Origin of the sequence: Enterococcus saccharolyticus subsp. saccharolyticus (genome assembly GCF_029023825.1) — a bacterium.
Lineage (GTDB): Bacteria > Bacillota > Bacilli > Lactobacillales > Enterococcaceae > Enterococcus_F > Enterococcus_F saccharolyticus.
Window position 1 is genome coordinate 577,501 of sequence record NZ_CP118957.1, and the last position, 57,671, is coordinate 635,171.

Annotated in this window: 53 protein-coding genes, 1 tRNA gene, 6 pseudogenes and 1 other annotated feature (2 of these 61 only partly in view); of the genes and pseudogenes, 43 read left to right on the forward strand and 17 right to left on the reverse strand. The window is 36.8% G+C overall.

Annotated features, from left to right (window positions below):
• From PYW32_RS03020 to PYW32_RS03050, 7 genes and pseudogenes are all read left to right on the forward strand, one after another.
• A pseudogene (locus tag PYW32_RS03020) lies at positions 1-422 on the forward strand (HAD-IIB family hydrolase); it begins 331 nt to the left of the window's first position.
• Between the two features lie 85 nt (positions 423-507).
• Positions 508-580, forward strand: a tRNA-Thr gene (locus PYW32_RS03025).
• Between the two features lie 124 nt (positions 581-704).
• On the forward strand, positions 705-1,151 hold the full coding sequence (locus tag PYW32_RS03030; protein ID WP_016175803.1) for an organic hydroperoxide resistance protein: 447 nt from the start codon (positions 705-707) through the stop codon (positions 1,149-1,151).
• A gap of 84 nt (positions 1,152-1,235) precedes the next feature.
• On the forward strand, positions 1,236-1,928 hold the full coding sequence (locus tag PYW32_RS03035; RefSeq protein ID WP_016175802.1) for a Crp/Fnr family transcriptional regulator: 693 nt from the start codon (positions 1,236-1,238) through the stop codon (positions 1,926-1,928).
• Positions 1,929-2,026: 98 nt separating this feature from the next.
• Entirely contained in the window at positions 2,027-2,569 is a 543-nt protein-coding gene (locus tag PYW32_RS03040; protein WP_016175801.1) for an RNA polymerase sigma factor, read from the forward strand.
• The gene (locus tag PYW32_RS03045; protein WP_016175800.1) at positions 2,569-3,927 is read left to right on the forward strand and encodes a hypothetical protein; all 1,359 of its coding nucleotides are present in this window, start codon (positions 2,569-2,571) and stop codon (positions 3,925-3,927) included. The genes PYW32_RS03040 and PYW32_RS03045 overlap by 1 nt, the downstream gene beginning before the upstream one ends.
• A gap of 98 nt (positions 3,928-4,025) precedes the next feature.
• Positions 4,026-4,769 carry a C39 family peptidase gene (locus PYW32_RS03050; RefSeq protein ID WP_245558552.1) on the forward strand — a complete coding sequence of 248 codons (744 nt, stop codon included), beginning with the start codon at positions 4,026-4,028 and terminating at the stop codon, positions 4,767-4,769.
• A 103-nt stretch (positions 4,770-4,872) separates the two neighbouring features.
• On the opposite strand, the gene PYW32_RS03055 is transcribed toward PYW32_RS03050, so the two are convergent.
• A complete protein-coding gene (locus PYW32_RS03055) occupies positions 4,873-6,423 on the reverse strand; it encodes an IS1182 family transposase (protein ID WP_016252699.1) in 1,551 nt (516 codons plus the stop codon).
• Between the two features lie 198 nt (positions 6,424-6,621).
• Here PYW32_RS03055 and tnpA point away from each other — a divergent pair, with 198 nt between their 5' ends.
• Entirely contained in the window at positions 6,622-7,095 is a 474-nt protein-coding gene (gene tnpA, locus PYW32_RS03060; protein ID WP_016174131.1) for an IS200/IS605 family transposase, read from the forward strand.
• 218 nt (positions 7,096-7,313) lie between these two features.
• Here tnpA and PYW32_RS03065 read toward each other — a convergent pair whose 3' ends face one another.
• Together PYW32_RS03065 and PYW32_RS03070 are read right to left on the reverse strand one after the other, a co-directional pair.
• Positions 7,314-7,955, reverse strand: coding sequence for a DsbA family protein (locus PYW32_RS03065; RefSeq protein WP_016175797.1), 642 nt, complete (start codon positions 7,953-7,955; stop codon positions 7,314-7,316).
• 86 nt (positions 7,956-8,041) lie between these two features.
• Positions 8,042-8,611, reverse strand: coding sequence for a CYTH domain-containing protein (locus PYW32_RS03070; RefSeq protein WP_016175796.1), 570 nt, complete (start codon positions 8,609-8,611; stop codon positions 8,042-8,044).
• A gap of 144 nt (positions 8,612-8,755) precedes the next feature.
• On the opposite strand from PYW32_RS03070, the gene yjbM reads away from it, so the two are divergent.
• From yjbM to mgtE, 4 genes are read left to right on the forward strand one after another with little or no spacing between them, the layout of a single operon-like run.
• Positions 8,756-9,430 (forward strand): GTP diphosphokinase, encoded by a 675-nt coding sequence (yjbM, locus tag PYW32_RS03075; RefSeq protein WP_016175795.1) that lies wholly within the window; start codon positions 8,756-8,758, stop codon positions 9,428-9,430.
• Positions 9,431-9,435: 5 nt separating this feature from the next.
• On the forward strand, positions 9,436-10,233 hold the full coding sequence (locus PYW32_RS03080) for an NAD kinase (RefSeq protein WP_211210805.1): 798 nt from the start codon (positions 9,436-9,438) through the stop codon (positions 10,231-10,233).
• 5 nt (positions 10,234-10,238) lie between these two features.
• Positions 10,239-11,141 (forward strand): RluA family pseudouridine synthase, encoded by a 903-nt coding sequence (locus PYW32_RS03085; protein WP_016175793.1) that lies wholly within the window; start codon positions 10,239-10,241, stop codon positions 11,139-11,141.
• A 5-nt stretch (positions 11,142-11,146) separates the two neighbouring features.
• Complete coding sequence (mgtE, locus tag PYW32_RS03090) at positions 11,147-12,514, forward strand: magnesium transporter (RefSeq protein ID WP_016175792.1); 1,368 nt, start codon at positions 11,147-11,149, stop codon at positions 12,512-12,514.
• Between the two features lie 35 nt (positions 12,515-12,549).
• Here mgtE and PYW32_RS03095 read toward each other — a convergent pair.
• Positions 12,550-14,136 (reverse strand): annotated as a pseudogene (locus PYW32_RS03095) (GH92 family glycosyl hydrolase); the annotation flags it as partial.
• Here PYW32_RS03095 and PYW32_RS03100 point away from each other — a divergent pair.
• From PYW32_RS03100 to PYW32_RS03110, 3 genes are all read left to right on the forward strand, one after another.
• Positions 14,079-15,050: a glycoside hydrolase family 38 C-terminal domain-containing protein gene (locus PYW32_RS03100; RefSeq protein WP_245558551.1), complete on the forward strand. Its 972-nt coding sequence runs from the start codon at positions 14,079-14,081 to the stop codon at positions 15,048-15,050. The pseudogene PYW32_RS03095 and the gene PYW32_RS03100 sit on opposite strands and share 58 nt — an antisense overlap.
• The gene (locus tag PYW32_RS03105) at positions 15,051-15,320 is read left to right on the forward strand and encodes a glycosyl hydrolase-related protein (protein ID WP_016175789.1); all 270 of its coding nucleotides are present in this window, start codon (positions 15,051-15,053) and stop codon (positions 15,318-15,320) included.
• A 396-nt stretch (positions 15,321-15,716) separates the two neighbouring features.
• Positions 15,717-16,157 (forward strand): hypothetical protein, encoded by a 441-nt coding sequence (locus PYW32_RS03110; protein ID WP_016175788.1) that lies wholly within the window; start codon positions 15,717-15,719, stop codon positions 16,155-16,157.
• Positions 16,158-16,214: 57 nt separating this feature from the next.
• On the opposite strand, the gene PYW32_RS03115 is transcribed toward PYW32_RS03110, so the two are convergent.
• Complete coding sequence (locus tag PYW32_RS03115; RefSeq protein ID WP_016175787.1) at positions 16,215-16,520, reverse strand: CHY zinc finger protein; 306 nt, start codon at positions 16,518-16,520, stop codon at positions 16,215-16,217.
• Between the two features lie 67 nt (positions 16,521-16,587).
• Here PYW32_RS03115 and PYW32_RS03120 point away from each other — a divergent pair, with 67 nt between their 5' ends.
• On the forward strand, positions 16,588-17,139 hold the full coding sequence (locus PYW32_RS03120; protein WP_016175786.1) for a biotin transporter BioY: 552 nt from the start codon (positions 16,588-16,590) through the stop codon (positions 17,137-17,139).
• Between the two features lie 47 nt (positions 17,140-17,186).
• Here PYW32_RS03120 and PYW32_RS03125 read toward each other — a convergent pair.
• Positions 17,187-18,407 (reverse strand): annotated as a pseudogene (locus PYW32_RS03125) (alpha-L-fucosidase).
• On the opposite strand from PYW32_RS03125, the gene PYW32_RS03130 reads away from it, so the two are divergent.
• The 3 genes and pseudogenes from PYW32_RS03130 (at position 18,371) to PYW32_RS03140 (ending at position 20,226) form a co-directional block, all read left to right on the forward strand.
• Positions 18,371-18,913, forward strand: a complete 543-nt coding sequence (locus tag PYW32_RS03130) for a family 20 glycosylhydrolase (protein WP_016175784.1) — start codon at positions 18,371-18,373, stop codon at positions 18,911-18,913. The pseudogene PYW32_RS03125 and the gene PYW32_RS03130 overlap by 37 nt on opposite strands.
• Before the next feature lie 6 nt (positions 18,914-18,919).
• Complete coding sequence (locus PYW32_RS03135) at positions 18,920-19,270, forward strand: glycoside hydrolase family 20 protein (RefSeq protein ID WP_016175783.1); 351 nt, start codon at positions 18,920-18,922, stop codon at positions 19,268-19,270.
• A gap of 12 nt (positions 19,271-19,282) precedes the next feature.
• Positions 19,283-20,226 (forward strand): annotated as a pseudogene (locus PYW32_RS03140) (glycosylasparaginase).
• 103 nt (positions 20,227-20,329) lie between these two features.
• On the opposite strand, the gene PYW32_RS03145 reads toward PYW32_RS03140, so the two are convergent.
• Entirely contained in the window at positions 20,330-20,974 is a 645-nt protein-coding gene (locus PYW32_RS03145) for a copper homeostasis protein CutC (RefSeq protein ID WP_016175781.1), read from the reverse strand.
• An 80-nt stretch (positions 20,975-21,054) separates the two neighbouring features.
• Between PYW32_RS03145 and PYW32_RS03150 the strand changes: the two genes are divergently transcribed.
• From PYW32_RS03150 to PYW32_RS03175, 6 genes are all read left to right on the forward strand, one after another.
• Positions 21,055-21,897, forward strand: a complete 843-nt coding sequence (locus PYW32_RS03150) for a methyltransferase domain-containing protein (protein ID WP_016175780.1) — start codon at positions 21,055-21,057, stop codon at positions 21,895-21,897.
• A gap of 294 nt (positions 21,898-22,191) precedes the next feature.
• On the forward strand, positions 22,192-24,210 hold the full coding sequence (locus tag PYW32_RS03155; RefSeq protein ID WP_016175779.1) for an Ig-like domain-containing protein: 2,019 nt from the start codon (positions 22,192-22,194) through the stop codon (positions 24,208-24,210).
• A gap of 132 nt (positions 24,211-24,342) precedes the next feature.
• Positions 24,343-24,846 carry a tRNA (uridine(34)/cytosine(34)/5-carboxymethylaminomethyluridine(34)-2'-O)-methyltransferase TrmL gene (trmL, locus tag PYW32_RS03160; protein ID WP_016175778.1) on the forward strand — a complete coding sequence of 168 codons (504 nt, stop codon included), beginning with the start codon at positions 24,343-24,345 and terminating at the stop codon, positions 24,844-24,846.
• Positions 24,847-24,855: 9 nt separating this feature from the next.
• Positions 24,856-25,479: a histidine phosphatase family protein gene (locus PYW32_RS03165; protein WP_016175777.1), complete on the forward strand. Its 624-nt coding sequence runs from the start codon at positions 24,856-24,858 to the stop codon at positions 25,477-25,479.
• Positions 25,480-25,503: 24 nt separating this feature from the next.
• Positions 25,504-28,011, forward strand: a complete 2,508-nt coding sequence (gene recD2 / locus PYW32_RS03170) for an SF1B family DNA helicase RecD2 (RefSeq protein WP_016175776.1) — start codon at positions 25,504-25,506, stop codon at positions 28,009-28,011.
• A 277-nt stretch (positions 28,012-28,288) separates the two neighbouring features.
• Positions 28,289-28,744: a hypothetical protein gene (locus tag PYW32_RS03175; protein WP_016175775.1), complete on the forward strand. Its 456-nt coding sequence runs from the start codon at positions 28,289-28,291 to the stop codon at positions 28,742-28,744.
• Between the two features lie 300 nt (positions 28,745-29,044).
• On the opposite strand, the gene PYW32_RS03180 is transcribed toward PYW32_RS03175, so the two are convergent.
• Positions 29,045-30,994 carry a UvrD-helicase domain-containing protein gene (locus tag PYW32_RS03180; protein ID WP_016175774.1) on the reverse strand — a complete coding sequence of 650 codons (1,950 nt, stop codon included), beginning with the start codon at positions 30,992-30,994 and terminating at the stop codon, positions 29,045-29,047.
• The gene (locus PYW32_RS03185; RefSeq protein ID WP_016175773.1) at positions 30,979-33,060 is read right to left on the reverse strand and encodes an AAA family ATPase; all 2,082 of its coding nucleotides are present in this window, start codon (positions 33,058-33,060) and stop codon (positions 30,979-30,981) included. The genes PYW32_RS03180 and PYW32_RS03185 overlap by 16 nt, the downstream gene beginning before the upstream one ends.
• Before the next feature lie 211 nt (positions 33,061-33,271).
• On the opposite strand from PYW32_RS03185, the gene PYW32_RS03190 reads away from it, so the two are divergent.
• Genes PYW32_RS03190 through PYW32_RS03205 form a run of 4 tightly spaced genes read left to right on the forward strand, consistent with a single transcriptional unit; the run spans position 33,272 to position 41,331 of the window.
• A complete protein-coding gene (locus PYW32_RS03190) occupies positions 33,272-35,302 on the forward strand; it encodes a site-specific DNA-methyltransferase (RefSeq protein ID WP_016175772.1) in 2,031 nt (676 codons plus the stop codon).
• 12 nt (positions 35,303-35,314) lie between these two features.
• Entirely contained in the window at positions 35,315-38,218 is a 2,904-nt protein-coding gene (locus PYW32_RS03195) for a type III restriction-modification system endonuclease (RefSeq protein ID WP_016175771.1), read from the forward strand.
• Complete coding sequence (locus PYW32_RS03200; RefSeq protein WP_016175770.1) at positions 38,208-39,479, forward strand: ParB N-terminal domain-containing protein; 1,272 nt, start codon at positions 38,208-38,210, stop codon at positions 39,477-39,479. Before PYW32_RS03195 ends, PYW32_RS03200 begins: the two co-directional genes overlap by 11 nt.
• Positions 39,469-41,331: a DEAD/DEAH box helicase gene (locus PYW32_RS03205; RefSeq protein ID WP_016175769.1), complete on the forward strand. Its 1,863-nt coding sequence runs from the start codon at positions 39,469-39,471 to the stop codon at positions 41,329-41,331. Before PYW32_RS03200 ends, PYW32_RS03205 begins: the two co-directional genes overlap by 11 nt.
• Before the next feature lie 270 nt (positions 41,332-41,601).
• Here the strand turns inward: PYW32_RS03205 and PYW32_RS03210 are convergent, their stop codons facing one another.
• The gene (locus tag PYW32_RS03210; RefSeq protein ID WP_016175768.1) at positions 41,602-42,561 is read right to left on the reverse strand and encodes a diacylglycerol/lipid kinase family protein; all 960 of its coding nucleotides are present in this window, start codon (positions 42,559-42,561) and stop codon (positions 41,602-41,604) included.
• A 464-nt stretch (positions 42,562-43,025) separates the two neighbouring features.
• Between PYW32_RS03210 and PYW32_RS03215 the strand changes: the two genes are divergently transcribed.
• Positions 43,026-43,298 (forward strand): hypothetical protein, encoded by a 273-nt coding sequence (locus tag PYW32_RS03215; protein ID WP_016175767.1) that lies wholly within the window; start codon positions 43,026-43,028, stop codon positions 43,296-43,298.
• 56 nt (positions 43,299-43,354) lie between these two features.
• On the opposite strand, the gene PYW32_RS03220 is transcribed toward PYW32_RS03215, so the two are convergent.
• A complete protein-coding gene (locus PYW32_RS03220; protein WP_016175766.1) occupies positions 43,355-43,852 on the reverse strand; it encodes a QueT transporter family protein in 498 nt (165 codons plus the stop codon).
• Between the two features lie 161 nt (positions 43,853-44,013).
• Positions 44,014-44,649: a cyclic di-AMP binding protein CbpA gene (gene cbpA, locus PYW32_RS03225; RefSeq protein WP_016175765.1), complete on the reverse strand. Its 636-nt coding sequence runs from the start codon at positions 44,647-44,649 to the stop codon at positions 44,014-44,016.
• Between the two features lie 145 nt (positions 44,650-44,794).
• On the opposite strand from cbpA, the gene rpmG reads away from it, so the two are divergent.
• The 6 genes and pseudogenes from rpmG (at position 44,795) to sdaAA (ending at position 47,798) form a co-directional block, all read left to right on the forward strand.
• Entirely contained in the window at positions 44,795-44,947 is a 153-nt protein-coding gene (rpmG, locus tag PYW32_RS03230) for a 50S ribosomal protein L33 (protein ID WP_016175764.1), read from the forward strand.
• Between the two features lie 11 nt (positions 44,948-44,958).
• A complete protein-coding gene (secE, locus tag PYW32_RS03235; RefSeq protein WP_016175763.1) occupies positions 44,959-45,129 on the forward strand; it encodes a preprotein translocase subunit SecE in 171 nt (56 codons plus the stop codon).
• A gap of 193 nt (positions 45,130-45,322) precedes the next feature.
• Positions 45,323-45,868 (forward strand): transcription termination/antitermination protein NusG, encoded by a 546-nt coding sequence (gene nusG / locus PYW32_RS03240; protein WP_016175762.1) that lies wholly within the window; start codon positions 45,323-45,325, stop codon positions 45,866-45,868.
• A gap of 75 nt (positions 45,869-45,943) precedes the next feature.
• Positions 45,944-46,207 (forward strand): annotated as a pseudogene (locus PYW32_RS13300) (amidohydrolase); the annotation flags it as partial.
• A 40-nt stretch (positions 46,208-46,247) separates the two neighbouring features.
• Positions 46,248-46,913 carry an L-serine ammonia-lyase, iron-sulfur-dependent subunit beta gene (gene sdaAB, locus PYW32_RS03250; RefSeq protein WP_016175761.1) on the forward strand — a complete coding sequence of 222 codons (666 nt, stop codon included), beginning with the start codon at positions 46,248-46,250 and terminating at the stop codon, positions 46,911-46,913.
• 12 nt (positions 46,914-46,925) lie between these two features.
• Positions 46,926-47,798: an L-serine ammonia-lyase, iron-sulfur-dependent, subunit alpha gene (gene sdaAA, locus PYW32_RS03255; RefSeq protein ID WP_016175760.1), complete on the forward strand. Its 873-nt coding sequence runs from the start codon at positions 46,926-46,928 to the stop codon at positions 47,796-47,798.
• Positions 47,799-48,003: 205 nt separating this feature from the next.
• Here sdaAA and PYW32_RS03260 read toward each other — a convergent pair whose 3' ends face one another.
• Together PYW32_RS03260 and PYW32_RS03265 are read right to left on the reverse strand one after the other, a co-directional pair.
• The gene (locus tag PYW32_RS03260) at positions 48,004-48,897 is read right to left on the reverse strand and encodes a ribokinase (RefSeq protein WP_016175759.1); all 894 of its coding nucleotides are present in this window, start codon (positions 48,895-48,897) and stop codon (positions 48,004-48,006) included.
• Between the two features lie 18 nt (positions 48,898-48,915).
• Positions 48,916-49,767, reverse strand: a complete 852-nt coding sequence (locus PYW32_RS03265; RefSeq protein WP_016175758.1) for an alpha/beta fold hydrolase — start codon at positions 49,765-49,767, stop codon at positions 48,916-48,918.
• A gap of 226 nt (positions 49,768-49,993) precedes the next feature.
• Here PYW32_RS03265 and rplK point away from each other — a divergent pair, with 226 nt between their 5' ends.
• From rplK to PYW32_RS03290, 5 genes are all read left to right on the forward strand, one after another.
• Entirely contained in the window at positions 49,994-50,416 is a 423-nt protein-coding gene (gene rplK / locus PYW32_RS03270; protein WP_016175757.1) for a 50S ribosomal protein L11, read from the forward strand.
• Between the two features lie 109 nt (positions 50,417-50,525).
• Positions 50,526-51,215 (forward strand): 50S ribosomal protein L1, encoded by a 690-nt coding sequence (rplA, locus tag PYW32_RS03275; RefSeq protein ID WP_016175756.1) that lies wholly within the window; start codon positions 50,526-50,528, stop codon positions 51,213-51,215.
• 62 nt (positions 51,216-51,277) lie between these two features.
• Positions 51,278-51,402 (forward strand) — a sequence feature (ribosomal protein L10 leader region).
• Between the two features lie 45 nt (positions 51,403-51,447).
• On the forward strand, positions 51,448-51,951 hold the full coding sequence (gene rplJ, locus PYW32_RS03280; RefSeq protein ID WP_016175755.1) for a 50S ribosomal protein L10: 504 nt from the start codon (positions 51,448-51,450) through the stop codon (positions 51,949-51,951).
• A gap of 62 nt (positions 51,952-52,013) precedes the next feature.
• Positions 52,014-52,379, forward strand: a complete 366-nt coding sequence (rplL, locus tag PYW32_RS03285) for a 50S ribosomal protein L7/L12 (RefSeq protein WP_016175754.1) — start codon at positions 52,014-52,016, stop codon at positions 52,377-52,379.
• A gap of 82 nt (positions 52,380-52,461) precedes the next feature.
• Positions 52,462-52,884, forward strand: coding sequence for a DUF1810 domain-containing protein (locus PYW32_RS03290; protein ID WP_016175753.1), 423 nt, complete (start codon positions 52,462-52,464; stop codon positions 52,882-52,884).
• A 34-nt stretch (positions 52,885-52,918) separates the two neighbouring features.
• Here the strand turns inward: PYW32_RS03290 and PYW32_RS03295 are convergent, their stop codons facing one another.
• Complete coding sequence (locus PYW32_RS03295; RefSeq protein WP_016175752.1) at positions 52,919-53,260, reverse strand: metal-sulfur cluster assembly factor; 342 nt, start codon at positions 53,258-53,260, stop codon at positions 52,919-52,921.
• A gap of 174 nt (positions 53,261-53,434) precedes the next feature.
• On the opposite strand from PYW32_RS03295, the gene ilvD reads away from it, so the two are divergent.
• Positions 53,435-55,138 (forward strand): dihydroxy-acid dehydratase, encoded by a 1,704-nt coding sequence (gene ilvD / locus PYW32_RS03300; protein ID WP_016175751.1) that lies wholly within the window; start codon positions 53,435-53,437, stop codon positions 55,136-55,138.
• Between the two features lie 102 nt (positions 55,139-55,240).
• Here ilvD and PYW32_RS03305 read toward each other — a convergent pair whose 3' ends face one another.
• On the reverse strand, positions 55,241-56,209 hold the full coding sequence (locus tag PYW32_RS03305; protein WP_016175750.1) for an ABC transporter permease: 969 nt from the start codon (positions 56,207-56,209) through the stop codon (positions 55,241-55,243).
• 28 nt (positions 56,210-56,237) lie between these two features.
• Between PYW32_RS03305 and PYW32_RS03310 the strand changes: the two are divergent.
• Positions 56,238-56,348: pseudogene (locus PYW32_RS03310) on the forward strand (NAD(P)-dependent oxidoreductase); the annotation flags it as partial.
• A gap of 14 nt (positions 56,349-56,362) precedes the next feature.
• Here the strand turns inward: PYW32_RS03310 and celB are convergent.
• Positions 56,363-57,671, reverse strand: partial view of a PTS cellobiose transporter subunit IIC gene (celB, locus tag PYW32_RS03315; protein ID WP_016175749.1) — the 3' portion only. It continues 23 nt past the right edge of the window; 1,309 of the gene's 1,332 nt are visible here — the last part of the coding sequence; its start codon lies beyond the right edge, outside the window; it ends in the stop codon at positions 56,363-56,365.

The window sequence follows — 57,671 nt, forward strand, 5'->3', positions numbered from 1 at the left end:
CAACGGAACATCCTATTTATCAACAACTAGATCCAAATAATTTGGCTAAAAATGTATTGATTACACAAATTGTATAGCCGATTAAAATCATTCTACTATCTATTCCACCGCAAACATATCAACAAATTTATCAAGAATTACAAACAGATAGAACGTTATCTTTAATTACGCATATGCATGAAGGAAATTTGGATATTACTGCACAAGGAATTAATAAATTTACTACCTTACAAACTCATTTTTCCCAGATTGAATATAGTGCATTTGGCAATGATAGCAATGATGTAGAGTTACTAGTAAATGCGAAACAAAGCTATTTTATTGGCTCTAAACAAATGGCTCATCAGTTACACATTACAGAAAGTCAAATTCTACCAAAGGATAGTCAACAAATTGCGACGGCGATTGAAAAACTTTGCTAATAGCCTGTTTTTTGCGAGTATTTTCTTTAAAAATATTGACAAGTTTTGTTATTTTAGGTATGCTAGTATTTGTGTTAAATGATATGCCGCCTTAGCTCAGTTGGTAGAGCACCACCATGGTAAGGTGGGGGTCGCCGGTTCAAGCCCGGCAGGTGGCTCTTTAAGAACCTTGATTCGTCAAGGTTCTTTTTTTGTAAAATTTTTATGGTCTTGACCTAGGTCAAGGAATGATAGTTGAAAATTCCTTATGATAAGTGTATCAAAACAAAAGGAGTGTTCAACATGTCAGAATATACAAAAATATATGAAACAAGCGCGATTAACACAGGAGGACGTGACGGTGTGAGTTATTTATCGGATGGTTCGTATGAAGTGAAAATTGCCACGCCTAAAAAGTTGGGCGGAACTGGTAACGGTCAAAATCCAGAACAACTATTTGCATTAGGCTATGCGGCTTGCTTTCATGGTGCATTAGAGTTGGTTAAAGGTCAACATAAAGTAAAAAATAATTCTCAAGTATCCCAGGTTGTTTCTTTATGGAAGAAACCAGACGCAGCAGATTTTAAATTAGAAGTGGCGATTGAAGTTGGTATTCAAGATGTTTCTTTAGAAGAAACACAAAAATTTGCCGAAGCAGCACATGCGATTTGTCCATATTCAAAAGCACTTGAAGGAAATATTACGATTTTTGTTCGTGCAACAGACTATGATGCAAGCAAAGAAAAATAAATCATTCGTACCGTTTAAAGTGTATTGCATTTTAGACGGTTTGTTTTTTATAATAGAAGAAAAGTCAGAGAAGTAGGTAGTGAAATGAGCAGAGAAATTGATTTTACAAAATACGATCATTGTATTAGCACCATGCCTTTATTTCAGAATTTAGTCGTGCATCAAATTGAAGTCATTCAGCATCGAATCACTGAAAAGCAATTTTTAGCAGATGCATTTTTATATCAAGCAGGAGAAACGTCTGAAGCGTTGTATTTAATTCAAGAAGGACAAGTAAAAATTTATCGTGTTTCTGCTTCAGGCAAAGAACAAGTGATTCGTGTATTAGAGCAAGGCGATTTTGTAGGAGAAATGTCTTTATTCAATGACCGCGTCTATGATAATTATGTTCAAGCAATCACCACAACCAAAGTTTGTGTCATTCATCGACAGGATTTTAAAGAAGTATTGTTGGCTAATCCACAGATTGCTTGGGAAATTTTAGCAGAACTATCAAATCGTTTAACTGATTCTGAACAACAAACGACGCTCATTACGACAACTAGTGTGGTGGCACGTCTCAGTAATTATCTTCTAGCAGCTTATCGAAAGCAACAGACACCACGACTCCAGTTAGAAGCAACGAAAAAGAATATTGCATCCTATTTAGGAATGTCCGCAGAATCGTTTAGTCGCGGGTTAACCAAACTGACAAAACAACAAATTGTTTCCCAATCTGCTCCCAATATCATTGAACTGTTAGATAAACATGCCTTAGAAAAAATAGCAAACGAATAACTCGTTGTGATTTCTTAAATGAAATGGCAACGAGTTTTTCTCATTTGTGGAAGGATTTCGATATTTTTCTGTGTATCTATCAGTGAGGAGGGGAAAAAGTGAAAGATGAAGAGATTTTAATGGCTTTATTGGCAAAGGATGAAGTGGTATTTGATTCCGTCATCAAGCAATATAGCAAGTTACTTTGGGCAGTCGCCTATTCCATTTTAGGTAAAAATTATCCCTCGCATGATGTGCAAGAATTAGTGAGTGATGTGTTTATGCGTTTGTGGAGATCACCTGAAAAGTATGAACCTAGCCGTGGTTCCTTAAAAAACTATTTGGCGTTAATTACCAGAAGTTCAGCTTTAAACAAATTACGTAGAAAAGCAATATTTGAGTATGAAGAAGTGTGTTTAGAAGAAGAATTACAAACGCCAGTGCAACATCCAGAAATTTGGACAGCATTTTTAGTAAGTATTCAAGAATTAAAAGAGCCGACCAAAGAAATTTGTATTCAACGATTTGTGTATGAACAAAAGCCTGAGACGATTAGCCGCCTGACAGGATTAAGCAAAAGTGAAGTGAATAATCGTTTATACAAAGGGAAACGCAAGCTACGTCAATTAATGGCCAAGCAACTGATGAAAGGAGAGTTCTGATGAAACCTAATTATCCCAAAACCAATCTAACTGAATTGACTGATGAACAATTGGATGTATTGTTAAGAGAAAATGGGCAACCTTTTTCGGAGATACATCAACAGGCGATTCAAAAAAAACTTAAGAAAAAAAGAAAAGGAATGAAACGTTCCACAAAGATTATACTTGGGGTTGCTGCAACAATGTTTTTATTACCGACTAGTGTGTACGCAGCAAATAAAGTGTGGTCGATTCTGATGCAACAAGACAATTTTTTGACGACAGTGAAGATTCAAAAAGAAAATGCCAATCAACACCCTTGTAAATTGAACTTCACGTATGTGCCTAGCGGGTTAGTTCCTCATTCTGGTGGAATGAAATATTGGCATGAAGCAACACAAAGTGACGGTTTTTCAAGTATGCTTTTACGACCAAAAGATATAGAAGAATACAACATTCCATTTTCAACGGGTGTCGAAGAAACAGAAATTAATGGCAACAAAACTTTTTTCGTCAAACGTTCAATTGTAGGCACCGATTTTGATACGGTTGCTTTTATGATATGTGAAGCTGAAAATCTAGTCGTACAAGTTTATTTGGCTAATAGCCTCAGTCAAAAGGAACAAGAAAAAATTCTGGCAGGTATTCAATTAGAAGGAACGACTGAGGAGCAATCAATGATTGTACCTGATGTGCAAGAGGACGGAGGAGTGCCGATTCATATTGAGGGATTGCGTCAAAACAGTAAAAATATTTACCAACTCAATGAACCTATTCGACTCACTCATTCAGCGAGTGAGATAGATCTAGAAATCCAGGTACAGCACTATTCAGAACGGACAACTTTACCTGATTTTTCTAAAACGCCGTCTTCGTATCATTTGCCTGATAATTATTCGTTAATTCTTACACCTGAAGGAAGCTTGCTCCCGTATACGGCAAAGATTTATCAAGCAGGTGATGGCGTCCGTTCGTTGGATGAGCAAATAAAGGAAAAGACGGTGCAACCACTCTATAAAGAAATGACCTTTACGATTCGAAATCTTTCAACACAAACGTTGAAAGATTTCTATTTTTCAACAACTTGGGAACAATTACAGTTGAAAAAATCGCGGTATCAACCAAAACAAGCCAACACATTTACAGAACCTTTTCTACCTCTAAATGAACCAGTGTATATTGAAGGGGCACAAAATGGACATGATTTTTATCATTTAGAAGATATAGCACCAAACGAAACGAGGGTCATTCGTATTGGGTATTTGGATGTCTTTCCTGAAGCGGATGACGAATTTATTCAAATCAACAGTGATGGAACGTATGTAGAAGATTTCAATACATCAACTATTCAATGGATTCAACTTCCAAAAAACAAGTAAATATTGTTAAAATACACGCGTGTATATTGACAAATAGAAAGCAAACAAGGCATACTATCGGGTAAGAACACGTAATGATAAACAACTTTAAAGGACTGATGAAAATCAAAAAGAAACAACTTTATTTCACAGTTCTCTCAGTTGGTGTATTGGTTGGAGCGGGAACAATGTGGTTCACTCATCATTTTCGTCAAGATTCAACGATGATGCAAACATATTCTGAAATCATCCATCCAACATCAGGAGATTCTTTAAATTTGATTGATGTACCGTTAGAAAGTCAGTTGAAGAATGATCCATTAGAAAATGGCTGTGAAATTACGAGTTTGTCGATGTTGCTACGTTATTATGGTTTTGATACGACAAAAAATCAGTTAGCGAAAAAGCTAGACTATGTGCCTTTAATCTCTGCAGATGGATTTTATGGAAATCCCCATAAAGGGTTCGTCGGAAATATTGAAGAAGGATATGAATCCATGGGGGTAGGTGTCGAGCCGTTAGCGAAAGTAGCGAAAGAAATTACAGGGAGTAACTATCAGGTAAAAGTAAGCACAAAGAAAGATTTTTCTGAAATCGAAGAACAAGTGCGTGCTGGGGTGCCTGTTTTGGTGATTACAACAGTCGATTTTGAAGTACCCACTGAAGATGATCTATGGGATTGGGAGACAGAAGATGGAATGATTACTGTTAGTCCATTGTGTCATGCTGTCGTTATTACAGGGATTGAAGGGGACACCGTGTATGTGAACGATCCGTATGGTTATCGTCATCGTGAAGTAGATCGGGATAATTTTCAATCTATTTATGAAAAAATGGGGAAACAATCGCTGTATCTTGAATAAAAGGGGGCGTGACATAAGTTAGTTAGTTACGTCCTCGATAAAAAAAATGCACGCGAAAATATTTTTATTTTCGCGTGCATTTTTTTTAGTATAATTGGTTGGTTTAATTACTTATTTTTGCCAGTTTCATCATATTGATTGCCGTAATCAGTAACCCTGATTGCTTTCTTACATTATCTAACCCTCGAACTGTGAATCGAGTGAAGCCTAAACAAGCCTTCATAAATCCGAAGACTGTTTCTACATCGATCTTCCTGCGACTATAAACCTTTCCGGTTTCAGGGGTAGAAAGAAGCTCATTTTGTTTGGCTTTATGATATTCCCAAGCAAGGTTTATAGTAATTTTTCTAATATACCCCTTCGGTGTTAAAGCTGCGGGAATCACTTCTTGATTTAGATCGATTTTTTCTGCTTGATATTCTTTAAAATCTCGAATAAATCCATCTTTATCGGTTCTTTTGCGATAGACATGAAAATTAAATCGTACACCTTTAGGATCGATATAATAATCTTCCTGTTCACTGTAAGTCCAGTTCATTATTTTTTGCTCATCGGTTTTCCACTTTTTACTTTTCTCTTTTAAAAAAGTTCCGTAGGGAATAAGCGCGGTATGTTGAGGGAGTTCATCTTCTAGATATCGATAATTACTTTCAGAGCCATACCCTGCGTCTGCGACAATATATCGATGTGATTGGTTAGTCACATTCATTTTTTCAAGTAATGGTTGTAAGGTTCTAGTGTCAGTTGGGTTTTGAAAAATATCATATCCTAAAACAAATTGATTACAAGTAGCGATTTGTAAATTGTAGGCTGGTTTTAATTGACCATTCATCATATGATTTTCTTTCACGCGCATGAAAGTAGCGTCATGATCGGTCTTTGAGTAACTATTTCTGGCACCATAAATAGAAAACTGATCTTGGTGTTCAATCAGCTTCTCTCGTTTTTCAGTTAATTTGCGTACTTGACTTTTTAGCTTTCTGCGCTGTTTTTTTGCGGGATTAGGTGAAATTCGTTTCGTTGACTGGATTTCTTTTTCAATTTCTTCCAATTTCAGTTCCATTCGTGTCAACAGCTCATCTACCATGTCTAGTGTAAGGAAAGTCCCTTCGGGAATCTCTTTTACTGCATACGCTTCTTTTAATTCCGTCATCAATAAAAGGAGTTTTTCACAATTCATCTGATCAAAACGAATCGTGTTTTTCTTCCAGACAAAGCTATATTTATTGGCATCGGCTAGAATTTTCGTGCCATCGATAAACAACGCATCATCAATCAGATTGCGCGCGCGAAGATACTCGGTCAGATGTGTTAAGCCTTTATTCGTCAGTTCCTGCACATCATTGGACACGCAGAAACGGGCAATCGTTCGATAAGAAGGGACACGTTCTTGGGTCAACCAACGGGCATATAAATTTTCTTCAGCCAAGCGCTCAATCTTGCGACTGGTGAAGGTTTCTCTCGTATAGGCAAACAGAACCAGCTTCATCATCGCACCTAGGTCATATTCTCTAGGGCGTCCAAAAAGATACGGCTCATTGATTTGAAGAGATTCAACTAATTCGTTAATGAAAACAGCGACATGATTTTCTTTGGGAGAAAATGAAGTTGATAAGTCCAAAGTGAGTTGATCCATGTTATAATAGGTATGCATATTTTTAGTCCTTTCAGGATTAAATGTTTGAAGCACAGGGGGCATCCTGTGCTTCTTTTATTTATGTGTATTGAAAACCCCTGGCTAAGCCGGGGGTTCCAAAGAGCTTCCAGCGAGGTATTAAAAAAGCCTCCCAAAAATGATAAGATGAAATTGGTTTCCCGACCACCACATCCATCAATTTAGGAGGTGCCTATTATGAAAAAGGCTAATGAAAGTTTATCACACACGACATGGAAATGTAAGTACCACATTGTTTTTGCACCAAAATATAGACGACAAGTGATTTATGGAAAGTATAAGAAAAGTATAGGTGAGATCATCCGAACATTATGTGAAAGAAAAGGAGTGGAGATCATCGAAGCAAATGCGTGCAAAGATCATATCCACTTACTCGTAAGTATCCCACCAAAATATAGTGTATCAGGTTTTGTAGGCTATTTAAAAGGCAAGAGTAGCTTAATGATTTTTGACAGACATGCGAATTTGAAGTATCGGTATGGGAACCGAAAATTTTGGTGTAGAGGGTATTACGTGGATACAGTAGGAAGAAATAAGAAGCAGATCGAAGAATACATTCGGAATCAAGTACAAGAAGATTATGTAGCAGATCAGCTAACATTGTTTGAAGAGTATGATCCGTTTACAGGACAAAAAAACAAGAAGAAGTGAAAGAGATTCTTTAAGGATCAGTGAGTAAAAGTGGTGCAAGTGGGAAACCGTTCAGGAAGCCTTTTAGGCTATGGCCGGTAAAAGAGGCTTTCAGCCGAAGAACAAACCTCCAGTTCACACTGGAGGTTTTGATTTTAACTAAAAAAGCGCATGAAATGAACGGTTTTTCGTCATTTCATGCACTTTTTTGTTAGGGACTTATGTCACGGCCTCTTTGTTTACAATAATCTTAATGTAGGGATGTCTACTTGGACACGTTCATTGGCACGTTTTAAACGTTGTGAATGTGAGAATATTCCGGCATTTTGACACAAAGAAGGAATTGTGCGAAGGGCATCGCCATCTTGTAACAGTAAGCCATAGTCTTCTTCACGGTAAAAATTATAGACAACTGCTGAGGTTTGGTGTTGAATATGTAAATCTCTGGCTGTTTGTTGGTCTTGCCAAAATTTTTCTTTAACAAGTGTCGATTGACGATCTTCACGAAACATGTCAATATCGCCACCAGTTTCTGCAAAAAGAGTTTCTGCTAGTTGTTGCGAATAAGGTTTTTTGTGACAGATAATAGCCGTTTGCAGTTTAAGTAAAAAATTGCGTGCATATTTTTTTCCTTGTTGTTGTGCTGCTTTGTAATCAAGTGCTGCTGAATATGAATGGTTCAAAAAAGTATTTCTAGAGTCTAAATCTTTTTTGTCCCAACCATACGTGCACATCACAGATGCTGTCGTGGTCATATTAACAAAAGGCAAGATTTGTAAGTTGATTTTCCCAGAACTTTCGTTAATAAAATCGATTAATCTGGTTTCTTCTTCTAAGCAAAGTGAACCAAACGGGTGAATAAACAAATAGATCTCGATCACTAGGTGTTCCTCCAAATACATTACTTTTTAATTTAAATCATCTATACTTTAACAGAAAATACAGAAAAGGGAAAATGAAAACCTTTTTATATTGTCTTAATTGCACGCATAATTTTGTTTTCTGCTGGACGATAAGAAAGATTATGCGCTTCTAGGTAAGTATCGAATGCTTGTTTTCCGATTTCAGCGTCAGAAACTTCCAACTCTAGTTCATAGTCATGTTGATTGTTATACCAACTTTCATCAAGTGCTAATAGCCCTTCTGGAATAGTGAATTCTGCACGTTTGGTCGTTAAAGAAGCAATAACAGTCAATTGGTCAATAGCAATCGTTAATTGTTTTAATTCTTTTGCAACTGCACCAGTTGTGGGGATTTTTTTTTCTTTTATTAATTGTTGGATTTCTGTTAGCGTAAACGAATCAGTTGTTTCTAATAAACCGACTTTTTGTGGTGTTTTTAAGGTGATTTCGCCTTTGTCTGCGTATTGACGGATTCTTAACCCACAGTGTTTTTGTCGCAAATCTCCTTGAGGTGTGTCAAAATAAACATTGGTTTGTGTGTGAAAATCCTGTTTTGTTAAATGATAAAAATGGCAAAGTGAGTGGTACTCTCTTTCGGTTAGTAACGTTTTAAATTCAATTTCAAGTTGTTTCATCTTTGTCAGCTCCTTGTCTTCTTTTTACCTTAGATAGCGAAGTTCGTCAACTTTTTGCACAAAACTGAAGAGGAACACTAAAGGTTTTTCATCACTTATGATAAAATAGTAGATGTATGTTAGCTGAGAAATGAGGGAATGTGTATGGAAAAGGAATGGGATAGTTTTTTAGCCCCTTATGAGCAAACAGTTGCAGAATTGAAGGTCAAACTTCGCGGGATTCGCAAACAATTTCGTGAAAAAAATCAACACGTTCCGATTGAATTTGTTACCGGACGTGTCAAACCTGTCGAAAGTATTCTAGCAAAATGTGAGTTGCGCAATATTCCAGTCAATCGAATCGAAGCAGAAATGTCGGATATTGCTGGATTACGAATTATGTGTCAATTTGTTGAAGATATCCATGAGGTCGTGAAATTATTACGTAGTCGGAAAGATATAAAAGTTATTATCGAGCGTGATTATGTTACCAATCATAAAGCCAGTGGGTATCGTTCGTACCATTTAGTCATTGAATATCCTGTGCAATTAGTAGAAGGAGAAAAGAAAATCCTAGCGGAAATTCAAATTCGTACCTTAGCAATGAACTTTTGGGCAACAATTGAACACTCATTAAATTATAAATACCAAGGAGATTTTCCTAAAGAAATTGGTGAACGTTTAAAACGTGCGGCAGAAGCAGCCTATCAATTAGATGGGGAAATGTCGAGTATCCGAGAAGAGATTCAAGAAGCACAGCATTTGTTTTCTCATGGCAAAGGCAGTGCGGGCGATAGTCGTTACCTGCAGATTGCGGAATGGAAGGAAGAATCTTTATGAGACAATTGAAAGTGGCTGTCATTCACAGTCACGTCGAAAAATCCTTAAAAGCCGCGGATACATTGTATAAACTTTTGACTGCAAGAGGACATGAAATTAATCGTGAACAACCAGATATTGTGATTTCAGTAGGTGGCGATGGGACATTGTTATCCGCATTCCATCTCTATAATCACAAATTAGACAAGGTTCGCTTTTTAGGGGTGCATACCGGACACTTAGGTTTTTATACGGATTGGCGTGACTATGAATTAGAAGAATTAGTAGAAACTCTTTGTACCAACCAAGAAAAAAGTGTCAGTTATCCACTATTAGACGTGCGCATTAAATACCGCAATGGCAAACCAGATAAACATTTTTTAGCGTTAAATGAATCGACGATTAAACGTGGCAATCGGACAATGGTGGCTGATATTTATATCAAAGATGAATTGTTTGAGCGTTTTCGTGGTGATGGATTATCTGTTTCGACACCAACAGGCTCGACTGCTTACAACAAAAGTGTCGGTGGTGCTGTATTGCATCCAAGTATTAATGCCTTTCAATTAGCTGAAATTGCTTCATTAAATAATCGGGTGTTTCGCACATTGGGTTCACCGATTGTGGTTGCCCAACAAGAATGGGTAGAGATTAAGTTACAAGATAGTACAGATTATCTTGTAACGATTGATCAGTTTAATATTCAACAAGATCATATTGATTCGGTACATTACCGAATCGCTGACGAACGAATTCATTTTGCATCGTATCGTCACATGCATTTTTGGCATCGAGTGCGTGATGCCTTTATTGGAGATTTGTAAACTATATGGAATTTATTTATGAGTATCAAAAAGAACACCCGCAGCAAGTCAAAGCTTTTTTAAAAGAGCAAGGGATTTCAAAAGGGTTATTAGCGAAAATTAAGTTTCAAGGTGGCAAAATTTTTGTGAACGATGTGATTCACAATGTATTGTATCAACTGCAAGCAGGGGATCAAGTCCGAATTGTTATTCCAGATGAAGGCGAGCATGAGACTGTCTTATTGGATGAAACACCAATTGATATTGTTTTTGAAGATGAGCATATCTTGGTGGTGAATAAACCAGCCGGTGTTTCTTCGATTCCTGCACAGTATCATCCGAATCAGACAATGGCCAATCGTGTGAAAGCCCATTACAAGCGTCAAGGTTATGTCAATCAAGTCGTTCATGTGGTTACGCGTTTGGATCGGGATACTTCTGGGTTGATGTTGTTTGCGAAACATGGATTTGCTCATGCTAAATTAGATGTCCAGTTACGTGAAAAAAACTTTATTAAAAAATACCAAGCACTACTTTCAGGAGATGTGTCTTCTTTACAAGCACATGCCCAGATTGAATTGCCTATCGGACGTGATTATACGTCATTGATTAAGCGGATGGTGTCAGATGCAGGACAATATGCGCATACGGAGTATTGGTTAGAAAAACGAAGTGATGAGTTCGCTTTAGTAGATATTCAACTGCATACTGGACGAACCCATCAGATTCGTGTGCATTTTTCTGCGATTGGTTGTCCACTGATTGGCGATGATATGTACGATGGAACGATGAATTTGCCACTAACTCGTCAAGCGCTGCATTGCTATGAATTGCATTTTACGCATCCTTTTACAGGAGAAGCGTTACATTTTCATTGCCCCCTACCAACGGATATGGCAGAAATTAAACAAACAATTGAAACGAGGTGAAGAGATTGGATGAAACAAAAGAATTAGAAGAACGTTTTGCTCAATTGCGGAAAGATTTGGATGAAGGGAATCTGCATGAATTCAGAGATGAATTTTTGGAGATGCATATTTATGAACAGGGACAGTTTTATCAGTCCTTAAAAGACGATCAACGACTTTTGGTTTATTCTTATCTTTCACCAAAAGAATTGGCGGACATGTTTGACGTGATTGAAGAAGATAATGAATACATGAAAGATTATCTAGCGGAAATGCGTCCAAGTTATGCTGCCGAGATGTTATCTGAAATGTACACGGATAATGCCGTCGATTTATTAAATACATTAAGCAAAAAGCAAATTGCCAAATATTTAAGTTTAATGGATGCGGAAGATGCCGCCGAAATTAAAGAATTGTTGCACTATGAAGATGAAACAGCCGGTTCAATTATGACGACGGAATATGTCTCCATCGTTGCAAATCAAACGGTGCGTTCAGCGATGTACGTCTTAAAAAATGAAGCCAAAGCTGCCGAAACGATTTACTACATTTACGTGGTTGACCAAGAAGGCCGTTTAGTTGGGGTTATTTCTCTAAGAGATTTAATTGTTAGTGATGATGATGCCATGATTTCTGATATCATGAGCGAACGTGTCATATCTGTCCACGTAGGCGATGACCAAGAAGATGTGGCGCAAACGTTCCGTGACTATGATTTCTTAGCATTACCTGTTACCGATTATGATGACCATCTATTAGGGATTGTGACTGTCGATGACATCATCGACGTTATCGATGAAGAAGCTGCCAGTGACTATTCTGGTTTGGCAGGGGTTAACGTGGAAGAAATCAGCGAAAACCCAATTAAAGCAGCCGGCAAACGACTTCCATGGTTAATTACCTTACTCTTTTTAGGAATGGCTACTGCCAGTTTAATTAGTCATTATGAAGTGTTAGTTAGCGAAGCGAGTATTTTAGCGGTCTTTATTTCATTAATTACCGGAACTGCCGGTAATGCTGGGACGCAATCATTAGCCGTAGCAGTACGCCGTTTAGCGATGAATGATGACAAAAGCAATACATTTTTTGCGACCGTGATTGGTGAGGTCTTAACCGGAGTTGTGACGGGCGCCATTACGGGTTTAACTATTTTTGCGATTGTAGCTGTTTGGAAGGGCAATCCGATTTTAGGTTTTGTCATTGGAATGGCGATGATGTGTGCTATTACGGTTGCCAATTTAGCCGGTAGTTTGATTCCGATGTTAATGGATAAATTAGGATTTGATCCGGCGGTTGCTAGTGGACCGTTTATTACAACTTTAAGTGATTTAACCAGTGTGTTGATTTATTTTAATATTGCAAGTATGTTTATGAATTATTTTATTGGAAATTAAAAGAGACTGTGGCGTATGTCACAGTCCCTCATTTTTTAACTTAATGAAAAAGGATAATCTTCTTGTTGATACGTTTTAGCATTTGGAACAATCCCTAATTGGTTAAAGATAGTTCCACCAGTCATTAAATCCTCATGGCGATAGAATAATTTCGTATATTCTTGCTCGTTACGCATCACGCGATGTAAAAATTGTTGCTGCGGATAATTGGGACTACTTTCAATCGTCAAGGTATGACCATTTGATAAATGAAGGGTCGCTTTATCAAAGAGTGGCATCCCTAGGACGTATTCACCCGAACCTGGGGTAACCGGATAAAACCCTAGGCTGTTGAAGATATACCAACCAGACATACTACCATTATCTTCATCTCCCGGATAACCATCTGTTCCTGAATGGAAGGTTTGTGTGAGTAATTGTTTGATTAATGGTTGTGCCATTTCTGGTTTGCCAATATAACTAAATAAGAATGGATAATGGAAACTTGGTTGATTGGAAATAGCTAATTGTCCAAATTCAATCGCCGCCATTTCGCTCATTTCATGAATTTCAAACCCATACCCTTCGACATTAAACGTAGGTGCTTGGTTACATAGTTCAATTAATTTTTCTTCAAAGACTTTTGCTCCGCCGTGTTGTTGAATCAATCCGGCAAAATCTTGATAAACAGCAAAACTACTTTGCCAAGAACTTCCCTCGGCATAATCTTTCCCCCAACGAATCGATAGAAAATCTTCACGAAAGACACCTTGCGTATCTTTTGCACGCATAAATCCAGTGATAGGATCGAAAATATTTTGATAATTACGTGCTTGTTGTTGATAATGGTTAATATCTTCAGTGGCACCAACTGTTTGTGCTACTTGGCTAATACAAAAGTCACTGTAGGCGTAATCCAGTGTATGATTGACGGACTCGTGATAACTACTTGGGACATAACCATAGTTCAAATAGTCAGTGGTTCCTTGTCTTCCGTAATTTGGATTGTCACTTTGAATCGTAGCCGCTTTTTTCATTGCTTCAAGTAACTCGGGCATTAGATCAGGACGCAGTTTTTTCACCGCAGCATCAGCAATCACGGCATCAATTAAAGTACCAGGCATTAAGCCACGTTCATCTGGTGAAAGCCATTTTGGTAAAAAGCCGGTTTCCTTGTAGCTAGTTAAAAATCCTTCCAGCATTTCTTCGTATTTTTCTTGCGCTATTAACGAATACAAGGGATAGACTGTTTTATACGTATCCCAAAACCCATTATTGGTGTAGAGAACTCCAGAACGTACCTGTTTATTCAATGTATCGTAGTGAATGGCTTGATTTTGCTCATCACGTTCGTAAAAAGTTTGAGGAAACAAGAATGTTCGATAAAAATTATGATAAAAAGTTGCCACTTGCTGGGCATCATGATGTTCAATTTCAATTCGTTGCAATAACTCTTGCCATAGCTGTTGACTTTGCAGCAGGTAATCATTTGGTTGTAAGTCTTTTTCACGTGACAAGTTTAAGTGTGCTTGTGTTTGGCTGATAAATGACGTACCAAAACGGACAATTTGTTGTTTTGCTGTAAATGAAAGCAAGAGTGTGCCATTTTTGCCGGTGGCTTGTTGCTGTCCAAGATTTAGCGGCATTCTCATGGACGACATTGGCATTAGTTTCAGGAGTAGCGACAAATCAGACAGAAAAATTAGCCAGCGCTGATGGACGTATCTTGGAAAATACACAAATTAAAGTAGAAATTGCTGAAAACGGTACTTTAGCAATTACAGACAAAACAACACAAGAGACCGTGACTGATTTATTAGTATTTGAAAATGTTGGCGATATTGCTAACGAATATATTTTCATGAAGCCAAAAAATGATCAAGCAATTTTATCAAACGATGTCGTAGCTGATTTGAAAGTTGTCGAAAATCATGCCGATAAAGCAGTTGTCAAAGTGACACATGTCCTAGAAATTCCTGTTTCTGCAGATGAGTTGTTGGATATTGAACAACAAATGGTCATTGGTTTTACTGGTCGTAAAGCAGGCCGTTCAAAAGAAACGGCACCGTTAACGATTGAAACATTTGTCACTGTTCATAAAGATAGTAAAAAAGTTGATTTTGAAACACGCCTAAACAATCAAATGAAAGACCATCGTTTACGTGTATTATTCCCAACTGCTTTACAAGTAGAGACGCATGAAGCAGATAGTATCTATGAAATCGTTGAACGTCCAAATCAAGTTTCACCAAGTTGGGAAAATCCAACGAACCCTCAGCATCAACATGCATTTGCTAATTTACATGATGCAACACGCGGAGTGACTGTTGGAAACTTTGGATTAAATGAATATGAGATTGTGGACGATACGATTGCGGTTACTTTATTACGTTGTGTTCGTGAACTAGGCGATTGGGGATATTTCCCAACACCAGAAGCACAATGTTTAGGAGAGCACACATTTAATTATAGTGTGGAACTTCATGGAACCCCTGAAACACGTTATGAAACATACAAACATGCGTACACGGCGCAAGTACCATTTACAGTGGCGTAAGTGGCTGTTCAATCAGGCGCGTATCCAGCAACGTATCATTATGTAAAAGTTGAAAGTGAGACATTTGTGCCGACTGCATTGAAACGTCGAAAAGCTGACCAAGCATTAATTTTACGTGGATATAATATGTCAGATGAAGTCAAAGCATTAACGATTGAAAAAGCAGAATCCACACCAGTGGTATTAAACTTGCTTGAAGAAGCAACTGAAGAAAATTATGTATCAGAAATTCAACCATACGAAATTCGTACGATTGGTTTGATGAACTAGAAAGAGGGGGTGTGACGTATTTACGTCACACCCTCTTAGACTGTAGACAAATAGGAACACTAGTATTGCATAAAATTCTTAACCTATTCCATGAAACGAAAAAATCCTTTATAATTGATCTTTGATGAGTCATCTAAGAACAACATAAAGAACCACAACAAGTTAAGAAAGGATAGTTGGTCTGAAAATTCAATTGTCGCATATAAAATAGCGATGTATGTAGGGAATATAGGGAATATGAGGAAGACTCTTTCAGACCAAGCGTATGGTAAGGGGAATGCTCCTCATTATCATACTTATAATAGAAAGCAATCTCATTTGTTTTTTATATCCTGAAAAGATAATACAATGATTGGTTAATGGAGGTCGTAATGAAAAAAATATCTATCATCTGAGATGAAACGAGATAACGAATATGAAGCCTTGTTAAATTATTTGCTTCAAAAATGTGATAGATTTGAAACAATCATTCGGACTGATATTATCTCTGATGAAACCACTGATGATAAATTGAACCAAGCACTGAATGAATTACAACCATTTCTTGTGAGCAAGATACAGGGAACAGAATGGCATGTGAATGAAATCAGTGAAGGTAGCGTTGAAATTTATACGTATCAGTTTAACCGCAAAACACTTTCTATTTTTCTATCTTATACAGATTGTTTTACCGATTGGCAAGCACCGAATTTTTTTGAAGATATTTCATTTTTTAGATTTAATAGCAATCAGTATATATTAAGTGTTATTGGTCATGAAAATCTCTTTTTCTGGCAAATTGATGACGCAGAATATCAAGATTTGCAAAAGTTAGGGATAGAACTTTGTTTAAATTGATAAAACCGGTTATACGAGAAAGAAACGTCTATTAGTGCAGACGTTTCTTTTTTATACCTACTTATCGCTAAAATAAATAGACTCGTGTAACTGGCATTTCGGATTGAAGCTAGCATGGCAATAGGGACATGCGCCTGTTTTATATTGAGCGAACGTCAATGTCGTGCGACAACGCCCACAGATTACAGGAGCAGAATCAGTCCTTGGAATTGCTTCAAATGGATGTGTTTCGCAGCTATCATGACATTGATAACAGGCATAATATTTTTGACATGTCAGGCATTTTAAACCGACAATATCATTTTCTTGATGGTAATGACTACATCTTCCCTCAGTATCAATCCCTTTTCCGTAAATAATCATCAAAAAACCTCTTCCCTTTTGTTAACCATTATAATATAATTGGTTAACAAAAAGAAAGGAGTTTTTTATGCGTACAAAAGATATTTCGATGGTGGCGATGATGATGGCAATTATTATTGTTTTAGGAATGATTCCACCGATTCCATTAGGTTTTATTCCAGTACCAATTGTGTTACAAAATTTAGGAATTATGTTAGCAGGGATTGTATTGGGAGCGAAAAGAGGCGGGTTAGCAGTTGCTTTGTTTTTAATCTTAGTTGCTGTAGGGATGCCGTTTTTATCTGGTGGTTCAGGCGGTTTTTCAGTTTTTCTAGGACCGACAACTGGTTATTTAATCGGTTGGTTTATTTCAGCTATTTTAATTGGTTTGGGACAAGAAAAATTTATGACAACAAAAAATTGGGGAATTAAATTTTTAATTGTTGCACTACCAGGTGTCTTGTTGGTCGATTTATTAGGATCAATTGGACTTTCAATCGTGACTGGTATGAATCTATCTGCTGCCATTATTTCCAGTGCTGTTTTCATCCCAGGTGATACTTTAAAAGTAATTCTAGTCATTATCATTGCCGAGCGATTATTGAAAGTTATTTATCGTAAGGAAAGAGTAGTTTATTAATAGAGAATATTAAAAGCACTTAGGAAAATTTTTCTAAGTGCTTTTGTTCACTCATTTAAAAATATTTCAATCACAGGTACCAAAGCATCAGGACGTTTAGTTGGTAATTGCAAGACAATATCATTAGGTTCAATAATGGTTTCTGTGGTTGTAATGACTTCTTCGGGATCAAAACCTCGGTAAAAGACTTCAGAACCATCATTTAAAAATTGCGCATAGCGAATTTTTCCTGCTAAATCTTTTAAATGAATATGGAAATAGGGCCAAGAAAAAATATGCAAGTAGAGACGATTGCCATTTTGAGTATAGCGACAATCAACAGGTGGCACAAAGTCACTTGGACCACATTGTTTAATAGAACGATTGTGGAGATAAAACCATTCACTTAAATCAGAGAATCGTTCTTTAGATTGTTTATCAATTAATCCGCGTCCGTTTGGTCCGGTATTCATTAAGAAATTGCCACCTTTTGCGACAGTGTCAATTAGCATTTGTAAAATTTGTTCGGAGGATTTCCACTGTTGGTTGTCTCGATCGTACCCCCAAGTGCCATTCATTGTTTGACAAGCTTCCCATAGAACTGGGAGTCCATCTTTGTATAAGGGTTTGTCTGGTTGATATTGTTCAGGTGTGGTAATTCCATGACCCAAATCAAAGCGATCGTTAATTAACATTTCTGGTTGTAAGGTTCGACAAATTTTTTCTAAACGACGTGCATCCCAATCGTTTGCACCTTTGCCAACAGACCACTCCTAATCACGATGTGCATAAGAAAAATCAAACCACATATAATCGATTTTGCCGTAATCTGTCAATAATTCTGTTACTTGTGCTGCAAGAAAATCTTGGTATTTTTTTAAATCTCGCTGAGAATTACTTGCTCGATAGGTTTCATCTTCACGACAAGGATGAAGTCCATCAATTGGAAATTCGGGATGATACCAATCAATTAAGGAATGATATAATCCGATTTTTAATCCTGCTTGTCGAAATGCTGGTAAAAGTTCAGCCAGTAAATCGCGGCCAAAAGGTGTATTAGTAATCTTATAATCGGATTCTTTGGTATCCCAAAAAGCAAAGCCTTCATGATGTTTCGTCGTAAATACGACGTACTCTGCACCGGTGGCTTTAATTTCTTGTGCCCATTGATTGGCATCGAATAAATCTGGATCAAAGTGTTCAAAATATTTACGGTAATTTTCTGGTGTAATTTGTTCATTTTGAATCAGAAGTGGCGCCGGAAATTGTTTCAGAGGAGCATCTGACAAAAGATGAGATTCGTGAAATTATTTTATATGCACAACATGCAGGGATTGAAATCATTCCTGATTTCGATAGTCCGGGGCATTTAAAACAAATTCTACGGACACATCCCGAATGGCAGCTACAAAAGAAATTAGCTGATGGCACATTAGAGAAAGATCCTGCTGCGTTGAATATTTGTGATCCCGCAGCCGTGGCGTTCATCTTGTCGATTTACCAAGAATATGCTGAATTATTTACAGATAGTACCTATTTTCATATCGGTGGCGATGAGTTTGTTGATTTTGACCAAATTGAGGCGTATCCAGAATTACGTGCGTATGCCAAAGCAACTTATAGTGAAGCAGCAGAAGGAATCGATACGTTTGTCGCTTATGTCAATCAATTAATTGAAAAAGTGAGTGAGTGGGGATTTGTGCCACGAATCTGGAATGATGGTTTCTTCCGTTTAAATCGTGGGGAACAAGTACCATTAGCTAAAAACGTTGAGATTACTTATTGGACAAAATGACAATATATGGCACCGGTCACAACATTTTTAGAAAAAGAGTATACAGTGATTAATTTTAATGACAATTATTTTTATTATGTGTTAGGTGAAAACGCGGGCTACAGTTATCCGACGTACGAAAAAATTATGACGCAGTGGACGCCCGAAATGTATCCGCAACAACAAATCGTGCCACAGCTGACGTCGCAATTACCAGGCATTGCTTTAGCTATTTGGTGTGACCGACCAGAAGCACAAGAAACTGCGATTTTCTGGGAAATTATGTCGTACCTTTTATTTGCGGCGATGCAAAAATTAACAACACCATTTGCCGATAAACAACAAATTGAAAAAATAATGACAACATACTTTCAATAAGGAGGAGTTTTTATGTGGGGAATCATTGCAACGTGGCGCATGGCATTTGATGGGGTGTCTGCCGCAAGCCAGTTACTCAAAGAGGGCGTAGCAGTTGGTGATGCGATTGAATCGGCGGTCCGTTTAGTGGAAGACAACCCGTTGTATAAATCAGTTGGTTATGGTGGTTTACCGAACATTCAAGGGACGGTGCAGTTAGACGCAGCGTATATGGATGGCGATACCTATCAAATCGGTGGCGTAGCAGGTATGTCAGATGTAAAAAATCCTATTTCTGTAGCGAAACAGCTGAGTAAAGAACGCTTTAATAGTTTTTTAGTGGGTGATGGAGCTCGTGAGTATGCCATTTTGCATGGTTTTGATGTTCAAAATATGTTGACTGATCGAGCGAAGGATGAATGGGAGAGACGTCTAGCCGAAGTCCAAAAAAATCAGTTAAATCCTTACGATGGACATGATACGGTCAGCATGGTGGGACTTGATGTCAGTGGCAGTATGGCAACTGGGACATCTAGCTCAGGTTTATTCATGAAGCAACCTGGTCGCGTGGATGATTCACCTTTAAGTGGTTCGGGTTTCTATGTCGATAGTGAGATTGGAGGAGCTGCTGCCACTGGTTTGGGCGAAGATTTAATGAAGGGCTGCTTGTCTTATGAAATCGTTCGTCTAATGAAAGAAGGACGCACGCCACAAGAAGCCTGCGATCAAGCCGTCTATGATTTTGATAGTCGCTTAACAAAACGCAATAAAAAAGCGGGTGCTTTCTCGTTGATTGCTATGGATTGTCAGGGTGCATGGGGCGTTGCTACAAATGTAGAGTTACCTTTGTTGTGGCAACACAACAACAGAAACCAACGATGTATGTCGCAACACCTGCTCAAAACCAGCAAACAACTATTGAAAAAATTACTGAAGAGTGGTTGGAACAACAACGTAAAAATCCAACTGTCGATTAATCATCAGAAGGTTATCTAAGCAAAAACAATCCGAAAAGAAGATGTGTGGACCTGAATGCTCACAGGATGGACGCTATCTTTTACGGATTGTTTTTTGTCGCTATTATAATGAATCTAACGGGACAATTTTGGTTCCATGAACTTCTGTTACACCTAATGTATCAACAACCTCTTGGGCATTTTCAAAGGTAATACCACCACCGGGTAAAATAATAATTCGCTCGTTGGCATGAGCAATTAAGGCTTTGAGATGGTCATAATTGTCGGCAATTGGTGTGCCGCTTGGTCCACCATGGGTTAGAATACGGGTCACCCCACGTTCTGCTAACCAATCAATTGCTTCAAATTGACGTTCTTTGGCAATTGCATCAAATGCCATATGGAAGGTGATTTGTAATCCTTCTGCGTTATCAATTAACATCTCTAATGCTTCTTCATCCAACCAATTACTAGGTGTTAAACAACCAAAGACCACACCGTCAGTACCTAATTTTTTTGCTTCAATTAAATCCGTGTGCATGATTTTTAATTCAATATCAGTATAGATAAAATCCCCACCGCGTGGACGAATCATTGTCATCACAGTGACACCTTTTTCACCTGTATAACTTAACGCTTCCTCAATCACACCAGTACTTGGCGTTGTCCCACCAACTGCTAAATTGTCGCAAAGTTCGATGCGGTTGGCACCTTTAGCAATTGCTTGAGGTAAATCAGTATAATTTTCTGCACAAAATTCTTTTAACATCTTTTTGCTCCTTTTCTTTTGTTACTAGCATTTTAGCATAAGAATATGCTAAAGTAATGAAGGAAAGATGAGGAATCGAGATGTTAAAAAAAATTGACCGTAGTGCATTATTTTTACAAGAAAATGCACCTTTATTTCAATGTCCATTATGCCATGAACCGATGACCGCTTTAGCCAAAGGAATCATTTGTCCGAATCGTCATCGATTTGATTTGTCGAAAAAGGGAACATTGTATTTTTTAGATCACCAAATTAAAACAGAATATGACCATGAGATGTTTTTACATCGTGGAGCGATGATTCAAAGTGGCATGTATCAACCATTGCTTGATGTTTTAGCACCACTTTGTGAAAATGAACAAATTCTTGATGTTGGTTGTGGCGAAGGAAGTTTCTTAAACAATTTAGCCAAACAAGTTTCTTTAGGAGCGAGCATTGGTTTTGATATTTCAAAAGAAGGCATTTATTTAGCCACCAATCAACCGGCAAATTTATTTTGGTGTGTCGCTGATTTGACGAATTTACCTTTTGCGGATGCATCGTTTTCAACTATCTTGAATATTTTTTCGCCATCCAATTACCAAGAGTTTGACCGTATTTTAAAAACAGATGGTCAAGTAATTAAAGTTGTGCCGCGCAGTGGCTATTTAAAAGAACTACGTGCTGCTTTTTATCCCGAAGATGCGCAAAAACAAAGCTATTCAAATCAACAAGTTGTCGATAAGTTCCAACAAATTTATCCTGATATGACACAAACACAGGTGACCTATGTGTTTGATATTCCTGAAAAAAATCGCTTGTCTTTATTAGAAATGTCACCGTTAGAGTGGGGCGTTTCACCAGAAAGAAAGGCAAAAATTCAAGCAAATCCTCTAACACAAATTACAATTGATTTAGATATCTTAATTAGCAAAAAAAATTGAAGTTTTTTTGAATTTTTCTAGATTAATCCCTTGCAATCAGAGAGTAAGAATGATATATTAATTTCAAGTCATTTTTCATTGGTTTTTATCAGCATCCTGTTCTGATAAAAGTTAGTGAAAAGAGCTTCACTAACGTAACAACTCGCAGTGCTGGACACCGAGTTGGTACGTTTTTTTTATGCACTCAAATACATTTCAATCTTTAAGAAAAAAGTGAGTTATCTTTTGATAAATTTCGATAGATGGTGTTTAATTAAGTCAGATGAAAGCTTTTCAAATGGAGGAGTGAACACAATGAAAAAGTTTACGTATCAAACAGTAAGCAAAACGGCTTTGTTTACATTATTCGTACCTTTTTTACTAACAAGTACAGTAGCCTTAGCCGAAGAGGGGGTACCTACAACTGTAGAAAGTACGGTAGAAACAACAGTTGCTATCGAACCTAATGCATTACAAGTAGCGAATGCTTCGTTAAGCATCAATGTAAATGAGGAACAACTTATTCAAGTAACTGTTTTACCAGAAAATGCTGAAAATAAACAAGTCTCATGGGCAAGTGCCAATGAACAGATTGCTAAAGTTACAGATGGACGTGTGCAAGGACTGAAAGCAGGGACAACGACGATTACTGCGAAAACGGTCAATGGATTGGAGCAAAAAATTAGCGTAACCGTGACAGATCCAGTCATTGAAGTTACAGATTCAGGAGATTCGGGGATTCGTCTTGCTGGATTAACGAGTGTGTTACCACAAGCAGCTACACTAAAAGTAGCAGTTATGCAACAAGAAACAGAAATTTATCAAAAGATTAAAGAAGAAACAAAAGGCGACATTCGTTTATATGACATTCAATTAGTGAATCAATCTGGTGAGGTACAACCCACTGGTACAGTCACAGTCTATATACCAGTCCCAAAAAAATTTAATCAAGAACGAGTGGAACTATATACTTATGATGCGCAAACGAAACAAGTAAAAGCAGTCAAAGGGAAGGTCGAAAAAAATTTTTATGTGTTCGAAACAACCCATTTTTCGTATTACGCATTAGTGGAAACGTTAGATACACAAATTTTAACTGATGGTATTAACCAAGCGACTGCCTTAGCCAAAGACCAGTACACACCTACTAGTTGGGCAGCATTGACGACTACTTTAACCACTGCACAAGATGTTGTGGTGAATGCCCAAGAGCAAGCGGACATTGATGCTGCAGTGAAGAACTTAACGCAAGCAATGGACAATTTAGTTGCGACACCTGATAAAAAGGCATTAGAGCAAGCAATTACGCAAGCGAAAAAAGCCAAACAAACAGACTATGAAGCAACTTCTTGGCAAGCTTTTCAAGAAAAATTAACACAAGCAACAACTGTTTTTGACAATGCGGATGCGACGAAAGAAGAAGTCGCAACGGCAGTCGAACAACTAACAAAAGCGCAAAAAGAATTACAAACAGTACAGGCGAAAGTTGATAAGAGCCAATTATCAGCTGCTATTAAAAAAGCCGAAGCACTGACATCAAAAGAATATACTGAAAAAAGTTGGCAAGCTGTTGAAACAGCGTTAGCAAAAGCCAAAGAAGTCGCAACAAGCGATGCTACGCAAGCGGCGGTGGATGATGCCACAAAAGCACTCACTACGGCTATAGATAAATTAGAAAAACAATCAGAGACACCAGCGGTTGATAAGCAAAAACTGGCAGAAGCTATTAAAAAAGCCGAAAAATTAGCAAAAGAACATTATACGGGTGAAACTTGGAAAGTTTTTGCTGAAAAATTGGCTGCTGCGAAAAAAATTATCGACCAAGCAGATGTTGTGCAACAAAAAGTGGACGATGCTTTAACTGAATTGACAAAAGCAAAAGAGGCATTAATTGCTAAAGCAGATAAAGAAACTTTAGGTAAGTTAATCGATCAAGCGTTAAAACTCAAAGCGATTGATTTTGATATGAAATCATGGGACGCGTTCAAAAATTCTTTAGCAGAAGCACAAGGCGTTTTTAACAATGCGAAAGCGACAGCGCAAGAAATTGCTGATGGTATTAAAAAATTAGAAGCGGATATCGCTGCCTTAAAAGCGGCACGCAATACTAGCACACGTAATAATTTTACTAGAAACACAACGACAAATACAACTCGTCGAAACAGCTCGTTCACTTTACCAAAACGAACCAATACAACGTATCCAACAAGTACGCGTAAAACAAGTTTGTTGCCACGTACAGGTGAACAATTCTCTGACTACTTACCAATTGTTGGGGGCGTGATAGTGATTGCTGGTCTAGTGATTTTCATCAAACGCAGAAAAACAAATTAAGTCAGATGTCTGGGAGAAAGGTTCTCTCAGGCATTTTTTTTGCAAAATAAAAGAAGATGGTAAAAAATAAAAAATTGCGTTATCATTGTTAAGAATATCGATGAACTATTGAAAAAGAAAAGAGGATTTTTTGTGAATCATATTGTTTTATTTGAACCACAGATTCCAGCAAATACTGGAAATATTGCACGTACGTGTGCAGCAACGAATTCACCGTTACATTTAATTGAACCATTAGGCTTTTCTACGGATGATAAGCAGTTAAAACGTGCCGGTTTAGATTATTGGCATGATGTGAATATTACGTATCATAAAAGTTTAGCTGATTTTATGGCAAGCGTAGAAGGTCAAGCAGTCCATTTAATTTCTAAATTTGCGAATAAAGTGTATAGCGAAGAAACCTTTGATGATGGGCGTGACCATTATTTCTTATTTGGGAAAGAAACAACCGGATTGCCAGAAGAATTCATGCGTGAAAATGCAGAGAAATGTCTACGTATCCCAATGAACGACGAACATGTCCGTTCATTAAATCTATCCAACACAGCAGCCCTAATTGTCTATGAAGCATTGCGTCAACAAGGATTTCCCAATTTGGAACTCACGCATCACTACGAAAACGATAAAATCGATTAGGAGTTTATTATGCAACTTTATTTTACACGTCACGGTAAAACAGAGTGGAATCAAGCACGCCGTTTCCAAGGAATGAATGGGGATTCCCCTTTATTGCCCACAAGTTATGAACAAATCCGTTTGTTAGGTGAACATTTAAAAGAGATTCCCTTTGAAGCGATTTATTCTAGTCCGTTAAAACGTGCGCGTGAGACGGCTCAAGGAATCCAACAAGAATTGTTCCATCCGACTGAAATCATCTATAAGGATGGCTTACGAGAAATGGGTTATGGCGAATTAGAAGGTCAAAGCATTGATGACATGTATCAACTATACGGCAATGACTTAACGAATTTACGTCATCATTTAGATCGGTATGATCCATCTGCATTTAACGGAGAAACCACAGAAGAGATGTTGCAGCGAGTGTCATCGGTGATTTTTGAAGCAGTTGCCATACATGATGGTCCCCTGTTATTTGTCGGACACGGCGCTTCTTTTACCGCCACTGTGCAATATTTAGCAGGAAAAAAAGTTTCTGAATTAAAAGCAATGGGCAACTTATTAAATAATAGCTTAACAATTTTAGAAACAGTCGATAAACAAACGCCTTATCATCTTTCTCAGTGGAATGATGTTCGTTTTCTAGCGTAATTTTTTAAGAAAGGAGCGGGAACCATGTTGCCAGAAAAAACGTATGTTGTCGGCAAGGTTGCCGCTATTTTTTTTCAAAATCCAAGTAATTTTTTTAAAGTATTACTCGTTCGCATTGAAGAAACCAATGCCGAATATCGTGAAAAAGAAATAGTGGTAACAGGAAGTTTTGGCGAGGTACAAGAAGAAGAGAGTTATCGTTTCTTTGGTGAAATGGTTGAACATCCAAAATACGGTGAACAATTAAAAGCTGACACGTATCAAAAAGAACAACCTACTTCAGAAAATGGCTTAATTCATTACCTTTCAAGTGAAAAATTTCCAGGAATAGGTAAAAAAACAGCCGAACGAATTGTCGATTTATTAGGTGAACAAGCCATCGACCGTATGATTGCAGAACCAGAATTGTTAGGACAGGTACCTGGGTTAACCGAGAAAAAACAAAAGATGATGTTAGAAACCATTCGTTTAAATTATGGGATGGATCAAGTCATTGTCGGTTTAAATCGTTTTGGCTTTGGTAGTCAGCTGGCCTTTGCAATTTATCAAGCTTATAAAAATACGGCGATTGAAATGATTGAAGAAAATCCGTATCGTTTGGTTGAAGACATTGAAGGTATTGGATTTAAAAAAGCCGATAATATTGCGGAACAATTAGGCATTGAAGCTACTTCGCCTAAACGGATGCGTGCTGCCATTTTGCACCAAATTTTCCAACAATCGATGCAAACCGGCAATACGTATGTCCCTGCACAAGAATTGCTGGATCAAACGATTCGTTTGTTAGAAACGAGTCGACCAGTGGAAATTCATCCAGAACAAGTAGCTGACGTGGTTATCCAGTTGGTCGATCAAGGAAAAATCCAACAAGAGGGCACAAATTTATACGAAAATAGTTTGTTCTTTTCGGAATGGGGCATTGCGACGTCCATTCAACGCTTGTTGCAACGAAAAAAGGAAATCAATTATCCAGAAAAAACGGTGGAAAAATGTTTACGGAAAATTGAAAAACGCTTAGGTATTGTGTATGGTTCGTCTCAAGAAGAGGCTATCAAACAAGCCATTCGTTCGCCGTTATTTATCTTAACAGGAGGACCTGGTACAGGGAAAACCACCGTTATCAATGGAATTGTGCAATTATTTGCGGAATTAAATGAAGTGGATTTAGAACCAAGCAAATACACAGAAGAAACATTTCCTATTTTATTAGCAGCACCAACTGGTCGTGCTGCGAAACGGATGAATGAGACAACAGGTTTACCTAGTGGGACCATTCATCGTTTGTTAGGGTTAAATGGACGCGAAAAAGCAACAGCTATGGCACCTAAAGAATTAGAAGGTGGTTTATTAATTGTCGATGAAATGTCGATGGTCGATACATGGCTAGCCAATACCTTATTTAAATCTATCTCAACGAATATGCAAGTTATTTTTGTTGGGGATAAAGACCAATTACCCTCTGTTGGACCAGGACAAGTCTTGCACGATTTGTTAGAAATTGACGACATTCCCAAACAAGAATTAAACGAGATTTATCGTCAAGGAGATGGTTCAAGTATTATTCCATTAGCGCATGAGATTAAAAATGGTCGGTTGCCACAAAACTTTACACAAAATCAAAAAGACCGTTCCTTTTTTGCTTGTGATGCTTACAAAATTGAACCGATTATTGCGCAAATTGTACAACGTGCTAAAGATCGTGGTTTTACGCCACAAGATATTCAAGTGCTAGCACCTATGTATCGAGGGGCCGCCGGGATTGACGCACTCAATAAAATGATGCAAGAAATCTTTAACCCTAATCCTGATGGCAAGAAAAAAGAAGTGCATTGGAATGAAACGGTGTACCGCATTGGTGACAAAGTCTTGCAGTTAGTCAATTCGCCCGAAGACAATGTCTTTAACGGTGATATGGGGCAAATAGTAGGAATTACGTATGCCAAGAATTCAGAAGATAAAGTGGATGAATTAACAATTCAATTTGATGCCAATGAAGTAACGTATAAACGCAGTGAATGGAATAAAATTACCTTGTCGTATTGTTGTTCGATTCATAAATCGCAAGGTAGTGAGTTTAAAATGGTCATTTTACCGATGGTGCATCAATATCAACGCATGTTGCAACGGAATTTATTGTATACGGCAATTACTCGTAGCAAAGAATTGCTCATTTTATTAGGTGAATTACCGGCTTACCAACAATGTGTGGCGAATGAATCCAATTTGCGTTATACCACCTTAAAAGAACGTATTTTAGGCATTGATTCCTTGTCTTCAACTATGCGCCAACGCATTCATCAATACGAAGAAGCGGATGAAGAGCCATTTGCCGAAGAGGATAATGTGGCACCACTGCCAATAGTTGAGGCGTCAGAGGCACAAACATCTTTGTTTTCAGAAGAAGCTAGTCTGATTGAAGAAGCGTTCGAACAATTACCAGAGTATTTGACAGAAGAGGTCATCCAAACAGGACAAATAGATCCAATGATTGGAATGGCGGGAATTTCTCCTTACGACTTTCAAACCAATTAAAAAAGCGAGTTGCTTTAGCTGAACAGTCTGACAGCAGTCTTAACAAAATACTTATAACCTCCTAAACAGCTGATAATTTCATCGGCTGTTTTCTTTATAAATTAGCCTTATACTCCACTCGTTGCGCCGTGTGCGCCCAATAAACATAAAGTTAAGTAATTATCCGCTAAACTTGTAAAAGCTTCTTCAAAATGCGTAAAAATAATCCTCAAAAACCGACTGGACTTATTAAGGCAATCGAGTTATCATCGTGATGTAAAAGAACGAAAGGAAGAAAATGTACGAAAATTTTAAAACAAAAGTAACACTAAAGAAGCTAAGCAATGAACTCCGTCTGAACACCTACTGGGGCAGTTTTCCAGATACAGAAACCTTTACGAGCGACCTTCTGGGAAAATACGTTACTCCCGAAGAACTACCCAGTTTTCTACAAACGCTAGATATTTGTGAAAACGGAACGCAACTCTGTTTCACTCATACCGAAACGAACATAACTAAAGATGACTGGAGATCTAAAGACTACTATTTTACAATCGAGAGTAACTTTGAAGATTTTAAACAGCTCCTAACTGAAATTGTGAAAAGTCAAAGTACAGATGGAACGAAGTGTAATTTACAAACATTATTAAACCAAGAAGTAACATTTGTAGCAGAAGCTGAAAATAATACAATTCAATCCTTGTTGCAGATGACGGTGCTCAATCCGACAGCAGTCTTAACAAAATACCTATAACCTCAAAACAGCTGATTGGAAATCGTCAGCTATTTTTATAGTGTGTTAGGCATGGGGAGAACATATAGTTGGCGCGAGTCCAGTCGCAGGTAGTTGATGAAACCCTAAGACGAAATCCGTGATAACGAGATGAAGGAACCGGTGTAGTATAACTATCGATCCCGCGAATAGAAATTTGATAAAAGGCCAATTGATGAACGAGAACACGTAGCAGAATCTATTACATCAATTAACGCATTTAAAAAGGAAGGTGTAGCAAGATTTGAATTTATATAAATTTGTATTTTTCTAGAGTTAATATTAAGTTCCCTTATTATACACTTCAAATCCGACTTGCTCAAATTTCTGTATTTGCCTGTTTAAACCGCCAGTTACTTTGGTATTATCCAATAAAATAGTAAGATCTTTGCGTGCTCTTGAACATCCTACATAAAACAGTTTATAGGCACTTAAAATTCCATATATTTGTGACTCCCTAAAACATTTTTTCACATTAGTCACATTTGGTTTTGATATAAATGTTTGATAATCTTGCAGACAAAGTTTATTAAATAAATCGTTTCCCTGAAACATAGTCATTATATTAGACGCACTGTCTTTTAAGTAATCTTTATGAGGTATGAAACTACCCGCATTTAAAGCGCTAATTCTAACTCCCACTTTTTCAGTAATTTTAATTAATTCAAAAGAATATTGATAATAAAATTCTTCTAATGATGAGAGTGAAATATCGGTGTCTGACCAAAGATCAAAAAACTTATACATACTTACCGAAGGATTACTACCATTATCGGCAATGAAAATAACTTCATCGTGACTTTCTCCTTTTACCCCATGTTGTGTGGATACTTTTGGGGACTCTAAGTAGTCATAGAGTTTTACCACCTCATTAATAGGAACATTCAATGCGTCAGAATAACTATCATCTTCCATAATCTCGCTTAATGTTAATGATGTTTGCAGAATTTTTTCCTTTAAGTAAGTTAAAACATTTTGGATAGAGTTTTCGGAAGACGATAATATCGAAGCTAATTCAGCAAGAATTGTATTTAGATTAGCTTTATCTTGATGGTTTGATAATTTCCAATCTTTTATTCCAAGTATCGGCTGCTCTTCCTTAATTTTTTGGACAATTGCGCCGTAGTTATTGGAAGTGTAATTATTATTGATTTCTGCTACTAAAAAGATCAGTCTCATCAAAGAATCAGGGTTGTCTTTGGTGATATTTGTTAATACATCTACTACACTATACTTTTTGCCAAAAGAATAGCGTTCCATTCTACTAAACGTAGTATATAAAGAAGAACAACCGATTTTTTGAAATCTAGATCGATTAGATAGGAATAAAGTTAATGAATTTGGATAATTATTTAAAATTTTAGTCAATTCTTCATCAACATTTTTGCTAATAATTACTCTTGGATTAAAACTAGGAACAATGTCTACCATATCATCAGAGACATTTTGAACGAAACTGGAATCATTGTATATGTTATTTAGTAAACTTATGATCTTCGGAATTGACCGGTAGTTAGTGTTTAAAGCTTTACTAGAATCAAATTCTTTAAAATTTGGTTCAAAGTTTCCATCATAATTTTTGTAAATTTGTTGCATCTTATCACCAAATAGATATAAGGTTGTTCTTTTTCCTCTTAAACTTTCATAAAAAATATTTAGAACATCTACGGTTGTATCCTGATATTCATCAATAAAAACATGCTGGAATTTGTAAGATAATCTATTCTGTATTATTTTATACTTTAGAAAAATTTTACTTGAAAATGAAATCAGGTCATCATGACTTAACCCGCCATAATATAGGGAATTGAAGCTATTTTCATTGTAATATATATTTGTAATATTTCTTCGAAGAGTATCGATACTCAGATCTCCATATTTTTCAATGTACTTTAGATTGCTTTTAGTCTGATTTTCTTTAGCCTCTCTATTATCAATTCTTTGTTGTATACTGTCTTCGTAAGTTTCAAAGTATAAGTCAATAATTTCTTGACTACCAAAATATTGTTTCATGAAACTATTTAAAAATGAATGAATTGTTGAAATAGCAACATTAGGAGAAGAAAAACTATTAGAAAGCTCATCTGCGGCTCTATTGGTGTATGTTATGCACAATACATTATCTTTGGAGTTATTCGAAATAATGTCACGAATCATTTCTCGAATAGTAGTCGTTTTACCACTGCCTGCTGGAGCATTGACAATGAAAAAATTATCTATTTTTCTAGCCACTTTAGCCCCTCCTCAATATAGTAAGGCAACATACTTGTCAATTTATTATTTAGGACAACAGAATACATAAAATCTGTTTTATTTTTTGAAGTACTATTAATAATTTTCCTTACGCCAATAGATGCGTCGTTTGGTATCGAATATTTTAAATTGTCGCTCTTTCTTTTGTCTTTCCACCAAATTTTTGTCTGCGTATCGAATGACTTGATACCATATAATTTACATAACATTGCTTCTTCTAGTGTTCTTGTATAGCCATCCTTTTCACCTTGGAAAGTTAGGCATATATTATCTCTTATTAAAGCATACGGTTCTTTATTTTCTCTACAGGAGTAAATATCTTTAATAGTTTTTGTGTTTTCAGTTTTTGCTCTCATATTTAATAATTTATTTATAGAATCGTTTGTAGATTTGGAAGCTTCTATTTCTTTTTTAGTATTACATTCTTTTCCGTAATCTATATCTGTTATTATTAGCGATTTTATATCTAGATATTTTAGAATAGGTTCATAGTTAACTGCGTATGCCCCTCCGACTTGAACAAATGAAAGATACTGACTCTTTAGTTTAGGAAAGGGCGTTTTATCAGCTTTCAAAAGACTATTAATAAGCATCCGCTCTGTATCACCTTCATACAAAATAACTTTATCCGCAAAAATAATATCGGGAAAGCTAATTGAATAAAAATAGTTGTAAAAATCCAACAATTGAGGGGTACCTTCCAAATTATTATGAAAATTTCTTAAATCATATAAAGAACACTTAAAGCTATCAACTTTTCTGAGTACCCTCAATTGAGATAGCTTAGCACCTCTAACAACTTCGTGTGAGTGTGTAGTGATGAATCCTTGTAATTCTGGTCTAGAGGCAAAATAAGTTAGTAAATATTGCGAAAAAATATATTGCATTTGGGGATGCATATGAGATTCGGGTTCTTCTATTACAAACAAATTAACCAATAATGGATCAATTGTTTTATTAAATTTTTCTAGTTGCAAATGCATATAGATAAGGTTACTATATCCTAATCCTTGCGATGATTCATTTAAATAGTGTTCATCTAACATATACTTTGCACTAGTGATATTCTTAAGTAATGATTTAATGGATTCTTCTGTAATATCCATGTCAATAATGATTTCGTTTGCTTGACCACCGTTCGTCATTGAAATTGAAGACATAGTTTCTTTAAGTGAATTAATGGAAGTATCTTTTACAATTTGATCGATTTTTTCACTTTCGATAGCCTTTAATATTGTATCAGGTAAGCTTTCAATTGTTTTTGCCCACTTTTCATCTTCACTAGCAATATCAACAATATTTTTACTTAAGATTTTACTTCTGTCCGTACTAGTATCATCTAAGGTTCTCCCAGCCATAATTTTTTGAAAATTGAAAAGCTTTATGAAGTTTCTACGATCAACCTTTCCACCATTTTCGAATTTACTATCTGTAAATCTAATAGTTTCTGATAAGGAGTCAAAATATACTTTCAAAATTATTTTCTTAATATTTGCATCGTTATTATTTTCAGAGTCTGAAAGTATTTTTTTAGCACGATGTTCTAGTTTATCGTAATGATTTATTAGATTCTTTCTGAAAAGAGAGTTGTCTACATTATACTCGTAAACAAAATAGAAACTGGAAGAAGATGGATCAAGATCCATTATATAGTCAGCAAAATTTCTTATATCATCATTTGCAGCATCATAATCAATTTGAATTTTTAGCTTAATTGGCTCAATAATTATTTCATTCTGTTCATCTGTATCAGGAAAAATTAAATTACAAATATTGGAGATAATACTTTCTTTTTGTGTTTCTTCTTGAAAAAAAGCTAATATTAGTGGTAAAACTTCGTTTATCCACTTTTGAGTATTAACTACCGAAAAATCTTCACCAGAAAATTTTTCGTTACCAAAATTAAAAATACAATTCAGAAGTTCGACTAGCGAAGTTTTACCACTATTATTAGCTCCAGCAAGAAAAGTAATACCATTTTCTAGATTAAACGTTGCATGTGTAATTTGTCTAAAACCTGAAATTTCGATAGTTTTAATCTTCATATTATCCCCCAATTGTTTATCAATGTTATTTTACTATATTCTAACACGAGATGTATGTAAATACTAAGGAATACTGGAGTATGATTCATCCATAAAACTGCTGAAAGTAGCGGTTTTATGGTATAATAATACTAATAGTCATTTTACTATTTAACAGTATTCAGTAATTTAAAGTAAAAGACAAAATATGTATTAACGAGGAAGTGTCAAGATGTTACGAGATAATCAACAGTTTAATGAATCAATCAAATCAAATTCTGCGTTTTTGGACGAACTACGTCAAAAGATGCCAGAATTTTTTACTGCTACCAAATATGATGAAGAAGGCAATATTGTTGAAGCCTCAACCTTTGATAATGAAAAATTTCAACAAGCTTTAAAAGAACATAATATCGATGAACTTTCTAGTGGCTACCGTTTAGATTTTATTGGCAAAAACTATGCCAAGAAACAAGCAGGCGAACGCCCAACAACGGTGATTGTGCCAGATAATAATCACAACCAAAAAGAAGAAAATAAAAACAGTAAAAATCTATTTTTTACAGGTGATAATCTTGAAGTCTTACGTCACTTGCAACAAAATTATGCCAATAGTGTAGATTTTATTTATATTGATCCCCCTTATAATACAGGTTCGGACGGATTTGTTTATCCAGATAACTTTGAATATTCTGATGAGCAACTCAAAGATATGTTTGCTATAAGTGATGATGAATTAAAAAGATTGAAGTCAATTCAAGGCAAAGCGACCCATAGTGCTTGGCTGACTTTTATGTATCCAAGACTCTATTTAGCAAAGAGAGTACTGAAAGATACCGGTGTGATTTTTATTTCTATTGATGATAATGAACACTCTAACCTTAAATTATTATTAGATGATGTTTTTGGAGAAAATAGTTTTTTAGGAGATATAGTTTGGTTGAAAAAAAGAAAAGGCAGCTTTTTATCAAAAAAAGTTATTAGTATGACAGAAAATTGTATTTTATATGCAAAAAATAACAATGATAGAATTTACTTATATGGGGGGGGAACAAGTGAAAAAGAATCTCAGCCCATTATAAAACGCACTAATTCCTTTAGTAAACTAAAATTTAATAAATGTATAGTTAAGTCAAAATTGAAAGACGGAATTTATGAAAAAGGTGAATATGGAAAGGACGCCACCCCGGTACACCTTGAAAATGATATTGAAGTGAAGGACGGAGTAATAATTACTGATTTCATTTTATCTTCTAATTTTATTTGGAATCAAGATTTTTTAGATTCTGAGTTATCTAAAGGTACGAGAATCGTAATTAATACCTTAAATTTCCAGCCTAGAGCCTTTAGAAAATTTGATGAAAAGAATTTTAAAGGATTTCCAAGTTATATTGACGGTGTCAAAATTTCTGGCACCAACGAAGATGCATATGAAGAATTAGATAATTTGTTTAATCAAAAAAATATCTTTAGCTATACAAAACCTGTGAATTATATTATTGAGTTATTAAAAGCTGCAACAAATTTTAATAAAAATGCATTAATTTTAGATTTCTTCGCTGGCTCATCAACTACAGCTGATGCAGTAATGCAATTGAACGTTGAAGACGGTGGCAATCGACGATACATCATGTGTACCTTACCTGAACCAACCTTTACAGTGAACTCTGATGGTAAAGAAGTTCCAACCAAGGGTGGTGAGACAGCCTACAAAGCCGGCTATAAGTCCATTGATGAAATCTCTCGTGAACGTATCATCCGAGCAGCCAATAAAATCAAGGGCGAGAACCCTTTGCTCACTGAAACACAAGATTTTGGCTTTAAGCATTATCGTGTGGTACCACCAACCCAAGATACATTGGAGAAAATCGATTATGATGACCAGCTACAACTCGACCTATTTGATGATATGATTGATGCGCTTTCTAGTGAAAAATTAGGTGTGGCAGGGAGCGCGTCTGGAATTGATACAATCTTACAGACTTATCTTGCTAAAGATAATTATCAATTTGATGTAGATATAGAGATGGTAGACTTTTCAGGTATCCAATTGCCCTACGTGAATAATCAGAGAATTTATTTGATAGCGAAAAAATGGCAAACAGAGAATACTAAGGCCTTAGTTAACGCAATTGGTAAAAATGAACTGATTGTTCAAACAATTGTGGTTTATGGCTACACGCTTGAGATGGAAAGTTTACGAGAATTAGAGATTGCACTGAATCAATTAGAGAATAAAGTCAATCTGCAAGTGAGATATTAGGAGGCAGAAAGCATGAAGATTCTATTAGAAGAATTACCTCATCAGCTAGAAGCTCTCCAAGCATTGGATGAAGCCTTTTATGGTTTAGATGAACGAACTACAGATCCAGATAAAGATTATGTGTACGCCAATCCGATTATTAAAGGGCGAGGCAATGAGAATACAAACATTGATATCAAGATGGAAACTGGAACGGGTAAAACCTATGTGGGTGTACGTGCCATGTACGATCTGCATCAAAAATATGGTTTATTTAAATTTATTGTTGTGGTTCCTTCACCAGCAATTAAAGAAGGATGGAAAAACTTTATTGAAGCGGATTATGCCAAGCAGCACTTTTCGCAATTTTATGAAAATACACAAATCAACCTCAACGTGATCAATGCCGGAGATTTTAATAGCAAAAAAGGCTTGTTACCAGCCCACTTGGTAGAGTTTATTGAAGGTGATCGTCTAAATTCATCGACGATTCAAGTCTTATTGATTAATGCCGGCATGCTTAATTCTGCATCTATGAAGAAGGATTACGCTCAAACGCTCTTATCTGGTTGGACATCACCCTTAGAAGGACTTAAAGCCACTCGACCGATTGTGATGATTGATGAGCCTCATCGTTTTCCAAGAGATAAGGCGAACTATAAATCGATTACGGCAGTCGAACCGCAAATGATTATCCGTTTTGGGGCCACCTTTCCTGACGTAAAGGTCGGGAAAGGACGCCAAGCAAGCTTTGTGAAAGACTATTACCGCAAACAACCTCAGTTCAACCTGAATGCGGTCTCTTCTTTCAATAACGGTTTAGTTAAAGGGATTGATGTTTATTATCCTAATGTAACTGAAACGGAGTCTAAAGAGCGGTATGTGGTCGAATCAGTAACTAACCAACAACTCGTTCTTAAGCACAATTCAACTCTCTATACTTATGGTAAAGGTGATGACATTGGTTTTGATGGGGACATTTATTATGAGGGTGCCAAGAGACTATCAAATGGACTTGAATTGGAGAAGGGGATGTCTTTCTTACCTGCTACGATGACAAACTCTTACCAAGAACTCATTATTCGCGATGCGATTGAGAAGCATTTTGAGGCAGAAATACCAAATTTCATGCGTGAAAATGAGTATCAACCGAAAGTCAAAACTTTGTCACTCTTCTTTATTGATTCGATCAAGTCATATCGTGATGAAAAAGGATGGTTGAAAGAACTATTTGAGAAGCATCTTAGACGCAAACTAGAAGCACTGATTCGTGAGTTCCGCTTGAAAAAGTTACCTCGAGAGCAAGAATACTTATCTTTTTTACAAGCGACTTTGGCTGATTTGACTGAGAATGTTCACGCAGGCTACTTTGGTGAAGATCGTGGTTCAGGGGATGAAGCTATTCAAGCTGAGGTGGATGACATCTTAAAAAACAAAGAAAAACTACTGTCGTTTAAGGATGGAAAGGGGAATTGGCAAACTCGTCGTTTCTTATTTTCTAAATGGACTCTCCGCGAAGGTTGGGATAATCCCAATGTTTTTATGATTGCCAAGTTACGAACTTCAGGTAGTGAGAATTCTAAGATTCAAGAAGTCGGTCGTGGTTTACGATTACCAGTTGATGAGAATGGTCATCGGCTTTTACAAGATGAGCTTCCGAGCAGATTACGTTTCCTCATTGGTTACGATGAGAAAGACTTTGCAAATAAATTAGTTGCAGAAGTCAATGATGATGCTGTAGTTAAGTTAAATGAAAGTAAACTGACCCCTGCTATGATTCAATTAATTATCGAAAAAACAAATAATTTAGATGAAGAAACTTTATTAGGACAACTCGATGCTGCCAGTATTATTAAGCGCAATAATGATTTTAAAGAGAATGGCTTTGAGAAACTGATTGAATTGTATCCTGTTTTAACTGAAGCGACACAAGTTAAAACAGGAAAAATTACCACAGGTGGTCCTAAAAATAAACAGCGCATCAAGCTCAATAAAGAAAACTGGAATAAAATGCGCCATCTATGGGAGCAATTCTCAAACCGTTATATGTTAGAATTTGACCGTATCAATGACGAGGCTCTGCAGCTACTCATTGATGAAATGATTCGAGATAAGGATAACTTTACACTTCAGTATCCAGAATTCACTCGCAACGAATTGTATTATAATGACGAGAACGGTGAAATGCGTGTACGTGAACAAAAAGCCAATTACGATAGCCGTAAACCGATTACAGGTATGAAATATGGTGAATTTTTATTAAAATTGACCCAACGCACTAAATTGAAACCAGCGCAATTACACAAAAGCTTATTAAGTGCTTTAAAAGAAACCTATGGTGGCAATAAAGATTATTTAAATGAATTAACACTTAGCAATTTAGTCCGTGATTTTAAAGATCGATTTGAAAAGCGTTATGCTCAAAGTTATCGCTACCATCCTCTTGAATTTCAGGCCAGTACGTCTGTTTTTGATGTGATGAAGAATGATTTTAAAGAGGATATTTTAGCAACTATTATTGGTATCAATGAAGACAGCGATATAGTAGATGATGGACGACAACTCTATGAAATTCCGCCACTTCGTTACGATTCAATGAAACCCGAAAGAGAACTATTGAAGTACGGATATGGTTCAAATATCCTTTCTTTTGGTAAATTACCTAAAAAAGCGATTCAAGTTCCAAAGTATATGGGTGGGACCACAACTCCTGACTTTGTTTATATTGTTGAGCGAGAAGATAAGTCACATGTTTATTTATTGGTCGAAACCAAAGCAGAGGGGTCAGGGAAGCGTCTTAGCGATGAGCAGATTGTGGCAATACAAGAGCGTTTCTTTGGAGCTTTGAAACAATATGGTGTCGAATATCAGGAGGCAACGGCAGCACAAGATGTATACGATAAATTAAGAAAGGTGGCAAAGTTAAATGACAAATAATTTGATGGATTTAGGGAGAACTGGTGAAATTGCAAAAACGGGTGCTAAACCTAAATTACCCACAACGATTCCGAATTTAACAGATACAATGCTCGATGTGTACCGTATACCACTAAAATATTTGTACTATAACGATGAAAATGGGCGTATTTCCACACAGATTAAAAGAGAATTTGGTACTTTAACAGCTCAAACGGATGAAATAAACCCTGACTACAACAACAAGATAGCAATGTTTATTGAAGAAGATAATGCGACTGCTTTAAAAAAGACTAAAAAATCGATCAAAGAAAAAGGCCAACAAGTTTATGGTTATGTACTGCAAGATGGACGTATTATTGACGGTAATCGTCGTTTTACTGCATTGAGACAATTACAAACAGAAATTGGTACGAGTCAATATTTCGAAGCTGTTATCCTACCCTTTACTTATGATGCAAAAGCTAATCGAGCTCAAATTAAACGACTAGAGCTGGCAATCCAAATGGGTACGGAAGAAAAGTTACAGTATGATCCTGTTGATTTAGCAGTAGATATCTACCAAACAATTATACGTGATGGTTTGATGACGAAAAAAGATTATTCAAATGAGGCTAATATGACCGTAAAAGAAATTGAAAATCGAATTGCAACTGTTGAATTAGCTCATGATTTTCTTCATTTTATTAATGCGTCTCCAGAGGCATATTTTATTATTAAAGATGCTAAACTCTACAACCCTCTTTTTGAACTTGCAAAAAAATTTGCGACAAGTTTTCCTAATCAAGGACCAAAGTATGAACAGACTAAGGAGAGTGCTTTTAGCCTACTTGGGAAAATGGTTCATACCGGTGGGGATACAGTAAGAGAAGTTCGCGACTATTTAAAGAATATTGTTAGTTCAGCTGATAATGATGATTATAATGACTCTATCGAAGAGTTTGTCGAAGTATTTCGTGATAAACTAGAAAGTGGACCAATTCATTCAGCGGCAGATTACCGTAAACGTTTAGAAGAAGCAACACCTGAATTACGTCAGATCACTGAAGTATACAATAAGACTGTCAACCGTCAAAATCGTGGCAAGAACGTAGATAGTTTTATTGCAAATATAAAAGAAACGCTAAACACATTAAATGATATGAAGCGTGGAAATGGCTTAACAGGTAATTTGCAGTTTACTAATTTTTCTAAAGATCAAGTTGTCGAGATCCGCGACACTCTCATTAATATCAATCTGATTAGTGGAGATCTAATAGAGGTGTATGAAGATGAGCTTTAATGTCAAGTTGGTTGGCAATGAAGGTATGTTCAAGTTCATTGACAACGAAGATGGCATTTTAAAGACTCGAAAAATGAGTCGATTTTTGGAGAGGTATCATTCTTTTTTTCAAAACCTTGACCAATTAGAACTTTCAAGTGAGTTGAATTATGTTCAGCTCACTGAATTGATTACAAAACTTAATGATAGATTAGATGACAATTTAGAAATAGATGAAGAAGTACGCGTGTTTATTGAACAAAATAGCTATGCAATAGACGAACAGAAAATTGCCGGGATAACTATTAAAGAATACGATAATCGTTGGAACTTAGAATTACAACAATTTGAAGAAATTATTGATCAAGAAATCAGTCGTCCCTTGAAACCACAACAAATTCAGGCAAGTTTTTATTTATCAACTATGAAGCGTGCTGCAAATTTTAGTGTACCTGGGGCTGGCAAGACTGCGATGACCTACGGTGCTTTTGCTTATCTATCTTCTTCAGCCATAAATGAAGTCAATAAAGTGTTAGTGATTTCTCCACTTAATGCCTTTGAGGCGTGGCGCACAGAGTTTATTGAGGTGTTTGGCGACAAGCGTTCACTCCATTTTATGAATTTGAAAAATTTTAATAATCCAGGAGATATTCGAACAAATTGGGGAGTTGCTAACGTGATTGTGATTAATTATGAATCACTTTTTGGCTGGAAACTATCTGTCTTAAATGCCTTAATTGACGAAAAGACGATGATTGTGTTCGACGAGGTTCATCGTATAAAAAATCCAGTTGGGAAACGAGCCCAAAGTGCCTTAGAGCTAGGAAAGCAATCACGTTATCGTTACGTACTTACAGGAACTCCTATCCCAAATTCTTACAAAGATGTCTACAATTTTCTCCATTTGCTCTATGATAATGAGTATGAGTCCTTCTTTAGCTGGGATATCCATGATTTAGAAGCATCGAACGCTAACGAAATTAATGAGAAGTTACAGCCATTTTTTTGGCGTACAACAAAAAAAGATTTGAATGTCCCTGAAGCGGAACCAGACCAACTCCTCATCATCCAACCCAGTGAGAGACAAGTAGATTTAGCTAAAACGATCCATGAAGTTGAAACGAATGTTTTAGGACGATATATTCGTTTATTGCAAGCGTCAACTAATCCGGCACTCTTGACTGAAAAAATTAATTTGAATGATTTAGGTTTTTTATTTGATGAAATAGACTATTCGATTGAATCTGCACTAGATCAAGTTGAGCAAAATAAAGCGAAACAACGTATGTATTTTGATGCTGGCGTAGAATCAATGGTGACACCTAAGTTTACTGCAGGAATACAACTAATTGAACAACTGATTGCTGAAGGGAAAAAAGTTATTGTATGGGGAATGTTTGTTGGGACTATGCGTAAAATACACAATGTGTTAAGTGAAAGAGGAATACTTTCACATTTGATTTACGGGCAAACGCCTAAAGAAGATCGTGTTGAATTGATTAATGAGTTTCGTAATGGCCCCGTTCAAGTCCTCATTTCAAACCCTGCGACTTTAGGAGAATCTATCTCATTGCATCAATCAGTTCATGATGCTGTTTATTTTGAATACAATTTCAATCTGACTTTTATGTTACAATCTCGAGATCGTATTCATCGATTAGGTCTAGATGATAATCAATATACTCGCTATTATTACTTGATGACAGATGGAAATAATGCGCATAACGGCTTCATTGACCAATTAGTCTATGATCGGCTGAAAGAAAAAGAGCTAGTGATGATGAATGCCATAGAAGGTAATTTGTTACTTCCAGAGGTAGGAGATGATTATTTGGAGGATGTGAAGAAAATAATCACAAAGATTAGAGTATAGAATATTAATTACAAAATGATTGAACAGTGGACCGGATAAATTATTTGCTAATCGTTGCTTTTTGGACTTGTTGATTTTTTAATGTTAATTGACTTATCTTTAATATACGATTGCCTATTTAATACAACTTGTCATTTCGATACTTATTGGTCTATATCAGAAATAAAAACAGTAGCGAATTTAATAGTCGCTACTGTTTTTATTTACTGGGTTATAGGCTTTTTATCGGACTACTGACTGACATCACACCTTTGTGCAATTCGCTTTTTTTTAGCACCAAAAAAGTTGTGTCGTTAAAGCAATCGCTAAATCGTACGGTCCTTTTCCTAACACTTCGCCATCTGCTTGTGAGAATTGTGGTGTCGGCGAAACAAGCCGTACTTTCGTTCCGGAAAGATGGTGGTAATATTTTGATAAATGATGTTTTTTTCGTAGCAATAAAAAAATTAACCAGGCTATTTTATACATGGGTAAACGCTCAACGACGACTAAATCAAGCGTGGTTTTGTTGATGTCAGCCATTGGTGCAATCCCCACACCTCCACCAAAATAGGGATGATTTGTGGTAGTACATAAAAAAGCTTTGTCGTAATGATACGTCTGACCATTGGCTTCAATTAAAATTGGAAAGCCTTTTTGTTTGAATAAGACATGAATAACAGAAGCGATATAAGAAAATGAGCCAAGATTGTATTTATTTAAATTCTCTTTTGTTACAGAATGATTGGTGCGATGAACAATGGCAGCATCTAAACCAATGCCGATATTATTCACGCTAATACCACTACGTTCTTGAATCGCTTCTTCATAAGTCAAAATATTGACACTTCGCGGTTGTGTTGTGTGAATTATTCGTTGGAAAGCTTGTTCGGCTTCTCTTGGTAAACCAATGCCTCGAGCAAAATCATTTCCTGACCCCGCAGGAATATACGCAATCGGCCGTTCTTTGCCCATCATTTTTAATTGGTTAATGACTTGATGTAGCGTACCATCTCCGCCAATGACAACTAGTAAGGGAAAATATTCCTTGGTTGATTCAGAATCAAAAGGACGTAACGTATGCTCTGCCAGTTCTGCCACGAGTTCTAGTTCATGATCAGGGTATTGGGTCAGGTAGGTTGTAAAAGAATAGTTCTGCTGTTTCATTAATGAACAAATCTGATCACTAACTTTTTTTCCGTTTCCTCCGCCAGCTGCTTGATTGACGAGAAGATAGTAATGAAATTTCATAATAGTTATTATCTCCAAAATTTTTTCTGCTAAATATTATAACATGGAACGAATCAGAGTGTGTAAAAAAGGAATTTTCCATAAAAAAATGCAAAAAAATAGAATCCGATGAGAGAGGGTAGTCAATCTATCTGTCGTTCATAGATTAAGTGTGATAACAATGGAAGGTTCTGATGTCCACTTCGTCTTGTTTTTATCTCGTCGGATTCCTATTCAGTTAGTAAGGAGTTATTCAAATTCCCACATCCTTTTCGTTTACTCGAAGATTCACAACAATTCTTTTCAACAGCTCCTACGTCGGCTGTATTACTGGGAATTACTGCTCCTTACACTTATTTTATACCATGCTATGTCGATTTTTGCAAGCGATTACACTTTTACCGGTAATTGTTATTTAATAAAGAAAGGATTTACATTTACGAAGGTCGTCTGCTATAATTTAATCTGTTAAGGGGAGTGAATGAATGAAATATTATCATCTTATTAGTGGTTCGATGATGTTGTTTGGCGTCCAGTATTTGCTACAAAATATTTTACAAATCCCTCTTGCTGCATGGGTCAGAATACTTTTTTTTATTTTACAGTTTATTATTTTTATTGCGTATGCTTTGTTACTATGTGTCTTGCTATTTGCTTCGAAACGGCAAAAAAGAACCTTTAAGCAACAACCGAAGCAACCACATACACCAGCAAATATGCAAAAGATAATTTCGTTAAATAATTTACCCAAGGCCTGATCCAAGGTTTTTTTTTATGCACAAAAAAGAGGTTGTACTCACAACCTCTCGCTGACTTATACTTTTTCTGCAAAGTGTAATTTACTATCAATATAATACATAACTGGCGCTGAAATGGTCATGATGATGAATTCACTTAACGCAGTTGTACCGTAAGTTGGCCAAAATGGTAATTCCAATGTGATAGTTAACATTAAAGCAATTAAAAACATACTTGCTGTAAAGAATAGAATGTTTAATACCATCCGTACTTTCACATCTTTAATGACATTTTGTAAAAAGGCCGTTAACGTTAGCGCCAATAGCGTTTGTCCGCCACCAAAAATGACATCAAAAATACCAAAACCAAAAAATAAATTATAGACAAGAACACCGCCGAAGACGCCCCACATGAGTTTGCGATTAAACACAACTAAATGGTTTAAGCTTTCAGATAAACGAAATTGGATCGCACCTGATGAAAAGGGTAAAATAAAACTTAAGACGACATATAACCCCATAATGATGGCATTGACGATAATGAGATATAATTTGTTGTTCCGATGAGTTGACATTGTTTTTCCTTCTTTCTCCGAGTTTTGATGACGCGGGATGGTTGATGAACCGCGGTCTGTAAAAAGAGCAACAGATTACATTGTAGAAGGCTTTAACAAGAAAGTCAATGAAAAACTAAAAGAGGCTGTGACCAGAGTGTGTTGTCACAGCCTTTTTTGTATTAAGCATTTAAATCTTCAATTTCAACAACTTTAAATTGTTTGTTTTCTAATTGCGCAATAATTTTATCACGGAGTTCAAGACTTGTTCCTGAAGGTAATGTGATTAATGTACGACGAATAAATTCATCTTTGCCGACGTCTAACGTAATGCAACTAGCGATGTTGCTATACTTGGAAATGATTTTAGAAATCGCGGCAAGGTCTCCTTGTTTCCCAGTTGAAGCAATCGTTAAAACATAACTACCATCTTCAATACTCCACGATTGTGCAAGCATATTTAATAACGAACTGTGCGTTAAAATTCCATAAAATTGATTGTCGTAATCTAAGACGGCGATATAAGGTAATTCTTTAATAGTAAAGAATACGTGGAAGAATGAGTCCGTCACATGAATGAATTTTGTAGCATTTTTTAACAGATATGTCACAGGGAGCGTCATATCACCACCATTGGCTTTATGGCGATAAATATGCATTTTATAAATATTTCCACGGAAAATTTTGCATGACTTATCTAAAATTGGTACACAGCGATAACCAGATTCTTCTAAGATTTCTAGAGCTTCAGCAAGTGTATTTGTTTCGTTGACTGTTGTTAAATCTTGCTTTTTATATACCATTGTTTTTAATAACATTTTTCTTCCTCCATTTACGATTTTTTGACAGTCTTATCATACCACAAATTAACATAAAACTGGTCGGATAATTGACAGTATTTGAAAATCATGGTAACTTTACTAAATATGAAATCATTTTGAAAAATGAGCAGGAGGCAAAGAAATGGCCGGAAAAAAAGCAGCGTTAGCTTGTTCTGTTTGTGGTTCTCGTAACTATTCGAAATCAGTCAGCGAAGGCAAAAAAGGCGAACGTTTAGAGATTAATAAATTCTGTAAATATTGCAATCAATACACACTACATAGAGAAACAAAGTAAGGGGGAGCATCATGAATTTTTTACGTAGCGTCAAAGACGAAATGAAAAAAGTCACATGGCCATCAGGAAAAAAATTACGCAAAGACGTAATCGTGGTTATTGAGACTTCATTGATTTTTGCTGTCTTATTTTATCTTATGGATACAGGCATCCAATCATTATTTAGTTGGATTATAAAATAGTTGTTTGACAATGTCAGACTAGCGAAATTAGCCTAAGGGTGTTATACTGTGTGATGAGTGAAAAACTTCGGGGATTATCTGAGGTTTTTTTATTATTCCGTGAAAACAAATGATTTGTTGAAGCAACATTCGGGTTGAATTCCACCCGATAACCAGAGGGATTCAATTTATAAAAAGATAGGGAGCCAAAATAATGGAGTCTTTTGAAAAAAGTTGGTACGTACTACACACATATTCAGGTTATGAAAATAGAGTAAAAGCAAATATCGAATCTCGTGCACAAAGCATGGGAATGGGTGATTTTATTTTCCGTGTAGTGGTTCCAGAAGAAACAGAAGTAGAAGTGAAAAATGGAAAAGAAAAAGAAATCGTTCATAAAACTTTCCCAGGTTATGTATTAGTTGAAATGATGATGACGGATGAATCATGGTATGTTGTCCGTAACACACCAGGTGTAACTGGTTTCGTTGGCTCACATGGTGCCGGAAGCAAACCAGCCCCATTGTTACAAGAAGAAATCAATTCAATTTTACGTTCATTAGGTATGAGCACACGTTCTGTAGACTTAGAAGTACAAGTCGGCGACACAGTGAAAATTATTGAAGGTGCGTTTGCTGGTTTAGAAGGTCACGTGACCGAAGTAGACACTGAAAAAGAAAAATTAAAAGTAAATATCAATATGTTTGGTCGCGAAACAAGTACAGAGTTAGACTTTGAACAAGTAGACAACATTGATTAATTTGAAAGAGCAAAGTAATGTTTGCTCTTTTTTTCTTGCGTAAGTTTCGCTATGCTTAAATAAATTCTTTAGAAAGTTAGCTGGGTTTGTCCAACGGCTCAAGTCCTCATTGGTTGTGAACCTCAAGGAACGCCGCCACATTGTTGGCAATGGGTCGCAAATGGCAAGTCTTCTGTTGCACATAAAGGGTTACTATCGGCTGGAAAAGTGATTGCGACAACAGCCTATGATTTATTCACACAACCAGAATTAGTGGAACAAGCAAAACAAGAACACAAACAAACAGTCGGTAGCAAAGGGTGTCAATCCGCAATTCCAGCGGACGTATTGCCTCGTTAATTCACTTTGCGACCGAATTCAAGATAGATGAGGTGGAAACATGGAACAACTAAAATATCGCAGTGTCTTTGATATCATTGGACCGATTATGGTCGGTCCAAGTAGTTCACACACAGCAGGAGCAGCACGGATTGGTAAAGTGGTACGTAAGATTTTTGGTGAACAACCAGATACCGTAGATATTTATTTATATGAATCATTTGCTAAAACGTATCGTGGACATGGAACGGATATTGCGCTAGTTGGTGGATTATTAGGGATGGAACCTGATGATCCTCAGTTAGCAGATTCATTAAAAATCGCGCATGAAAATGGCATGGAAGTCTTATTTGTTCCGAAACAAGAAAAAGCGGAACACCCCAATATGGTTCAGTTGAAAATTACTAAAGGCGACCGTAAATTAACCGTGACAGGTAAATCAATCGGTGGTGGGAACATTCAAATTTCCGAATTAAATGGGTTTAAGTTATCTCTTTCTTTAGGTGTACCAACATTTATTATCGTTCATCAAGATGTTCCGGGAATGATTGCACAAGTCAGTCAATTATTGTCGGATGCCGCAGTAAATATCGGGACAATGACCGTGACTCGTGAATCAAAAGGTGAAAAAGCGATTATGATTATTGAAGTGGATGAGCGTAACGAAGCGATTTTAGAGCAGATTCGTGCCTTAGATTCGATTTATAGTGCCTCGTATTTTGGATAAAGGAGCAAGCAGATGTTTTTTTCAATTGAAGAATTAGTACAACAAAGTCGTGAATATCCCTCTGTTGCTGAATTAATGATTGCGACAGAAATTGAGTTGACAGGACGCACACGTGAACAAATTATTGAATTAATGGAACGCAATTTGCAAGTCATGGAACGTTCAGTCGAAGAAGGCGTAGCAGGTGTGACATCTGTGACGGGATTAACAGGAGGCGATTCGCCTAAAATGAACGACTACATTGCAGCCGGCGATTTTCTAAGTGGTGAAACAATTTTAACGGCTGTTCGTAATGCGATTGCTGTCAATGAAGTGAATGCGAAAATGGGGTTGATTTGTGCCACACCAACAGCAGGGAGTGCTGGCGTGGTCCCCGGTGTTTTGATGGCGTGTCGTGAACGATTGGCGTTGTCGCGCGCCCAACAATTAGATTTCTTATTCACTGCGGGAGCATTTGGTTTAGTAATGGCAAACAATGCGTCAATTTCTGGGGCTGAGGGTGGTTGCCAAGCAGAAGTCGGATCTGCTAGTGCGATGGCCTCTGCTGCATTAGCCGCAGCAAAAGGCGGCAATGCCCATCAATCAGCTCAAGCAGTAGCGATTACGTTAAAAAATATGATGGGACTCATTTGTGACCCAGTAGCGGGTTTAGTGGAAGTTCCTTGTGTAAAACGTAATGCTCTGGGGTCTTCACAAGCATTTATTTCAGCAGATATGGCGTTAGCCGGTATTGAAAGTGTGATTCCACCCGATGAAGTAGTGGAAGCAATGTATCAAGTAGGCCGTCAAATGCCCGCTACTTTCCGAGAAACAGCAGAAGGTGGTCTAGCAGTAACACCAACAGCACAACGACTAACGAAAGAGATTTTAGCTAAACAATCTTAACTGTGAGAAAATTTCTCGTTCGTCGTAGTTATGAATAACTATGATAATTTTCTGAAAATTAGTTGTTTTAGTTTTCAAGTATGATACAATAAATCTCATCGAATACTAAAAAATAACCACACTGACTTCACAAAAACCAGCAAGTCTAGTGCGTAAGCATGAACAAACACAAGAGGCAAGATTCCGTTTGAGAATCTTGCCTCTTTTACATATACGAATGAATTGCTTCACGTGTAGGCATGCCACTTTGAGCACCTAGTTGTTGGACGGAAAGTGATGCACCGATTGTGGCAAATCGAACGGCATCAGCAAATGATTTTTGTTCAGCTAATTCTGCTGCCAATAACCCATTAAATGTATCTCCAGCACCAGTTGTGTCGACAACTGTGACAGCTAAGGCAGGGATTGTCGTGACACTATTGTTTTCAACGAAAGAAGTTCCTTGTTTGCCACGTGTGACCAATAAACGAGTGGCATGTTGCTTACTCCAAGCAAGCATCGCTGCTTCTAACGCTTCATCAGAAGTGAATTCTTTTCCAATCATTTGCGCAAACTCTGTTTCATTGGGGGTGATGATGTCGATATCAGGTAATAATTCCAAACAATCTACATGAAAAGGCGCTGGATTCAAAATCGTTGTTAATCCGGATTGTTTAGCTAATTTTAAGCCAGTCGCTACAGTTGCCAATGGAATTTCTAGTTGTGTTAAAAAAGTATCAGTCGCTTGCCACTGTTGCACAAGTGTCTCATCGATTGTGCACGTTGCATTGGCACCAGGTAAAACGACGATAGCATTGTCTTGCGGTAACTTGAAAATTGCCGCTATTCCTGTGGCGTGATTGTTCTCTTTTGTGACTTGCAACGTGAGCGATTCTTGATTTAAAGTTGTTAAGATTTTATCCGCAAAGGCATCGTTTCCGACTGTCCCAATTAAAGTGGTCGCATCATTGACTCGTGAAGCTGCGACTGCTTGATTGGCACCTTTCCCCCCAATAAAATAATCGACGTCTTCACCTAATAAGGTTTGACCGATGATCGGTAATTGATTTGTCTTCATGACAATATCCATATTTAGACTACCTAAAACAATAACAGACATCTTTGCTCCTCCTTCACATTATTCGTTCCATAAAAAGGTTTGTAATAGTTGATCAACTTCGGTATTTTCATGTAGTTGACTGTGCTGTGCATTTGTAGAAATAATTGTATACGAAATCGGTAAGTGATGTTCTTTTAACAAAGCGTACACTGACAAAGCACTACTTAAAGGAACCGTACCATCGCTTAAATCCATTTCACTTAGTTGTCCAGCAATCAATTGGACAGCAAAGGTAGGCATTGTTGGCATCATCGCTTGATAATCTTGATACCTTGCAGAATATTTTGTGGGTCCATTCCTTAATAAATCATCTAATGTTTGACTAGTAGCAACAAAATCATTGAAGGGTGCACCGATAGCCGAAAATTTTTCTACCTGTGGCAAAGTCGCATCTTCTCCATAAGTTCCTAGATACCGTAGACTGCTGACACCGCCCATTGAATGGCCTACTAAATTGACTTTTTCAACGCCAAATGTTTCCTTTAGGTAAGCCAGTGCTGCGCGCAGCCATTCTGCTTGGTTCCATTCATGACTTTCATTGTCTTGAAATAAAACTTGAATCATTGGATTGGTTGCTTCACCAGTTAATTCGCCTTCTGCTTGAATTTCGCCATCACTGGTGATGGTTAGCGTCATTTCTTTGGTAGCAACGTTATTTTCTTCCATTCGTTTTATTAAATGCCCAAAAGAGGAAGGTCCACCAGCATACCCATGGATGAATAAAGTAGGCGTGGTCGTTTTTTGGTCAACGACATCACTCGTTGTGGTAGTTGGTTCTTCATTTAAAAGGATGGCAGAAGTTGACGTAGGGGCTTTTTGGCTACAAGCTGTCAATATAAATAAACTTAGGATAAAAAATAATCGCTTCATATTATAGAACCTCTTTTTTTACATTTAGTATATGCTTGAAGAAATAAAAAAGAAAGTCTTACTGAAAAAATGAAAAAAGTGCATCAAAACTCTTGCTATTTTTTTTCATTTTGCTATAATGTTCAAGTGTGCATCGGAACACATCGTTTTGCGTGCACTGAAACAAGTGGGAGGAGAAATTTTGATCTCCAATTAACCACATCACGGACTCAAGGAGGTATGTCTCGTGGCAAAAAAAGTAGAAAAACTAGTTAAATTGCAAATTCCTGCAGGTAAAGCAACACCAGCACCACCAGTAGGTCCTGCATTAGGTCAAGCAGGTGTGAACATCATGGGATTCACAAAAGAATTCAACGCTCGCACAGCAGATCAAGCAGGTTTAATTATTCCGGTTGTTATTTCTGTATACGAAGACCGTTCATTCACATTCGTTACAAAAACACCGCCAGCAGCAGTATTATTGAAAAAAGCTGCAAAAATTGATAAAGGTTCAGGTGAACCAAACAAAAATAAAGTTGCTAAAGTTACTAGCGATCAAGTAAAAGAAATCGCTGAGTTGAAAATGGAAGACCTAAACGCAGCTAGCGTTGAAGCAGCTATGCGCATGGTCGAAGGAACTGCACGAAGCATGGGAATCACTGTAGAATAATTTTTACATTGAAACCTAAGGAAGTAGCTTCTCAGTTGGCTCTGTATTGAAAGATATAGAACACGTGGGAGGTTCTACCGTTATAACCACATCAAGGAGGAAACACAAAATGGCTAAAAAAAGCAAAAAAATGCAAGAAGCATTAAAAAAAGTTGATGCAACAAAAGCTTATTCAGTTGAAGAAGCAGTAGCATTAGCAAAAGACACAAATATTGCAAAATTCGACGCAACTGTTGAAGTTGCTTACCGTCTAAATGTAGACCCTAAAAAAGCGGATCAACAAATCCGTGGCGCGGTGGTTCTACCAAACGGAACTGGTAAAACTCAAAAAGTTTTAGTATTCGCTAAAGGTGAAAAAGCTAAAGAAGCAGAAGCTGCTGGAGCTGATTACGTAGGCGAAGCTGACTTAGCTCAAAAAATTCAAGGTGGCTGGTTCGACTTTGACGTTGTAGTAGCAACACCTGATATGATGGCTGAAGTTGGTAAATTAGGACGCGTATTAGGCCCTAAAGGTTTAATGCCTAACCCTAAAACTGGTACTGTTACAATGGACGTTACTAAAGCAATTAACGAAGTAAAAGCTGGTAAAGTAACTTACCGTGTAGACCGTAACGGAAACATTCATGTTCCAATCGGTAAAGTATCATTCGACAACGAAAAACTTGTTGAAAACTTTAAAACTATCCATGATGTATTAGTGAAAGCTAAACCATCAGCAGCTAAAGGAACTTACATGAAAAACATCACAGTGACAACTACATTCGGTCCTGGTGTACATGTAGATTCAGCTTCTTTCTAAAAAAATTAGAAAATAAATAAAAATAGTTGACTCAAACACCTTTCTTATGGTAAGGTGTTTGAGGTTAATAATTAACTGTACCGAAGACAGTAGGTGACTTTTGTCATAATTCCTACCGAGGACTTTATTGAGAAACTTCAATTGTCCCTCTATGTCTACGGTGGCATAGAGTTTTTTATTGTCTATTGAGAAGAAAAACTCTTCCATCAAAACCAGGAGGTGAATTTAAATAATGAGTGAAGCAGCTATCGCTAAAAAAGCAGCGATTGTTGAAGAAGTGAGTGAAAAATTCAAAGCAGCAGCTTCTGTAGTAGTTGTAGACTACCGTGGATTAACTGTTGATGAAGTAACTCGTTTACGTAAACAATTGCGTGAAGCTAACGTGGAAATGAAAGTTATCAAAAACTCTATCCTTTCACGTGCCGCTGAAGCAGCTGGTCTAGAAGGCATGAATGAAGTATTCACTGGCCCAACAGCAGTCGCTTTCAGTAACGACGATGTAGTCGCACCTGCGAAAATCATCGATGAATTTGCGAAAGACGCAAAAGCATTAGAAATCAAAGGCGGTATCATCGAAGGCAAAGTATCTTCATTGGAAGAAATTACTGCATTGGCGAAATTGCCAAACCGCGAAGGTCTTTTATCTATGCTTTTATCTGTACTACAAGCGCCAGTCCGCAACGTGGCTTACGCTATCAATGCAGTCGCAGAAAAAGAAGACGGAGATGCAGCTTAATTGCCGCATGATACACAATTAATTAAACTATAAAACTTTACCTATAATGGAGGAAAACAAAAATGGCATTGAACATTGAAAACATTGTCGAAGAGCTAAAAGGCGCGACAATCTTAGAATTAAACGACTTAGTTAAAGCTATCGAAGAAGAATTTGGCGTATCTGCTGCTGCTCCTGTAGCTGTAGCTGCTGCTGGTGGCGCTGCTGAAGAAGAACAAACAGAATTTACTGTTGAATTAACTGCAGCTGGCGATCAAAAAGTTAAAGTTATCAAAGCAGTTCGTGAAGCAACTGGCTTAGGCTTGAAAGAAGCTAAAGCTGTAGTTGATGGTGCTCCATCAGCTGTTAAAGAAGGCGTATCTAAAGACGAAGCTGAAGCATTAAAAGCTGCTTTAGAAGAAGTTGGCGCTTCTGTAACTGTAAAATAATCATTATTAATGATTTTGAACCTAGAAAACTTGATTATTCAAGTCTTCTAGGTTTTTTTGTCTCATAAAGGAGGAAGGTACATTGTCAGATAAGTTTGATTTGGATCGTTTTGTCACAAAACACCAAGAAGATTATGAAACGGCTTTGTCAGAAATTCAACAAGGGAAAAAGCAAAGCCATTGGATGTGGTATATTTTTCCACAATTAAAAGGGTTAGGAAAAAGTGACAGGGCTGAATTTTATGGTATTGCTTCTTTACCGGAAGCCGTGGCATTTTTACAACATCCATTGTTAGGAAGTCATCTAAAAGAAATCACCACAGCTTTATTGCCACAAACAGCGACAGCACGAGAAATTTTTGGGAAACCTGATGATCGTAAATTGCATTCTTCAATGACATTATTTGCTTTAGTTGAAGACGATTCTCTTTTTCAGGATGTATTAGATAAATTTTTTGCGGGTGTTTATGATGAAAAGACACTGAAATTGTTAGGTATTCGTTAAAAAAGCAGATTGAGAATATTCTCAATCTGCTTTTTTAATTTGGATTAATTCCTAATGCAATGCGTCCAAAACGACTAATACGAGTCATCTTCCAGGCAGGTGACCAGACAATATTGACTGTCACATCGTTAATCTCATCTAATTTTAGTAAGGCCCATTTGATTTCCTCGGGAACTGCTTCAATACAATCACAACCAATACCAGTAAAAGTCACGACAATCTCACAGTGTCCTTCTTCATCTAAATTAATTTCATAAATGAAACCTAAATTATAAATATCTAATCCAATCTCGTGGTCATGGACAGTTTGTAGTTGTTCAATGATTTTGTCGCCGATACGTGCGGCACGGTCATTTATTTTAATATCTTCTCGCATAACGATTATTCCTTTCAATTTTGAAAATTTAGTACATGGCTTATTTTTTCATGAAAAACTACTTTTTGCAAGTAAATTATTCATTGTTTTTTTACTTTATTTATAGTAGAATTTAATATTTATGTTAGAATATAATAAAACTATTAGAGAACATCTCGAAAGGAGCGTTTTAACGTGTCTAGTGAACAAAAAAAAGATATTAGAATTAGAAGTAATGTATATGATAACATGGTTAAATCACCAAACCGTGCGATGTTACGAGCAACAGGAATGGGTGACGAGGAATTTAAAAAACCGATTGTCGGTGTAATTAGTACATGGGCAGAAAACACTCCTTGTAATATTCATTTGCATGATTTAGGCAAATTAGCACGTAAAGGTGTTATTACAGCGGGCGGCTGGCCTGTCCAATTTGGAACAATTACAGTTGCTGATGGGATTGCGATGGGAACGCCGGGAATGCGTTATTCATTGCCTTCACGTGATATTATTGCGGATTCAGTAGAAACAGCTATTAGCGGCCATAACTGTGATGCTTTTGTAGCTATCGGTGGTTGTGATAAAAATATGCCGGGTTGTATGATTGCTATTGCCAATACAGAAATTCCATCTATCTTTGTTTATGGTGGAACGATTGCACCTGGAAACTTAGATGGCAAAGATATTGACTTAGTTTCTGTATTTGAAGCGATCGGAAAATGGAATCATAACGATATGACTGCTGAAGAAGTTCGTCGGATTGAATGTAATGCTTGCCCTGGACCTGGTGGATGTGGTGGTATGTACACTGCGAATACAATGGCTTCTGCGATTGAAGCAATGGGCATGAGCTTACCAGGATCTTCTTCACACCCAGCAACAACTGAAGAAAAATTACGTGACGTTGAAGCAGCTGGTGAAGCGGTCTTAAACTTGTTAGAAAAAAGAATTTATCCAAAAGATATTATGACGCGTAAAGCATTTGAAAATGCGATTACTGTTGTTATGGCATTGGGTGGTTCAACAAATGCCATCTTGCATTTAATGGCGATGGCACATGCAGCAAATGTAGAGTTGACATTGGATGATTTTAACGACTTCCAAGAAAAAGTCCCACATTTAGCTGATTTAAAACCAAGTGGACAATATGTGTTCCAAGATTTATATGAAGTTGGTGGCGTACCAGCCGTAATGAAATATTTATATGAAAATGGCTTTATCCATGGTGATTGCTTAACTGTAACTGGAAAAACAATTGCTGAAAACTTAGCAGAAGTACCTTCATTAAAAGAAGGCCAAAAAGTAATTATGCCATTAGAAAATCCAAAACGTAAAGATGGTCCATTGATTGTTCTGCACGGAAACTTAGCTCCTGATGGCGCAGTTGCGAAAGTATCGGGCGTAAAAGTCCGTCGTCATGAAGGACCTGCGAAAGTGTTCAATACAGAAGAAGAAGCGATTCAAGCAGTCTTAACAGATGAAATCGTTGATGGAGACGTGGTAGTGGTTCGTTATGTAGGACCAAAAGGCGGCCCTGGAATGCCAGAAATGTTATCCCTTTCTAGTATGATCGTTGGTAAAGGACAAGGTGAAACTGTAGCATTGCTAACAGATGGACGTTTCTCAGGTGGAACATATGGATTAGTTGTTGGTCATATTGCACCAGAAGCACAAGATGGTGGCCCAATTGCTCTATTACAAACAGGCGATACTGTTATTGTTGACCAAGATACGAAAGAACTTACGATGAAAGTATCCGACGAAGAATTAGCGAAACGTCGTGAAACGGTAGTGATTCCACCATTACATTCTCGTGGGGCACTTGGTAAATATGCGCATATCGTTTCTAGCTCAGCAAAAGGCGCGATTACTGATTTTTGGAAAAAAGGCGAATATTAATGAAACAAAAATAGGCGATACGAAATGCCTATTTAACAATAAACATCCGCACGATAGAGCCAAAGACTGCTCTGTCGTGCGGATGTTTGCCTGTTGTCGAATTTAACGTGTGGTTCGTTTATGCGGAATAAGTGAGACAACCCCTTTTTCGCGCATATTCATAAAATGAAGTACCATAAAGACTGCTGAAAAAGCGAGTAACACGAAGAGATTTAAACCAAGTGCTTCAAAAAATTTCGTATCATACGTAATGGTTTCGCCGATTAACATATTACTTCTAACAAACCAATACGTAGGTGTGAAAGCCGCAATTTTATTGACAATATCGGGTAAAAATTCTGATGGGACAAACACACCACTAATGAAACAACTTCCAAGAATAAAGACATTATTCACGCCACTTATCGTTTCACTGCTTTTAACCAAACTGGTAACTAAGGTTGAGAAGGTAATCATCGTTAAAAAGAAAGCTAGAATACTTAGACTAAAGAGACCAATGATTTGTGGATTTGCTAATTTGGAAACGTACATAATAAATCCGCTAAAACCAATTGCTGCAAGCAAAGCATAACTAATGGTCGCAATCGCAATTTTGCGAGAGAATCTTCTTCTAGAAACAGGGGAACAACTATTTCTCATTTTAATTTCTGGGCGATTAAAGGCTAAATTTACTAACCCATAAGCAGAGAAGATTGTCGAGAATAATCCGTAAGCTAATAAATTAATAAAGCGACCGGCGATACTTTGATTTACTTTTTGTGTATAGGTATGGTCTAACTTGACTGTCGCTTGTTGACGTAAGGTTTGCGTCGTTTGTTGCAATACTTCTTGCTGTGACAAATGCGGTTGTGCTTTTTGATAGAGTAAAAACGTATTTAAAAATTGATTGATGGTTGTATTAACCAATGTTTTGGTATAGGTTCCTGGCTTAGTTTGAATTGTTAACTGTGGTTTTTTACCGGCAGTTAATGCACGCGTAAATGACTCAGGAATTGTTAAAATATAATCGATTTGACCAAAATAAAGGGCATCATCCAATGTTTTTTGTGAAGTATCATCAAGTGTGACCACGCGTTGTTCTTCTTTGAGGTAGGTACTCAGTGCAGGTGACAGTTATATCAGTTATGCAGATTATGCGATTGCAGTTGTTGATGAAATTGAAAAGGGGACACACAAGCAAGAACGTATCTCTGTTTATCAAAAAAACTAGCGGGAATTTTCCCACTAATTTTTTTGTTGTTCTGCATATAATTTTCCATCGTATATTTTGAAAAATGGGTAATAAATGATGATCGAAATAGCTAAATTAATCAGTGCAATAAGTACTGCACGATAATCGCCGCCTGTTCCTAAAAAGGCGCCAATGCCAATTGGTGAAATCCAAGGAATACCAGAAATGATTTTGTTAACAAAACCAAAGGCGGTGGCAAAATAGGCAATAGATACATTGACGATCGGTGTGACAATAAAAGGAATAATCAGATAGGGATTATACACAATCGGTGCCCCAAAAATCACGGGTTCGTTAATGTTAAATAGCCCAGGTAAAATTGCTGCACGCCCTAAGATTTTTAACTGATCCGATTTTGCTACAAACATCATCAACAAAACCAAACCTAACGTACTACCAGCTCCGCCTAAGAAAATATACATATTCGTAAAGTCACCGGCAAAAATATTGGTTCCACCATTAATATTTTCTGTTAAGGACACCAGTAAAATAGGATTGATAAAGCTGTTTTTGATGATTGCTGTTCCATGTACACCAACAGCCCACAACAAATGAATCAACAGCATAATAACGACGATACCTAACCATGAACCTGTTAATTCTTTTACGAATTCAAATGGTTTAGATAATAAACCATGCAAATCTGTATGGAAAGTTGCTAAAACACCATTAATTATAAGCATTGTAAAAGCGATAAAGATTGCTGGAATCAAAGAAGCAAAAGATTTACTAACCCCATCAGGAACGCCTTCTGGCATGCGAATGGTTAATTTCTTACGTAGACAAAAACGATAGATTTGAGTCGCTAAAATCGCAGTTAAAATCCCAATGAAAATTCCGATACCACCAAAACGTGTGACCCAAGCACCCATGGCGACCCCATTATAAATAATGGATGTATCGTTGGTTTGTTGGATGAGTTGCGCGCCTTCGTTAGTAATATCGACTTGAATAATTGTTAATAAAAAAGCAAATAAACCTAGGATTGCTGCTACGAAACTACTCAATTCTTTGTCTTCTTGTCGATAGCTTTCAGTTAAGTAATACGCTGTAGCTAACGCATAAAAGATAGCAAGGGACCCAATTGACATCGTTGTAATCACGCTATATAAAGGTGAAAACTTCAACAACGTTTGCTCAAAAAACGGAGCGAGTGGTGGGATGATTTGCGGCAAATTATTGATAATTAAAAAGATAGAACCCACAATAGTAAAAGGTACCGTAATAATCCCAGCTTGCATAATTGCACGTATCAAACGTAAATTAGCGACTTTATTTAGCGGTGGCATTAATTTGGTTTCT

Bases quoted from the DNA above. Each gene is read 5' to 3' on its own strand.
- recD2 (WP_016175776.1), top strand. From the start codon at position 25,504: ATGTTGCCAGAAAAAACGTATGTTGTCGGCAAGGTTGCCGCTATTTTT.
- nusG (WP_016175762.1), top strand. From the start codon at position 45,323: ATGGAGTCTTTTGAAAAAAGTTGGTACGTACTACACACATATTCAGGT.
- PYW32_RS03070 (WP_016175796.1), bottom strand. From the start codon at position 8,611: ATGAAACAACTTGAAATTGAATTTAAAACGTTACTAACCGAAAGAGAG.
- PYW32_RS03055 (WP_016252699.1), bottom strand. From the start codon at position 6,423: ATGCATACCTATTATAACATGGATCAACTCACTTTGGACTTATCAACT.
- sdaAB (WP_016175761.1), top strand. From the start codon at position 46,248: ATGGAACAACTAAAATATCGCAGTGTCTTTGATATCATTGGACCGATT.
- PYW32_RS03085 (WP_016175793.1), top strand. From the start codon at position 10,239: ATGGAATTTATTTATGAGTATCAAAAAGAACACCCGCAGCAAGTCAAA.
- PYW32_RS03050 (WP_245558552.1), top strand. From the start codon at position 4,026: ATGAAAATCAAAAAGAAACAACTTTATTTCACAGTTCTCTCAGTTGGT.
- PYW32_RS03205 (WP_016175769.1), top strand. From the start codon at position 39,469: ATGAGCTTTAATGTCAAGTTGGTTGGCAATGAAGGTATGTTCAAGTTC.
- PYW32_RS03200 (WP_016175770.1), top strand. From the start codon at position 38,208: ATGACAAATAATTTGATGGATTTAGGGAGAACTGGTGAAATTGCAAAA.
- PYW32_RS03100 (WP_245558551.1), top strand. From the start codon at position 14,079: ATGAAAGCAAGAGTGTGCCATTTTTGCCGGTGGCTTGTTGCTGTCCAA.
- PYW32_RS03175 (WP_016175775.1), top strand. From the start codon at position 28,289: ATGTACGAAAATTTTAAAACAAAAGTAACACTAAAGAAGCTAAGCAAT.
- rplL (WP_016175754.1), top strand. From the start codon at position 52,014: ATGGCATTGAACATTGAAAACATTGTCGAAGAGCTAAAAGGCGCGACA.
- PYW32_RS03135 (WP_016175783.1), top strand. From the start codon at position 18,920: ATGGCACCGGTCACAACATTTTTAGAAAAAGAGTATACAGTGATTAAT.
- PYW32_RS03265 (WP_016175758.1), bottom strand. From the start codon at position 49,767: ATGAAGCGATTATTTTTTATCCTAAGTTTATTTATATTGACAGCTTGT.
- PYW32_RS03110 (WP_016175788.1), top strand. From the start codon at position 15,717: ATGAAACGAGATAACGAATATGAAGCCTTGTTAAATTATTTGCTTCAA.
- PYW32_RS03045 (WP_016175800.1), top strand. From the start codon at position 2,569: ATGAAACCTAATTATCCCAAAACCAATCTAACTGAATTGACTGATGAA.
- secE (WP_016175763.1), top strand. From the start codon at position 44,959: ATGAATTTTTTACGTAGCGTCAAAGACGAAATGAAAAAAGTCACATGG.
- yjbM (WP_016175795.1), top strand. From the start codon at position 8,756: ATGGAAAAGGAATGGGATAGTTTTTTAGCCCCTTATGAGCAAACAGTT.
- PYW32_RS03220 (WP_016175766.1), bottom strand. From the start codon at position 43,852: ATGTCAACTCATCGGAACAACAAATTATATCTCATTATCGTCAATGCC.
- sdaAA (WP_016175760.1), top strand. From the start codon at position 46,926: ATGTTTTTTTCAATTGAAGAATTAGTACAACAAAGTCGTGAATATCCC.
- PYW32_RS03195 (WP_016175771.1), top strand. From the start codon at position 35,315: ATGAAGATTCTATTAGAAGAATTACCTCATCAGCTAGAAGCTCTCCAA.
- rplA (WP_016175756.1), top strand. From the start codon at position 50,526: ATGGCTAAAAAAAGCAAAAAAATGCAAGAAGCATTAAAAAAAGTTGAT.
- PYW32_RS03155 (WP_016175779.1), top strand. From the start codon at position 22,192: ATGAAAAAGTTTACGTATCAAACAGTAAGCAAAACGGCTTTGTTTACA.
- PYW32_RS03120 (WP_016175786.1), top strand. From the start codon at position 16,588: ATGCGTACAAAAGATATTTCGATGGTGGCGATGATGATGGCAATTATT.
- PYW32_RS03030 (WP_016175803.1), top strand. From the start codon at position 705: ATGTCAGAATATACAAAAATATATGAAACAAGCGCGATTAACACAGGA.
- tnpA (WP_016174131.1), top strand. From the start codon at position 6,622: ATGAAAAAGGCTAATGAAAGTTTATCACACACGACATGGAAATGTAAG.
- PYW32_RS03150 (WP_016175780.1), top strand. From the start codon at position 21,055: ATGTTAAAAAAAATTGACCGTAGTGCATTATTTTTACAAGAAAATGCA.
- PYW32_RS03215 (WP_016175767.1), top strand. From the start codon at position 43,026: ATGAAATATTATCATCTTATTAGTGGTTCGATGATGTTGTTTGGCGTC.
- PYW32_RS03035 (WP_016175802.1), top strand. From the start codon at position 1,236: ATGAGCAGAGAAATTGATTTTACAAAATACGATCATTGTATTAGCACC.
- PYW32_RS03165 (WP_016175777.1), top strand. From the start codon at position 24,856: ATGCAACTTTATTTTACACGTCACGGTAAAACAGAGTGGAATCAAGCA.
- PYW32_RS03115 (WP_016175787.1), bottom strand. From the start codon at position 16,520: ATGATTATTTACGGAAAAGGGATTGATACTGAGGGAAGATGTAGTCAT.
- rpmG (WP_016175764.1), top strand. From the start codon at position 44,795: ATGGCCGGAAAAAAAGCAGCGTTAGCTTGTTCTGTTTGTGGTTCTCGT.
- cbpA (WP_016175765.1), bottom strand. From the start codon at position 44,649: ATGTTATTAAAAACAATGGTATATAAAAAGCAAGATTTAACAACAGTC.
- PYW32_RS03190 (WP_016175772.1), top strand. From the start codon at position 33,272: ATGTTACGAGATAATCAACAGTTTAATGAATCAATCAAATCAAATTCT.
- PYW32_RS03210 (WP_016175768.1), bottom strand. From the start codon at position 42,561: ATGAAATTTCATTACTATCTTCTCGTCAATCAAGCAGCTGGCGGAGGA.
- PYW32_RS03295 (WP_016175752.1), bottom strand. From the start codon at position 53,260: ATGCGAGAAGATATTAAAATAAATGACCGTGCCGCACGTATCGGCGAC.
- PYW32_RS03185 (WP_016175773.1), bottom strand. From the start codon at position 33,060: ATGAAGATTAAAACTATCGAAATTTCAGGTTTTAGACAAATTACACAT.
- PYW32_RS03145 (WP_016175781.1), bottom strand. From the start codon at position 20,974: ATGTTAAAAGAATTTTGTGCAGAAAATTATACTGATTTACCTCAAGCA.
- rplJ (WP_016175755.1), top strand. From the start codon at position 51,448: ATGAGTGAAGCAGCTATCGCTAAAAAAGCAGCGATTGTTGAAGAAGTG.
- PYW32_RS03260 (WP_016175759.1), bottom strand. From the start codon at position 48,897: ATGTCTGTTATTGTTTTAGGTAGTCTAAATATGGATATTGTCATGAAG.